We start from the raw sequence: 57,671 nt of genomic DNA, 5'->3' as shown, positions 1-57,671 counted from the left end.
AGTCTTCTGGAATTTACTCTCCAATGCCATTAAATTTACACCAGAAGGCGGACGAGTAGAAGTGAAGTTAGCAGAAATCGGTAACCAAGTGCAAATTCAAGTCATTGATAATGGTAAAGGTATCAATGCTGACTTTCTACCTCATGTATTTGAGTATTTTCGCCAAGCCGATAGCAGTACAACTCGTAGATTTGGGGGATTGGGGTTAGGTTTGGCGATCGTTCGTCAAATTGTTGAGCTACATGGGGGTACGGTAGAAGCCCAAAGTCAAGGCGAGGGTTTAGGCGCAACATTTACAGTTTTGTTACCAGCAACCAGCATTGAGCCGGAATCATCTCCAGACAATCAACCTTCCCGCTTATCTGTAAATTTAACAGGCTTGCGGATTTTGGTTGTAGACGATGAAGCTGATATGGGTAATTTAGCAGAATTTATTCTCACCCAGCATGGTGCAGATGTCACCGTTGCTACTTCCGCCGCCGAAGCATTAAATATTTTGCCGCAATTCCTCCCAGATCTACTCCTGTGTGATATTGGTATGCCAGAAATGGATGGCTATATGCTAATCAGACAATTACGAAAACTTTCGCCAGCCCAAGGAGGGACAATTCCTGCCATTGCGCTAACTGCTTACGCTAGCGAGTGCGATCGCAATCAAGCTTTATCTGCTGGGTTTCAACTGCATCTACCTAAGCCAGTGGAGCCAGAAGTATTGTTAGAAGCTGTTGTTCGAGTAATTCAGACTGGTGTATAGATCTCTAAGTCCAGAGAAAAATATCAAGAAATGCAAAGTTCTATAAAGAAAAATCTTTTTTGTAGTTTGTGTAATATAAATAAAATCCTAATATTGCGTTATATTTGTATTACGCAACGCCAGTTAGAGCCAATATTCCCTAGATAATAATTAACTTTTTCAGATGAGATTGATAGCCACAATCATCTGCTAGCAAAGCGTACAAAGATATGTACCGATGTTTATTACAACCTCTAGCCTTGCCTAAATCTCATTACAGATTCAAGTGTTATGTTTAGAGCAATGAGAAATATTTTCGGCTACGTGAATCAGCTCATAACACCTTTCCGGATCTAAATCTCTACAATCTATTAGATTTGGGAGGACTAGATGAATTTACAAATACCTACATTTGTCTCACCTACTTTTGCTCGCTTTATTGCTTCAGAAGTCCAACCAAACTCATTAAGCAAAAAAGACATAACTAATTGCTTAAAAGCCTTGGGAATTACAGATCCAAAAATTTTAACGCTGAAGTGGAAAAAAGAATTGTGGGTGCAACTACAACTTGCTGCTACCTCCAGTTAACTTAAAACCCCAAAAATAGATAATTTAGTAATAATTGGCGAAAATTTCAATTTTACTGATTTCTGCAATCTACCTATTCTTTTAGTTTTTAATTCAATACGGTTCAGTTAAGGATAAATGTAGGTTGGGGAGCCAGTGCGTTGCGGTGAGACCAGCGCTGCGGGAGGGTTTCCCTCCGCAGGCGACTGGCGAACCCGAAGGGGGGTTCCCCCCGTTGTAGCAACTGGCGTTTGAACGAAGTGAAACCCAACAAATCGCCGAAAATGTTGGGTTTTGTTCCTCAACCCAACCTACGTGGTTTAAGATTTTTGACGCTAACTGAACGGTATTGGTTTTTAATTTTCTTCTACCAATTTAAAAAAGAAGGCGACAGATGGTAGGGGCATGGCAGTGCCATGCCCTCTATGAATATATCTATATCTTAATGAGTATAAGCTGCAAATTTAAAATCATGTTACTATGAAAATAGTGAAAAATTTAGTAAAAAATTGATGCAATAGACTTCACAAGTAACGCCAAAAAAATTAGATCAAAAAACAATAGATTTAACGGTTTAGATCTATTACTGTAGGAGTGAGGAGAAATTGAAAATTAAAGCACTGGATGTCAAAGCAGGCGATCGCATCATTGCCTACTGCAAAAATAAACGGCAAATCTGTAAGGTAAAGCAAATTTTAGATTCAGGCCAGAGTAATATCACACTCTCAGTATTTACATCTGAACATTATCGCGGCTGCTTAGTCTCATGCGTCGTTAGGTTTCAGGGAGAAGCTTTAGTTGAATTAGTCAGCTAATATTATTTTTTGCCATTGTTTACCTAAAACCTAATTTGTGTGTCATAATAAAAATTGAGAAATTAATTCGGTTAACAGCTTTTGTTTTTAGTATTGACAGGCTTTTTGTTTTTGGTATTTACAAACTTTTCTCCGAAATCTAAATCTCTACACATTTACAATTTCGGAGACAATCTATGTCAGTTTATATAGGCAATCTTTCCTACGAAGTTACAGAAGCTAGTTTGAATGCCGTATTTGCAGAATATGGTTCTGTAAGACGTGTTCAGCTACCTACTGATAGAGAAACAGGTCGTCTGCGCGGCTTTGGTTTTGTTGAAATGGGTACCGATGCTGAAGAAACTGCAGCCATTGAAGCCCTTGATGGTGCAGAGTGGATGGGAAGAGACTTAAAAGTAAATAAGGCTAAACCCAAAGAAGATAGAGGCGGTTCATTTGGCGGTAATCGTGGCAATTATGGCGCACGGAACCGTTACTAAAATACAGTAATTTAAGTAATTAATTAACTTGATGTGTTATGCGGCTCAGGCATTTCTGCTTGAGCCTTTTTTCTCAATAATTTTAGCTCTATATAGCTAGCAATTCTTCATCACCTTGAATTGATGAAAATTTTTGTATCCATTTATCGGTAAGATATTGAATATTCATTGGCTATGATATGGCCAAAATTTTTTGAAATTTTAGTTTAATCCGGGGGAATTAAAAAATGTCTACTAACACTGAACTCGTTTCTTATATTCAAGGAGAGGAATTTGAGGTACTTTTAGGTAATGAGAAAATTGTTGTAGTTGACTTTACAGCTACTTGGTGTGGCCCTTGTCGTCTGGTTGCTCCATTAATGGAACAACTCGCCCAAGAATATAAAGATCGTGCCAAAGTTGTTAAAGTAGATGTGGATAACAACAAACCTTTATTCAAACAATTTGGTCTTCGCAGTATTCCCGCAGTTTTAATTTTTAAAGATGGGGAGTTAGTAGAAACTATTGTTGGCGTTTCTCCTTACGAGCAATTTAGCAACGCAGTTGAGAAACTCCTTTAACTTGTTTTTCAGCATATTCGCCATTCTCCCATTTTTTGGGAGACACTTACACATAATTTTATCCACCTTCAAAACCATCTTATATATATAGGAATCCGATTTTATTTCTGAAAAAATCTAAGTATATGTAGGGTGCGTTATCACGAAGTGTAACGCACCGTATTATGAGATTTGGTGCGTTGCGCTGCGCGACAACACAACGCCAGTTCGCTTAAGTCGGGAAACCCGCCCATACGACTGGCTCCCCTACGTATTTGTTCAAAAATCAAATATGAATCCTATACAATCTAAATAACAATTAGATGTACTAACCATGACCCCAGAAGCCAAACACATTGTTAGCGAAATCAGGCGTGAATTTTACTCTCTGTTTGCTGCTGCAATGAAAACATCAGTCAGCATCAGTAGTACATCCTATAGTAGTAATTCTCCTATTGCCTCTTGGATGGATAATAGACAACAACTGAATTATGTAAATATATACGCTTATACCGCACCAGATGAATTTAATCCATTATCCCCGTTCATTTTGCGATTAGCTATTAATAAAAGCGCTCTGCAATTCATGATGGGAAAAAAGTGGCAGAAATCCCGAGGACTTAATCTGTTATGGAACTTTGAGCTAACGGTATTACCAAGAGAAATTTTAGATTTTCTTCCTTGGATAGTTAGCTTAGTTGAAGCCCAAAATCAAGTTTTACCTTCAATGTTACAGTCACCACCCCACCCATTAGAGTTTCAAATACCAGATGTCGGGTTATGCAATAATCTATGGACTCACGAAGCTCGCCTTTTAACAAAAATGATGCAACCAACATTTTAGTTAAGTAAGTCGGCATCAAAAAATCAAATTATGTAAAGAAATATAAAGACCGCTAAAACCCTTACCAATGACAACTGACAACTGACAACTGATTATTGTTGTAAATTATCTATGCTAATCTCTCCATTAACCTCTACTGATTTATTGGTATCAGCACTTGGTGATTCTTTACTAAAAGATTTTAAAGTTGAAGCTAAGGTTAGATTAGAAGCGACTTGATAAGCTATCTCTTGGGGTATTTTTTGTTGTTGGTTTAATAACTCAATAAAACTTTCAAAATCGCGCATCACACAATATCGATGTAATGCAGCTTTTTTTTCTATGAGATGAAACTTTTCATCAATCTTTGCTTTTGCTTCCTGTTCCGCCTCAGCAATTGAATTTACAAAACCGCTATTATGACATAACTCACCAGAAATTTTATAATAATAAGCTTTTCTGCTTAATGATTCTTCCTCAATATGAATTGAATGAAATTTGTAATCAACTTTGTATTTTTTAGCTTCCATAATATAGATGACATCACATCATTAACTAAAAATAATCTTGAATTTGTCGAATTTTTCGGTTAAATAAACCAACAATCATATTTTCCTCATCTTCCTGGTATGGCATATTCTTGATGATGAGGAATTTAAAGCAGTCAATTTTTAATTTAAAACAAAATTTGTGTCCGAGTTTGATTCTCATCTTTAACCTTAACACGATATTCAGTTTCTCTACAGAATATATTGATAAAGTTTAAGTTGCATATTTTACCAAAGTAAGTTCTCTCTCTATAGCTCAATTTTTGAGTCAATCTTATCAACTGAACTATATAGCCCCCGCACAAAAAATGTATTATACATAACCAATTGCCTAGATGTTGCGCTAAGATTGGGTGCAATATTCAAATATTTACTGCATAAAAATTGCTAAATTCAGATTATATATTTTATATCTAGAAAACCTGTTAATAGAATATAAATAAGTTGGGCATGAGCAATAGTGACACAAATAAAAAGCAATATATTGACAAAGAGAAAAATAATTTGCTTAAAAAGAAATAATCAGGAAATCTGTGTTAATCTAAAAACAGGAATCAAAAAGTAAGAATGCAAAAAGACTTCAAGACAATATTGAGGGAACTCGATAAAGTCCTTTTGCTCTGGTAAGTCCGCTTCAATATCGTTATGCCTTTTAGTAACGATAAACAAAAGCCAGATAAGCAAGACAATCACCTTAGTATAGGCTTGAAGTCAAATATAGCTTGCTTAGATGATAGCCAGTAATCTTTGGCTATACTAGTTAATTAAACTGCCAAAACCAATTACTCTGCGAGTCTGGGGAGAAAGAAAGACTCTGAGTGCATACTGGCAATCCCAAATAATTTAGAACGGTTACTAAACTGAGAAAAAGCAATATTCACTTTGTTTTATTGCCATAACTCTGTTCTAGCAGATGCTGATGCGGAAAATAAAAACTCCGACAAAGTAGATACCGTTTCATATAATTCAGGAATTTAACTAGATTGTCAAAATTTACCAATACACTGCCAAGACCATAGTGTTACAGGTTGATAATGCAGAGATTTACTTTGTAATTAAGGTGTTATCGATCTGCATTAATAGCCAGAGGATGAAGTAATTTTTTAGGAATAACTGGCAGAAATACTAAAACGCGATCGCTCGATATTTAAGGATAGTAAATCGAGCAACGATAGTATTAGCAATATTCTCAGATTTGTTGCCACCATTAAGAGTAAACTGCAACTTTGGTTGGTTGGGTGCAGGGCAAAATCCTGTAAAGGTCGAAATTGCTACTGTCAAAACTCTGAAGGCTTGAGCAACCGATGGAGATTTAGCTACAACTACTGACAATGCTAGTGCCAAAGTTCTGCTGAGAAAAAATCCTCGCAAATATATCTGAGCGCCATTGCTTAAGAGTCATCTTTGCAATACTCCTAAAACACAAATTACATCCTCATCTATGCAACCTATTACTGTTTTTGCCCGGTGTGTTTTTTGGCCAATACTATGTGCCAACGCTACCAAGGGTTAAGCCCAGGTAAACTTTTAGTCCCATCAACCAATTACTTCTAGGAAACACAAACCATGTCTATCGATAGCAAAATCAGACAGATAGCTTTTTATGGTAAAGGCGGTATTGGTAAGTCTACTACCTCTCAAAACACGCTGGCAGCTATGGCAGAAATGGGTCAACGCATCCTGATTGTTGGTTGCGACCCTAAAGCTGATTCCACTCGGTTAATGCTGCATAGTAAAGCGCAAACCACCGTTTTGCACTTGGCTGCTGAACGTGGCGCAGTCGAAGATTTAGAACTCGAAGAAGTCATGTTAACTGGCTTCCGTGGCGTTAAGTGTGTAGAGTCTGGTGGCCCTGAACCTGGGGTAGGTTGCGCTGGTCGGGGTATTATCACCGCTATCAACTTCTTAGAAGAAAATGGTGCTTACCAAGATGTTGACTTTGTATCTTACGACGTACTAGGTGACGTTGTCTGCGGTGGTTTTGCGATGCCTATCCGTGAAAACAAAGCCCAAGAAATCTACATCGTTACCTCTGGTGAAATGATGGCGATGTACGCTGCAAACAACATCGCTCGCGGTATTTTGAAATATGCTCACTCCGGTGGTGTGCGCTTGGGTGGTTTGATTTGTAACAGCCGTAAAACTGACCGGGAACACGAACTCATCGAAACCTTGGCAAAACGGTTGAACACCCAAATGATTCATTTCGTACCTCGTGACAACATCGTTCAACACGCTGAGTTGCGTCGGATGACAGTTAACGAGTATGCGCCTGACAGCAACCAGTCTCAAGAATACCGCGCATTAGCTAAGAAGATCATCAATAATCAGAATCTTCAGATTCCTACACCCATTGAAATGGAAGAACTAGAAGAGTTATTGATTGAATTCGGTATTCTCGAAAGTGAAGAAAATGCTGCCAAATTGATTGGTCAGCCTGCGGAAAGCAGTAAGTAATTCATGTAGCTGGGTGGGTTAGCGCTCATCCTGGCTCAATCAAGGGGCTAGAGGTTAGGGACTAGGGGCTAGGGAAGAGATGTTTTCATGCCCTCGTTGTGTGATTGATCGCCTGACCTTCTAGCTAAAGAACACTATAGTTTGCTATCCATTTTTATGGGTAGCATTTCGCATCTGCTAATTTTCTTGAGTAACAGCCAGCTAAAATTATCGGTTTGTGTTACATTAAGTAGTGGAATAGTAATACATAAATATAGCTATAGTTTGGGTTCAGTATACCCGACTGGTGCGCCAACCTCTGGATTGAGCGTATACCGCAGATTAATGCGTTACTTATCCGTCGTTTGATTAGCTCAGTGGTAGAGCAAGCCGCAGGTTCGGTTGGGCGTAGGTTCGAGTCCTACATCAAACTCCCGAAAGTTAGCTCACTGGTAGAGCGATCGACTCATAATCGATATGTTGCAGGTTCGATTCCTGTACTTTCAACCAACCCTGTCCGGGTAAAAGGACGACAAATTGCGGAATAGAGCAGTGGTAGCTCGTTGGATTTAGGTTCCAAAGACCGGTGGTTCAAATCCACCTTCTGCCCCAACCCTGTCCGGGTTAAAAGACACTACCCTTTTAAGGTAGACCATATTACTTGATATAAAACTCTGTGATGTTGGTGCTAACTCATAGCCATTACATAGTGATGTCTATTAGTCACAGTAAAGAAGCTAGAACAAATGCAAGGCTCCCTAACTTGAGTATGTCCTTTGTTTAACATCTCCAGCTTGCTGGAACAGGCAAAACAAACGGCATATCTGAGGGCTATGATCTTTTTCTTAATTATCCTTGGGTGGTTGAGAAAAAGTTAGCAATCTTAATCCAGTTTTGGAGATGTATTTGTCCGCAACTGAACTGCAAACACCTACATTTGCAGAGTTTTAAATTTAATGAATCTTGATTTTAATTCATTAGCGTAAAAAAAAGGCGGGCGAGATGCCCACCTCAAGAAATTAAGAGAATATTCTGTTGCTAATTAACCGAGTAATGCTTTTGCTTGAGCTAAAACATTATCAACACTAAAGCCAAATTTCTCTAAACAAACGTTGCCTGGGGCAGAAGCACCAAAGCGATCGATGCTGATAATATCGCCTTCGGTACCAACATACTTGTGCCAGCCGAAGCTAGAACCAGCTTCTACAGCCAAGCGCTTGGTAACAGCTTTGGGAAGAACAGATTCTTTGTAAGCTGCATCTTGTGCTTCAAACAAATCCCAAGCAGGTAGAGAGACTACACGAACTTTCTTACCTTCGGCTGTTAGCTTTTCAGCAGCAGTAACGGCGAGGCTGACTTCGGAACCAGTAGCAATGATGATGAGATCTGGTGTACCTTCGCTATCTACTAGTACATATCCACCCTTGGTAACACCTTCAATTGATGAACCTGCCAAATTGGGGACATTTTGACGGGTAAATGCTAACAAAGTAGGAGCATTTGCCTTTGCTCTTTCAATTGCTACTTTGTATGCACCAGAAGTTTCGGTTCCGTCTGCGGGGCGAATAACTGTGAGGTTAGGAATAGCACGCAGGGAAGCCAGGGTTTCTACTGGTTGGTGGGTGGGGCCGTCTTCACCTTGACCAATGGAGTCGTGAGTCATTACCCAAATACTACCGGCTTGGGACAAAGCAGATAAGCGGATTGGTGCCCGCATGTAATCGGAGAAGATTAAGAAGGTCGCGCCGTAAGGAATTAAACCGGAATTGTGCAAGGCGATACCATTGACAATTGCACCCATACCATGCTCACGAACACCATAGTGGATGTTGGGGTTTTGGTATTGTCCTTTTTGGAAATCGCCTTTACCTTTGAGTTCGGTTAAGTTGGAGTGGGTTAAGTCGGCGGAACCACCAATTAACTCTGGTAAAACTGCTGCTAGTTTGTTTAAGCAGGTTTCTGAGTGTTTGCGGGTGGGTAATGCTTTGTCTTCGGGGGTGTAGGTGGGGAGTACTTTATCCCAACCATCAGGCAATTTACCACTGAGGTAGCGCTCAAATTCAGCAGCTTCTTGGGGATATTTAGCTTTGTAATCAGCAAAAGCTTTATTCCACTCAGCTTCGTAGGCTGCACCACGCTCAACTGCTTTGCGGGTGTGGTTGAGAGCGTCTTGGGGAACTACAAAAGGTTCGTATTCCCAACCTAAATTTTTCCGAGTAAGAGCGATTTCTTCTGCACCTAAAGCAGCACCGTGAACGCCAGCAGTGTTGGCTTTGTTGGGAGAACCGTAACCGATGGTGGTGGTGACTTTAATCATCGAAGGCTTGTCAGTCACTGATTTTGCTTCTTCGATGGCTTTGGCGATCGCTTCTAGGTCAGTGTTACCTTCTTTAACATGAAGAACGTGCCAACCGTAAGCTTCAAAGCGCTTTGACACATCTTCGGTGAAGGCAACATCTGTAGAACCATCAATAGAGATGTGGTTGTCGTCATACAAAGCGATGAGTTTACCTAATCCCAAGTGCCCTGCAAAGGAAGCAGCTTCACCGGAAACACCTTCCATGTTACAACCATCACCTAAAATCACATAGGTGTAATGGTCAACAATATTGGCATCGGGCTTGTTATATTTAGCTGCTAGGTGGGCTTCAGCGATCGCTAAACCGACGCCATTGGCAATGCCTTGACCTAGCGGCCCGGTAGTAACTTCTACACCAGGAGTTACGAAGTTTTCCGGGTGTCCGGGGGTTTTCGATTCCCACTGCCGGAATTGCTTGATGTCCTCAATGGTGACGCTGTCGTAACCAAATAAGTACAGCAGGGCATACTGTAACATGGAGCCATGTCCAGCAGATAGGATAAAGCGATCGCGGTTAAACCACTGGGGATTTTTGGGGTTAAACCGCATAAAGCGATCCCATAGTACAAAAGCCATTGGAGCAGCGCCCATCGGCAGCCCTGGGTGTCCCGATTTTGCTTTTTCTACGGCATCAATAGCCAAAAAGCGAATCGAGTTAATAGATAATTCTTCGAGGGATTGGGTTGCAACAGCCATAATCTCTTGTTTTTAACGACGGGTTAGCACTCTTGGTAGCTCATTTACCGGGGAGGCAAAAGCGAAAAAAGCCTTGTCCGATTCCCGGACAAGCTATTTTTCCAAACCGGGGCGGGGATTGTTCCCCCATGATTGCCTTGTTTTTACATTCCCCCTATCTTTATCATCCCACTGCCAATTGTTGATGGACAAGCGGGATTTTTGATGATGGCGGTGATAAATCCAGCTAATAATTGGGTTGTTTTGAACCCTGCATTTAGTTGGAAATGATGTTGATGATACTTTTAGCACCAACTTTCGCCAATGCGATCGCTTGATATTTGCGGGAATTTTAGACGTATTTCTTAAAGGCTAGGGTGACATTGTGACCGCCAAACCCAAAAGAATTAGATAATGCCACATTAACTTGTTGAGCGCGGCTCTTGTGGGCAATATAATCCAGATCGCACTCTGGATCGGGATTTTCTAAATTAATTGTTGGTGGAACTCGATCGTTAGCCACCGCCAGTACTGTAGCTACGGCTTCAATACCGCCAGAACCTCCCAAAAGATGACCTGTCATCGATTTGGTAGAGCTAACGGCTATGTTATGAGCATGGTCGCCCAAGGCTTTTTTCATTGCCGCCGTTTCTGTGGAATCATTTGCTGGGGTACTAGTGCCATGAGCATTGATATAGTTCACCATTTCTGGGGTGAGTCCCCCATCTTTCAGCGCTAGTTCTATGGCTCTGGCTGCTCCCAACCCACCAGGGACAGGGGAGGTCATGTGATATGCATCACAGGTCATCCCATAACCGACCATTTCGGCATAAATGCGAGCGCCGCGATTTAAGGCGTGTTCTAGTTCTTCTAGCAGCAAAATTCCCGCACCTTCACCCATGACAAATCCATCGCGATCGCGGTCAAAGGGACGGCAAGCGTTAGCCGGGTCATTGCGCGTCGAAAGTGCCCTAGCAGCCGCAAATCCCGCTATACCTAAGGGCGTAATCGCTGCTTCGCACCCGCCGCAAATCATGGCTTTGGCATAACCCCATTGAATTTGGCGAAAAGCATCTCCGATGGCATTAGAACCAGCTGCACAAGCGGTTACAGAGCAGGAATTGGGGCCTTTAGCTCCCGTATGAATGGCTGTTAATCCGGCTGCCATATTGGCGATCATCATTGGGATCATGAACGGACTACAGCGATCGGGGCCGCGATTTAGATACACTGTTTGCTGGTCTTCTAAAACCTTCAATCCACCAATGCCAGAACCAATAATGATACCAACTTGTTCGGCATTCAGTTCATTAATTTCTAAACGCGCGTCAGCTACAGCTTGTTTTGCAGCCGCAACCCCAAATTGGGAGAATCGATCCATGCGCTTGGCTTCTTTGCGATCCAAATACGCATGTGGATCGAAGTTTTTGACCTCACCAGCAATGCAGCAATCATGCTTAGATGCATCAAAAGAAGTGATGTAGTCAATGCCATTACGACCACTCAACAATCCTTCCCAATAATCTTCTGGTGTATTGCCAATTGGTGTAATCGCGCCCACACCAGTTACCACAACGCGTTTACGTTTATAATCTGTCATGACTCAGTTAAAGGTGGCGAGAAAGCAGCAAAAAAGGTGACTAGTGAATAGAGAATAGGGGTTAGGGGCTAGGAACTAGGGAATGGAGTTTTTCCCGATCCCCAATCCCTAATGCTCGATCCCCAATTGCTTTTCAGGCAGATGTAGCAGTTTCTCCCATGATATGCTTCACTGCATCTTCAACCGTTAAAATCTTTTCAGCCTTTTCATCAGGAATTTCAATATCAAATTCTTCTTCAAAAGCCATTACCAATTCCACAATATCTAGGGAATCAGCGCCTAAATCGTCAATAAAAGTGGCTCCTGGTGTGACCTTCTCAGGCTCAACACCCAATTGATCGACTACCACTGTCTTAACTTTGTCAAACACTTCCGCTTCTGTGCTCATAGATATAAATTCCTTAACCAGTTGCTATGATCTGCTCTTTAAATAGGCGACATTGTTTTGAGCATATACATCTTATCGGAAAGCGCGATCGCCCGTATACTGTCCGAGAATTTTCTGGCAATATCATTTATGGGCGGCGCTATACGATTGCATAGGCTGTCAACATGTGTCTTTTTTGCAATTCTTACTGATTTTTTTTACAATGTCCAAACTCGGATACATAGCCTTGCAAGCTACACTGGCAAGGGAAGATCAATAATTTATTGTTGAGAGCTGATGCTCTCAGGCCAATATAGTTCTATGCTATCTCAAACACTAAGATACGCTTACTTTCCTGGTTGTGTGGCGCAAGGTGCTTGTCGGGAACTTTACCAATCAACTCAAGCCTTAACCCAAGCACTAGGGATTCAACTGATTGAACTGAAAAAAGCTGCCTGCTGTGGTTCTGGTACTTTTAAGGAAGATTCCCAACTGTTAGAAGATACAGTAAATGCCCGGAATATTGCTTTAGCAGAAGAGTTAAATTTACCTTTACTTACCCATTGCAGCACTTGTCAAGGTGTCATCGGTCATGTCGATGAACGTCTCAAAGAATGTCAAACAAAAAAACCAGAATACATTCAGCAAGTAAATGGTTTGCTGGCTAAAGAAGGCTGTTTACCTTATCGCGGCAGTACCGAAGTTAAACATCTGCTTTATGCTTTGGTACAGGATTATGGTTTAGAAGAAATTACTCAACGAGTTACCCGCAAGCTAAGTGGATTAAAATGTGCGGCGTTTTATGGTTGTTACCTACTACGCGCCCAAAAATCTCTGCCCTATGACGACCCTTACGGCCCTGAAGCAATGGAAAATGTTTTCCGTGCAGTTGGTGCAGAACCAATTTATTATCGAGGTCGGACTCAATGCTGTGGTTGGCCTCTTTCTAGTTACGCGACTACAGAATCTTTTCAGATGGCGGGTAAGCAAATTCAAGATGCGATAGCTGCTGGTGCTGATTGTTTAGTTACCCCTTGTCCTTTGTGTCATCTCAATTTAGATTCCCGTCAGCCAGAGGTAGAAAAGGTCATTGAAAAGAAACTGGGTCTGCCGGTGTTACATTTACCCCAGTTAATTGCTTTGGCTTTAGGCGTTAGTCCAGCAGAATTGGGTTTAGAACGTCACATTGTTTCGACCAAACCAGTGTTAGAAAAATTAGGATTTTAAGGATTTACAAAGGAGAAATTCAAGGTAGGGTGGGTAATTTCAGTTAAAACATTGATGCTGAACATTTTCTACCCTAGCTATACTAACAATTCTATTAAAAATTAAAATCATTTACTAAATGATTTTTTTTAAATTTCTTGTCAAGACTATAATTACTAAAGAAGCATAATAAAGTTTCTTGGATATTTCTTAATAAAATCAATTGTGAACATTAAAGCTTATTTGATATAAAATTTAGTTTTGTAATTCTAGATTACTATTTTTGAGCAGGGTTGTAAAAATGGCAAAATTATATAAATATATAGGTTCTGAGAGTATTCGACTTGCTGTTGCTGATTATCCAGTGGGAGTTTGTATATTATCAATGAATGATTTAAAAAATTGGATAGTCTATACAGTGCAAAGAGCAAACGCTTGGGGACTAATTCCAGCAACTTTTGTAGTTGATTCTGAAGGTCATCTTCGTGTTGCAGATCGTCACTCTGAGCATATAGCTTGTGCTGGTGGTGAGCCTGTACTGTCAGCTGGAGAATTTTTTTTCTTCCTACTAAAAAGAGCATTGAAGTGGTTGAAATTACAAATCAATCAACAGGCTATTGTCCTGAGCCAGAATCTTGGACTCAAGTTGAAAATGCTCTTAATGAACTTTCATTTCTTCATCCAGGTAATTTTACGACTGAGTTTATTTTTCGCTTATGTCCTGCCTGTGGTCAAATAAATATAGTTAAGGATGATTTTTTCTTATGTGCTGTATGCAATACAAATCTTCCCGAAATATGGAATTGTGATTTGTAAGCTAACAATAAATTTACTATTTTATGAAGGTAATTTGATATATTAATTCAATATTATTGAAGCATTAGCAAAAGTAATGATGTTAAAATTACTTTATAATTTTTCCATAATTTTAAGATATTAACTATCATATAAAAGGTTTGATTTGCTAAACTAGGTTGTAAGTTTAAAATTTATGTATGGGTTACTCTGCATGTTTTTTGAAAGTTATTTAAAATAAATTGAAATAACCCCAACTTGTTTAAACAGATTGGGGTTATGATTACTGCTTAATTATGAATTACGAATTACTATCAGCCCAAACATCACCTGTAGCTGGTGACTCAGCCGGAGCAATCGCGCCTTGGCTTTCCCCTAAATTAATCTTGACTACTTTCTTTTTGACTTCTTCTACTTTCGGTAGAGTTAATGTCAAAATGCCATTTTTAAATTCGGCTTGTACGCGATCGTTTTGGATGGGCGCAGGTAGATTCACAATTCTTTGAAACTTACCATAGCGGAATTCGGAACGGAAGAAACTTCCTTCTTGCTGTTTGCTTTCTTGGCGAGTTTCACCAGCAATAGAAACTGCTTCTCTGGTGACATGAACATCCAAGTCTTTGCCTTCAATACCAGGAATTTCGGCGCGTAAAATTATGCTTTCGGTGGTATCTTGTAGTTCAATTGCTGGTGTCCAAGCTTGGGTAATTTGCGAGTTAGCTCCTGCTAGTTCGTCAAACATTTTATCCATTTGACGGCGCAGAGTTTCCATTTCAGAGAAGGGTTGCCAACGTATTAATGCCATAACTTGATTTACCTCCAAAAGAACAGTGATAATAACTAAATTTGGTTAAGTAATTAGTAAGTGACAAGGAAAAAGATTGCAGAACTGAGAATTATTTATTTACTTCGGCTTTGCTCGATTGCCTATGTCTATATATTGGCTGAAACCCCAAATTTAGTTATTAGGGGAAACCCTACTTAGAGTTGTAGTGCTTCCCAGAAAGTTAAGTTCTCACTTGGGTTCTTGGCGTTGGAATTGTTTTACCAATTTATAAATTTCGGGCAGACGGTTATAAATTGCACATGCTTTAAGATATAGCTTGTGGGGAATAGCAGGAGTACCAGAAACAATTTCTCCTGGTGCGACATCGTTATGAATTCCCGCTTGCGCCGATGCGATCGCACCATCACCAATTTTTACTTGATTGGCGATTCCCGTTTGTCCCGCCAAAATTACCCGGTTACCAATTTCCACACCGCCAGCCATTCCAGCTTGTCCCGCGATCGCGCAACCAAAGCCAATTTTACAACCATGTCCAATTTGCACTAAGTTATCAATAACTGTGTCTCGACCGACTCGCGTTTCCCCTACAGCCGGTCTGTCAATGGCGCTGTTAGAGCCAACTTCTACTCTGTCTTCTAAAACTGTGTAACCGGATTGTTCCATTTTCACCCAGCCTGTACGGGTAGGCACAAAACCAAAACCTTCTGCACCAATCACCACGCCACTATGAATCACGCAATCTGCCCCGATTTGGCTGCGTTCGTGAATGGTACAGTTAGCATGTAAAGTAGTGCGATCGCCAATAGTCACATCTGGATAAATGACGACATTTGGATGAATAATCGCCCCATTACCTACTTTTACCCGGGGTTGAATCACTACATGGGGGCCAATATATACATCGCTACCAATTTCTGCGGTAGGGTGAATTACAGCTGTAGGATGAATTTCCGGGCTGGGGCGGTACGGTTGATAAAAAAGTGCGATCGCTTTTGCAAATAATAAGCGTGGTTCTTTGGTAGCTACCCAAACAATATTTCGTTCTTGGGCTTGTGTCTGTAATTTTTCGTCCTGCGGTAAAATCAACGCACTTGCATTAGTTTTACCCACCCAAGAAGCAAATTTCGTCCCTTCTATATAGCTAAGATTACCAGTAGTCGCTTCATCAATGGCTGCTAACCCTGTAATCTCTGGATCGTGGTTTTCGTTGGCGCTAAGACTGCTATCGGTAACAATATCCCCAAGTCTGCTGACAATTTCGCTGAATTTCATGTGATTTTTTCATGAGTCATCTACAAAGGCAAGATAATTGTCGCTCTTTGTCAGTCAGATGTTCATGATTTATACCTAATTTTCCAGCGCTTGTTATTTACTCACAGAAAACAGGGAACGAGTTTTCGCCCATAATTGGTAAATTTTCAATAGTTTTTTCTAGAAACTAGGGGCTAGGGGCTAGGTGATAGATGAGGGGAGAGAAATTTTCATGCTTGGTTTGTGAGATTTTCTCGTGATTGACTTAAAAGAGTTATTTCTCCCTTGTCCCCCTTCCGTTCCCTTTCATACATGGCGATGAAAAAATTTTCATCGAGACTGCTTCTATGCACTTATTTCCATCACCCCCGTGATAATTACTAGACGGGAGTTTGTCATGGCATTGAAGATCATCAATCTTTAGGAGTAGATTAAAAATCCATCATTCTACCCAAATATGTGCTTTTAAAAACTTACCTATGCTGACTTAGAGCCAAATTTTTTTTATTTATACACGAAAAAGCGCCTGAGAGTTTTGCTCACCCAAGCGCCCCTTCGTATAACTTTATACCAATCCACTTGTTTGATGCAACATCTGAAACCCGCAATAACCCCTGAAGGAGGAGCATTACGAAGATAACTGGTGACAAACATATTGTGAAGTGGTATCACTCCTTGCACTAACTAAGGATATCTCTTCTAGAATAATTGCAGTAATGTGGTGAGTGACACTTTATCAACTGACACTAGTTACAATCGATTCATCATAGGTAGTGTTTACTAAGACCCAGTAGACCGTAAGCTAGGCTAAGTATACAGTATAAAAAAAATTTCTATTGCTGCGGCTAGTAGGCGATCGCGTTCAGATCATCCCAACCATAAAAGCTAAGGTGTGCATACAAGTCTCGAAATTACATCTAATACTGGTTGGAAGAGCAGATATAGGTTGAGTTGTGGGTTGAGGAAGGAAACCCCAAAAGCAGAGGGAGCAGAGGAAGTGATTTGTATCAATAAGTTCGTGAATTGGTATAACTGCTGCGAACTTTTGCAGAGATTGATGGTTAATCTTGTTAAGCTGTTACGCACCTATATATACAGTTAACAGTTAAGCGTCATAAACATAAAACTCATCCCTTTATCTCGTTTCATAGTGGAATAAGCTGAACAAATACCCTCAATTTCTTAATCATACCCACCTTCTGTTTGCCAACTTCTGACTGATTAAAATCTCTCGGAATTAAAAAAAGTTAGCCAAAATGGCACCAAAATGATCGTGAAATTAGCTAGAATTTCACAAGAGTTGATGAGTTAAGAGAAAAGTATCAACACCTAAAATTTACTCAATATATCTATAATTAGCCGTAGAGATTTTATCTCAATATGGCTTAATTATTTTTTGAGTTGTGTAAGGTTTATAGTCTATTTAGGTTTTTAAAATAGTTAGGTGCAATTACCGAATTACTTAGTTGTTTAAATATTATCTAATTTTTTTATATTCCGTTGTTTTCACAAATCTCGATATTTGTGAATTATTAACTATTAAAGTCAGAACTAATATAGATGCTCCACAATGTATGAATTGGAGAATTCAAGAGCATGAAAATTAATGATTTAGAGTATTTAGAGCCTATTTCTGACGATGTAGTTGTTTTTGGAGGTAGAGGCACAGATTCCAGTGCGAGTAACAGTGTAGCTATAAGTTTCCGCATCAGTGGTAACGGTGTAATTACAGTCAATGGGGTGAGTACAATTAGAGGTAATACTATTACTCCTAGTACAGGAGTTGGCACATCTATTTGGACACAACGCTTAAATTTCACCAAGACTCTAGCTGCTTTAGCTAAACCAACTGTGGTTAAAGGCTTTATTAAAATAGCCACAGATGTATCATCAGTCCTCAAGTCCAGATTGTTAGCAGCAAAAAGATTCATTGATGCTAGATAATTAAACAAAATTAATTACCAATGTCTGCGGCGAATATAGGGAAGTAGAATTTAGCTGAAGCAATCACACAGCTTGAGGTTAGTTCGCTTTGTTCGCAATGACTGTAATTAATTTTGTCTGGTTACTCATTCGAGACTCTCAAGTTTCCCAGGATGCTACCATTAGTCGATTTCACACAAAATATGGGACTTACAAAAAATAAATTACCCATATTCCGTAGTGCGAGCATCTTGCTCGCTTTTTACAGCATATTTCAGGTAAATGAGGTACGCGCTTGGGGGCATGGCAGTGCCAATGCCCCTACAATCAACGATTATCTGTACCTCACCAACTTGCAATTCGCTGTAACATTAGCGAGCGAGACGCTCGCACTACAAATAGCCTCAGTCTTAGCTTTGTCGCCCGCCTGGGAATTAATTCCAAGGGCTAAAGCCCAAGTCTACTGAAGTAGACTCAAGATTTTGAGGATATTTAGTCATCTAAAGATGACTTTTACTATTAGCAAGGAACTTCAATTCCTTGCGGTAAAAGAGTTTCGCGTTAAGTTGATACAGGTGATGAGGCTCCTTAACCTACACCTAAGAGGTTATTTGAAAAGTTTGTAGCTATGATTTTAGACACTGATTGATCCCCCCTACCCCCTTAAAAAGGGGGGAAACTTCTCAAAGTACCCCTTTTGAAGGGGGATTTAGGGGGATTTAAAACTTTTTGCTATCCACGAAAGGACTTTTAAAACATCCTCTAATGCCCTTTCTCTAAAAATGAAGCCAAAATGGCTCCTCATCTGTGAGGAAATTAGTTAGAATTCTCTCAAGTTGCATAAACTAAATGGTTGACAAATGACAGTTATTTAATCTTTGTCTCTAATCATTTTTTAGCTTATGCATCTAAAATAATGCAAATTATCGCGATTAGAGTCAGTAGTCTTTGAAGAGCTTTCTGGCTTGAAAACGATTTATAAATTACATAACTATTACTTTTTGAGGATATCACCCGGTTTAAAACATAAATCTGGGTGCTTTTTCATTTTTAAATTATGGTTAGTAGATTGATGGCAAGACAAAAAATAATTCCTTAGCCAAGTTGGCTAGAAAAATCATATTTACAGCCAATTTGGCGATACAAGCAGAATTTACTTAGCTATATTAATATCAACAACTCAAACAGAGTTGATTCCAACAAACAGACAAACAAATCTCAGGAGAAAAGCAATGAATATCAACGACTTAACCTACATTGAATCTGCAACTGAAGAAGTATTTGGTGGACGTGGTGATAACACCAACACCTCTTACAAATTAAGAGCTGATGTTAAGAAAGTAATCAAAGAAACAATTGTTACCAAGCTTGATACAGACCTCAAATTAGAAGGTTATGTTGCTCAAGCAACTGCTACTGCTGATACCTACGGTGGTGGCGCAGGCTTCTCCAGCACCTTAACCAATGCTCAAGTTGATTCTGCTGGTTACACCACCTCTGCTATCTCTCAATCTGTAGCTGCTATCGAAAAAGGTCGCCGTTACTAAGAAATAAATTGTCAGTGAAGTACATTGATTTCGACTATTGCGAAATAGCAACTTGACGGACAATTTATTTAAGTGTTACTCAAATCTCAAGCAGATTTATCAAAGCTGAAATTTAGTAACAATATCTCTACAAATTTTTAAGAGAGGCAATCGCTTGCCTCTCTTAAAATCACGATTATACTAAAAAAACACGCATATATTATTTGTGTTAATTAATTTAAATTGAAAATGTTTTTTATTTTATCTGCTGTGATAAACTGGAATTTATTAGGTGCTATTTAATTAAAAAATAAAACTTAGCCCTAAATTTTAAGTATTTAAATATGCATATCAAATAACAATTTCAGGCGGTATTTTATCGACTTGGATAGAAAAATTATTTCTTCTTTTATCGTTGATATGAAAATTTAATACTTTGATATTTTCGCCTGTGCATAGTTTGTATTTAAACAATTTGAATCTAACAGTTTAGGAGATAAAAAATATGCCTAGTATCTTAGGAACTAATAATGCTGATGTCTTAAGTTTTCGGGGATCTAGTTTGAATTACACCATACTAGGGCAAGGTGGCAACGATAATTTGACTGGCGGAAATGGTCGAGACAATTTATTTGGTGGCCTTGGTGATGATACCCTCGACGGCAGCAACGGCAATGATAATTTGTATGGTGACTTCGGTAACGACTTGCTGATTGGCGGTAATGGCAACGATCAACTGTTTGGCGGTGTTGGCAGCGATGTACTTTTTGGAGACGCTGGTAACGATAGACTATTTGGTGATTTAGGTGACGATATTGTCTATGGGGGCGCGGGCAATGACTTTCTTGATGGGAGTCTAGGCAACGACCTTCTATTTGGTGATGGCGGTATTGACAACCTAATTGGTAGTGCTGGTAGCGATGTACTGTTTGGCGGTGATGGCAATGATAATTTAAGTGGCGGTACCAACGGTGCTGTTGAAGATGATGAAGCTGGATTTTTTAGAGATTACCTTGTTGGTGGTGCCGGCAGTGATGTTCTCAGTGGATTTGGCGGAGGCGTCGGAATCTTTGAGATAGATAACCTATATGGCGGCGGTACAGTTGACGATTTTGGCAATGTGACAAACGTTAATGATAATACTCAAGATATATTTGTGCTGGGTAATGCAGGTAGTGTGTTTTATACTACCGCCGGAGCTGATGACTACGCTCTGATTTTTGACTTTGTGTCTGGTATTGATAAGCTTCAAATAAACTTTAGTTCTGGGGCAAGCTATCGACCCCTGACTGGAAATTTTGTTGGTGATGGTCGTACTGATATATTACTTGTCGCAGACTTAGCTAGTGGTACTAGTGACGTAGTTGCTATTTTAAATGGTGTATCGAGGCTGTCGGGCGCAGATCTGATTGCTGTTTAATAATCAGAATATCCGTAGTGGCGTGGCAAGGCTAAAATGTTGCAAAAAAATGTAGGTTGGGTTGACGTAAGGAAACCCAACACCAGCATCTATGTTGAGTTTCTGAAATTCATGTTGGGTTTCGCAAAGCCTCAACCCAACCTACATCTAGTGCACTATTTTAGTTATGTCAGTCCAGTAGGTTGAGTTTTATTCCTCAACCTAACTTACATATTTAGCGATCGCTCTTCCAATTCAAATTAATTAACTTTTCACATCAAGCAAGTCTTTCTTAGAAAAACATTTCTAAAAAGGTGATTATCATGAATATTGCAGATTTATCTTACTTAGAAAATATCAAACCTGAGATGATCGTAGGTGGTGCTTTATTGGGAGTCACTGCTAATGCATCAGCTAGCGGCGCTGAAGGTTTAGCCGAAACTGGGACACGTGTTAATATCAAAAATCAACCTAAAGTTACGATAGGAAAAGCTGAAGGAACATCTTTAGCGATTGGCTATGACCCTGTAGCTAATGTTTCTGTGTCATATGCAGATTGGGATAAAGTTAAGGTAAAAGTTAAATCTCACAATGGAGACAACTATGCTTTGACAACCGTTAAAGTGAAAGCAATCGATCATCCTTAACTTTAAAGGTTCTCAACATAATTACTAATTCGTAATTCGTAATTCGTAATTACAGCTATTTTCAGGTAAATAGACCACACTGTAGGGGCACGGCATCGAAAATCTTTTGGTACATACAATAATTTTACTGGTGCCGTGCCCCTACGACAGATGTGGTTCAAATAGGTGAAAACTGCTGTAAACCGAGGTGGAACGCCGCACTTCTATAAGTTGTAACGTTACGGGTGCGGTCTAAATCCCCATCCGTAACTTAATTACGAATTAGTAACTAAGTAAGTCGGTGAGAAAAATTCAATGTATGTGAAGAAATATAAATTAACTGTAGGGTGTGTTATGCCGTAGGCTAACGCACCTTGAATTGTTGAAGGTGCGTTGCGCTGCGCGACAACACACCCTACATTTAAATTTCTTAACATAGTTGGAAATATTAGCGCCGACTTACTTACAAATTACTAATTGTTAATGGGGCTTTTCTAAAATCAATCTGCGTAAATCATCATACTTTTCTTTACTGAGGCGATAAATATCGGGACTGGGTTTAGCAACAATATGTCCTTGAATATATTTAACGCCGATTTTATGCAGATGATATAAGCTCATGGGGGTAGTTTCATCTACCCCTTCAACAATCACATTTGATGGATTGAGATTATTTGCACTGACTAATTCATGGACAAAGCGAATGATAATATCGCTTGGTTGATGATACAAAATATTGCGGTCTATTTTCACATGGGATGGGTTTAAACCGGCTAAACGAGTGACGGAAGCATAACCGACACCAAAATCATCAATGGCAAATCTAATTTGTAATTGACTTACATATTCCAGTAATTTTTTCTTAAAAAATGTTAAGGGCGATTTTAATTGTACCCCTTCGTTAAATTGGGGTAATTCTGTTTTTTCGGAAATTTCTAATATGAGATTTCTTGAAGTAATAGTTTTTTCTTGTAGTACTTGGCGTACTGTTTCAAAATAGGCAGTTCTAATTAAAGATTCAGGATAAACGTTAACTGATAAGGGTACTATATCTTTAGATCTGTTTTGTTTAGATTGTTTTCTCGCTTCTTGATAACTAGAAGTAGCAGTTCTGAGAAAATATTGATCGAGTTCAACGATAAATCTCGTTCCCCACATTTCCGCAGCTTGAAATAAATCTACAGGTGCAGTTAAAGTATCGGGATCTCTGGCTAAGGCTTCCCAGCTACTGATAAATAGTTCGTCAGGATCTAAATGCAGCACTGGTTCAAAATAAACTATCATCTTTTGCAGGCGATCGCAAAATAGCTGAAATCTGCGTTCATATAAATGTGCGGCGATAAAGCCAAAGTCTTTCTTTAAATCATCGAGAATTACAGCTTCTACTAAGGCTGGACTATGGGAGAATTTCTGAACAGCCTGATAAAAGCTAGATAATATCCTGCCATAGATATCACCTAAGAGATAGGAATCTTGGGGAATACCACAAACCACAATCACCTCAGCTTGTGGTAATCCTTTTAAAGGGATAAAGACAAAAGCTTTTCTTTCACCATTTGTATCTTCATGCAATCTATAGATTCCATGATAAGCAGGGTTAAAAATTGCTACCTGAGAAACTGTAGGTAAAATATGTGTATTTAAGGTATTAAAATAAAAGTTTTGGTCGATATCTTGCCCCAGGTTGCTATGAGATTTAATATATAAATTATCTGCGCGATCGCTACCCAGAATAAATACTAAGTCAGCCTCTGAAGTTTGTCTAATAATATTTAAAATATAATGATTAATAGTCTGGTAATCTACAGTTAATCTTTCTTTAACTAAGTTAGTGAATTGTTGAATTAAATTTTTTATCAACGATTCGTAAGGTTCAAGAAAGTTCCGTAGCTGAGAAATTGGTGGTTGCAGATGATATAAATCTCCTGATGGTTTAATTGTGCCTAAATTTATGTTTTGCGAGTGATGATTTGGAATATCTTCTAGCTCTGATTCTGTTGTTATGTTATTTGTTTGATTATCCACAATATCAAAGCTTGCATTCAAATCTCCCATGATTACCTTTAATAATAAAAATACAAAAGTAGTATATCGTTTTTATTCTCTAATAGCTGTTGACTGTTGACTGTTGACTGTTGACTGTTGACTGTTGACTGTTGACTGTTGATTGTTGACTGTTGATTGTTGACTGTTGACTGTTGACTGTTGACTGTTGACTGTTGACAGAGTTAAAAGCCTTGTATTGTCAGGGTTTTATCTTAGCTTGATGTCCTAATCTATCTGGCTGCAGCTATAAATGTTGGGTTTCGTTACATAATTACAATTGCCTACTTACAGCAGAACTTTGTGTTGTGTTTTTTATAGCTTACACAAAAGGACACAATCATATTGTGCCCTTGGCTGAGGCGTGAATTTAGCTGAAAATCAGTGTAAATTGCTTATTTTTTCAAAAATCTCTGACGCATACGTACTACAAAACTATTCACCTCTGGTATCTTTAGCCATGTAACAAAGACAGCAAATACAGCAATTCCTACTAAGCCAGCAATAGATACTTCAATGAGGAGAATGACTAAATTTGTGGATTTAAATACCTGCTGACAAGCGACTAAAGCACCATAGCTAGCTACCCCAGAAACAATGCTCCCAGCAGTTAAGCCGATGATGGGTATACTCCATTCGCGCCAAGGTAAGCCGTCAATTTTGCGATTGAGTATCCATAACAGCATTAACATGGAACTACAATTGACGCCTACGGTAGCTAAGACTAAACCAGGTGCGCCAAAAGGTTGCACTAATAACCAATCTAGTAAGGCGTTGAGGAAAATATTAAAGGTACTAATGCGAAATGGTGTTTGTCCATCGCCTAAAGCATAAAATACTCGGACTAATACATCACGCCCTAAATAGGCAAACATGCCAATACCATAAGCAATTAGCAAGGAAGAAACCAACTCTGTTGCATCTTGTTTAAAAGCACCCCGTTCATAAACTATTTGCACAATGGGCACGGATAGAACTACCATGAGTGCGCCTAAAGGTAACATGGTAAAGGCGGTAAGTAACAATCCTTGGCGAATGCGTAATTTCAAGTCCGGCCAGTTTTCTGGGGCGGCAAGCTTGGCAAATATTGGTAATAATGGTAACAAAATAATGTTAGAAATAATCCCTAGAGGTGTTTGCACTAGGAGGTTGGCATAATTAAAACCAGCCGCAGCACCGGGGATAGGGCTAGCAAAGTAAAGGGCGGTAGCAAAATTAATCGGCATCATTCCGGAGGAAATTGTCGCCGGTGTCATAATTTTAATGACTTCTTGAACTCCAGGGGATTTAAAATCAAATCGCAGCTTTAATGTTCCTAATCCTAAGCGCCACTGTACAACTAACTGTACTACCCATTGCAGAATTGCGCCGGCTAAGGTTCCCCAAGCTAACACCATACCGCCGACGTAAGCATATTGTGGGAGAATAATATCTTTGCCATATTGCACGGCTAAGATGGCGATACCAATAACAACGGTAATGCTAGATAGTAAAGGGCTAAGGGAAAGCAGCCAATATTGATTCGCAGCGTTGAGAGTCCCAAAGCCAATACCGATAAAGCCAGCAAATAAAGCCATTGGTGCCATAATTTGGATTTGTTGGATAGCGATCGCTCTGGTTGTTCCATCCAAACCATGTCCAATGACATCAACTAGCTCATCTGCAAAGAAAATCTGGGCAAATGTGACTATTAATAATATGCCACCCACAAAGGTTGTTACTGTTTCCACCAAAGGCGCAGCTTCTTCTTGCTTGCGTTTAGCTAAAACACTGACAATGGCACTATGTAACGGCCCGTTAACACCACCGAGTAAAATTAATAAAAACCCTGGAATAATATAGGCATAACTATAAGCAGTAGCAGCAGCACCCACACCAAAAGCCGCAGCGATCGCTTGCTGTCTGATTAAACCGAATATTTTACTAATTAAGGTAGCAATGGCAACAATGCCAGCAATTCCAGCGAAAGAACGAGAGGGTTTTTGGTCTTGTTTTGTCACGAATAATACCTGAAAACTCTTGCTGAGTCGATATCTGAAAACATTAACCTGAAATTGTAGATGGTGTCAGGCAATTTTTCATCATTGGTATTTTTAATTTCTGATTTTTCCATCAAACATAATTTATCCCAAATTGTCGGGGTGGTGCGCGGCGGGGAGCGGGGCGGGGAGACCCATACGTGTCAACTTAACGTAAAACCCCCATTCCATCTAGCTCCCATGCTCTGCGTGGGAGCTGAGATTTATGAGGCTCTGCCTCAATTTATTAGAAGACGAGGCGGAGCCTCGCAATACGCATTTCCAGCCGGAGGCTGGAAACGAGATAGAGAAGGGTTCTGAGCTTAAGTTGACACCAATGGGGGAGACCCCGCCCCTACGGGTAAATTGATAATATTAGGGTGATGGCGTGGCTGTAGGTGATGGTGTTGGTGTTGGTGAAGGGGTAACAGTCGGTGATGGTGTGGGTGATGGTGATGGTGTGGCTGTAGGGGATGGTGATGGTGTGGGTGTTTCCGTTACAGTTGGCGTTGGCGATGGTATGGGTGTAGGCGATTCGGCGTTGATAGTCAGCTGATAATCGGCTGGTGAGGATGCGGTATTTACAACCACAAATTCATAAAATCCAGCTTCGGGTAAGGTGGTTGATAAAGTGCGTTTAGTGGAATCTTCTAAAAAAGCGATTTTCCCAGAAGGGGAATAAATTGATAGCAAAACTTTATTATTGGCTTTGAGATTCACTTCTAATGCTTGCTCTTTCGCCAAATCAGCGATAAATACTTTACCGTTAGTTGCACTGAGCTTACCGCTAACTGTTTTACTTGTGCTTCCTGCATCAAAGGTGATTTTACCAAAGGCGCTATTCGCTAAGATGGCGTTGAGTTTATCACTCACAAAGGCGTACCATACTTGTCCTGTGGGTTGATCGATAAATTCTTTACCGCGTTGGGTGGGGAAAGTGGCGAAAAAGGCTGCATCGCCTAAATCGTATAAAGAACGACTACCGACATTAATTTGGTTAACTGCAACTTTCCAGCGATCGCGTTCTGCTGTGGTATATGTACTTAGTTGTTGGCGGGCTTTGTTACTCAGTGGTGCGAGTTTAGTTAATATATCCCCTGCGAGTTTATCCCATTCTGCTCGTAAACTTTCATCTTCCGGGCGATCGCTTAAAGTTCGTCCTGTTAAACTGGGGTTTTTCTCCCAAAACAGTTGATTAACTAATTTTACAAAAAAGTCATTATCTATACCCAACTGCTGACGGCGATCGCGCAATTTATCTTTGCGTGCTTGTTCTTCTGGGGAATATTGCGGAGGGTTATTAGTCGCTGTTGGTGTCGGTGAAGCGGAAATTCCCCCACCACCAGGATCGCCGGGGTTAATTACCTTACTAATTCCCCACACACCTAAACCTACAACTCCTGCTGTTGCTAAACCTACCAGCAAAGTTTTGGTTGATGTCCAAGAATCTCCTGGTGGGGGAGGAGGAGAAGCCACAGGAACCGAGGGAGTTGGATAACGGGGAGAAGATATCGCTATAGTCTCCGTTGCTGTTGTGGGCTGATGGGGTTGAGGAATTGGTGCTGGTGGTGGTGCTTGGGTAGGTGGTTGGGTGGGTATGTAGCTGAGTCCCTGGGGTTGGTTGAGTAATTCGAGAACTTGACGCGCCGATTGATAGCGATCGCCTGGTCTTGGCGATAACATTTTATTGAGTAACTCTGCCAAACTCGGACTCAGGCTAACTTCTCTTTGCCATTGCCAATCTAGACTATAGGTATCAATTAATTCCTGGGGCTGTTTTCCTGTCAGTAAAACTAACATGGTAGCCGCTAAAGCATATAAATCGCTGTGGGGAGATACCAAACCAGTTTGCATTTGTTCTGGTGGTGCAAATCCCACCTTACCTAGTAAAGTGGCGGCTGGCGGCGAAGCCACAACCCCAGGCTGATAATATTGGGAAGCCACCGCAGCTACAACTTGTTTTACACCGCCAAAATCAATTAATACTGGTAATTGATCCGCTTGACGCAGAATTAAATTATCGGGGGAAATATCGCGATGAATTACGCCTAAAGCGTGGATATATTCTAAAACTGGGAGAATTTGCTGTAATAACTGTCTAATTTCCGCCTCTGTAAACCGCATATTTTGCTTGAGGCGATTATTTAATAAAGAATTATAAGCTTGTCCTTCGACATAATCTTGAACTAAAAATAAATATTCCTTACCTGCTAAATTTATACGGAAATTTTCGCGAAATCGGGGAATTTGGGGATGTTGCAGTTGGTAGAGAACGCTAGCTTCCCGTTGAAATAATTCCTCCGCCTTTTGTAAAACGTAAGCCGTTTGTACCTGGGGGGAAAATTCCTTTAATACACAAAGTTCGCGGAAACGGTTGATATCTTCCGCTAAATAAGTCCGTCCAAAACCACCTTGACCAATTTGACGGACAATTAAATAGCGATCGCCTAAAACTTGTCCAGCTTGAATATTGTAATTTATAGGTGTATCTGATAGTTTCTCACCGCAAGTCAAGCAAAACCGACTACCTGCGGGATTTTCATGTCCTTGGGAGCAATAAGAAAAAGGCATATTAATTTAGTCAATAGTCAATAGTCATTTGTCAATGGTCAATGGTCAATAGTCAATAGTCAATAGTCAGTAGTCAGTAGTCAGTAATCTCCCTTGTCCTCCTTGTCCTCCTTGTCCCCCTGCTCCCTGCTCCCTGCCCCCCTGCTTCATCAATTGCCAGATTGTACCTTACTGACGCGATCGGCTGCGATCGCATACCAAATTTGACCATAAGTTTGCAGGTTGCTTCTTTCGCCTTGTTTTCCGGGAAACAAGCGATCGAATTGTGTATTAGTATCTTTTGTTAATTCTTTTAGCGTATAATCACCGAACTGCCCAGCTTTTGCTTGTTCCCTCCATCTGTCGAAATCTTTTTGCGAGTAGCTTCCTAGTTTACGACGAGCTGCGGGACTGAGTTGAGCCTGTTCCAGTTTTTGTAACAAGTTTTCGGCAATACCAGCCCATTCATCCCGTAATGGTGCATCTTCTGATTTCCCGGTGAGGGCGCGTCTTTGTAATTCTGGCTTTTGGGCGTAAAACAAATTATCTACCATGCGGATGAAATATGCTTCGGGAATTTCCAGTTGTTGACGACGACTGAGAATTTGACTGAGACGCCCTGGTTGTTGATTTGGTTTATCGTTACCTGGTTTACCAATAGGATTGGAAACTGTGGGCAGTGTGGGTAAGGAAATTGACGATACGCCGCGAATAATGGCGTTAACGGCTGCAAAACTCCCCGCAACAATTAAAACGATTACCGATGTTCCCAGCATACTCACCGCAAACGGACGCATCCACACAGGAAGCGGCATTTTATTAGCGATTAATTGTGTTTTCTGGTGAATTTTACTGATAACTTGTCGTGTTTGTTTACCCCCAGGGGCGACAATCATTGTTTTCAGTTTAGTAATTTGCGGATTCTGGGGTTTAGCCGCTACTGTTGCGCCTTTTGTTGGTAAATCTTTTAAAACTTGATTAGCATTTTGATAACGTGCATTCGGTTGATATGCCAACATCTTTTTAAAGACAGCTTCTAATTTCGGACTGACTTTAATTTCTTTTCCCCACAGCCAAATTCCTTGATAACTGTCATACAGCGCTTGTGGTTCCTTCCCTGTCAACAGCACCAAAGCTGTCACCGCCAGAGAATATAAATCGCTACTAAAATAAACTTTACCTTGGCGTAACTGTTCTTCGGGAGCATAGCCTGTTTTCCCCAACAAAGTATTATGTACCGCCAACTGAGTAAACCAAAAACCTTGAGAAGCCGGTAACTGCTTCACACCGCCAAAGTCAATCAACACCGGGAGACTATCAGAACGTCGCCAAATCAAGTTATCGGGGGAGATATCGCGGTGAACTACATCTTGAGAATGGAGGTAAGCCAGCACCGGTAAGATTTTTTCTAATAAAGTTAAGACTTCTTCTTCGCTAAAAGTCTGCTTTTGACTTTGACGCTGTTCTAACAACTGGCGGTAATTATCACCATCTATATAATCTTGGACTAAAAAGAAGAAATCTTTACCCCCTAATTTCTCTTGTAGGGAAGCGTGAAATTTGGGGATTTGCGGATGCTGGAGTTTTTTTAAAGTCTTGGCTTCTCGTTCAAATAACTCCTTCGCTTTTTGTAAATCCTGGGGATCTTGAACTTGTGGCGCAAATTCCTTAAGTACGCATTGTTTATTTGCTTGATTTTTATCCTCAGCCAAGTAAGTCCGCCCAAAACCGCCTTGCCCTAATTGACGTATAATTTTGTAGCGCTTATCCACAAGCTGCCCGACAGGTAGAGGTAAAGGTTCACCGCAGTGAGTGCAAAAACGGTTACTGCCATTATTTACGTGATTTTTAGTGCAAAATACTTGCATGGCGCTGAGAGATAAACTAGGTTTTTAGAAATTGCTACAACAGGCAATGTTCCAGTTACAGAAATTTTCGCAATTTTAACCCAGTCCAGCAAGTAGCTATGGCTTTAGAAAGCTATAAAGCGTGTAAAAATTATTAATCAATGATCAGAGACGCGATGAATAGGTTAGAGACGCGATTCATCGCGTCTGTACAATTATCATTAATCCTCCTTGTCCCCCTTGTCTTCCTTGTCCCCCTGCTCCCTGCTCCCTGCCCCCTGCCCCCTGCCCCCTGCCCCCTGCCCATTATTGGGAAACTTTGAATTCTAAAACTTTGCTCTTACCGGGATTCATCAATCCATAAGGGTCAACCATTTCTTTAAATTTTAACTGTTCGGGGTCAATGACTTTTCTACCGCCGTCTTCGATGATGTATGTATGGGGATTGGCGATCGCAATTCCTTGGGCTTCGTGATATTGGATAATCTCATTGAGGCGTGCTTCTGTGGTGTAACGCACGAGTTGTAAACCACAGGCTATTACTGCACCCCTGACACGGAAAAATTCTAAATGCATTATGACTTCATCCCCAAAGTGATGATACATCTGCTCGACTAATTGCAACTGCGAATCTGGGGGAAACAGGCTTTGCAAATAAGTAATGGAAGTATCGACAGTGCGGGCGTGTAAGGTGGTGTGATTCCAGGTAAATTCCGCTAAATTTATGCCTTTACCTGTATCCTGTGCTAGCTTTTGGTAAGTAATTTCCCCGCCGTATTGTTGCACTAATCCGGGTAAAAATTCCAGACTTGGCTCGGCGATAATTAAAAATACTGCTTGTTTCCCTGGGCTGATATATTGCTGTAAAGCTTGAAAATATTCGGGAATTGGAGATGCAAACACAGTAATTAATTTTTTCATCATGCCATCAGCATTACCCAAAGCATAGCCAAATTTAGCCGCTTCCATGAAATCGTCAAAGGTAACAATTACTTCCGCCCAAGGATAAGCAGGGGCTAAGGGCAGTTCAACTTGGGTGATAATGCCATTGATACCCCATGCATGATTGACTTTTTGGACATCATCGCCGCGTAACTCAATAATCTGGGGTTCCTCTTCTAAAGTTACCACTCGCAGTCCGATAATATTACCGCGATCGCCTAATAAACCATATTGAATTGAACCAATCCCCCCACTACCCCCAGCAATAAAGCCGCCCAGGGTAGCTGTACGGTAGGTAGAAGGAGCCATTCTAATTTCCCAGCCAATTTCCCGCGCTTTTTTATCCAAAGCTGCCAATTTTACCCCAGCTTCCACCCGCACTACTGCTGGTTTTAGCCAGAGAACTTCATTCATTTTCGTCATATCCAGGATGACACCACCATGTAGGGGTACGCATTGTCCATAATTCCCCGTACCCGCACCCCGCACAGTCACAGGGATGCGGTGTTTAGCACAGGTTGCAGCCACCTTAATCACTTCCGCTTCATTGGCGGGACGCACGACAATATCCCCCACTTTCCCGGCTAATTTAGGGACGAGAACCGGGCTAAAAGTGTGATAATCCTGGGATAATTTAGCAATTTGGGCGGTATCGGTGATGATTTCGATATCTGCAAAAGCCGCAGTTAGGGTATCTAAGTTAAAAGTTGTCATGAGAATTTTATACCAATTTGTAGGGGCATGGCACTGCCCACCTGTATCAACTTAACGCAAAACCCTTATCCTGACTGGCTCCCATGCTCTGCGTGGGAGCGATGATCCTGAGGCTCCGCCTCAATTTATCAGCTTGAGAGGCGGAGCCTCGCAATACGCATTTCCAGCCGGAGGCTGGAAACGAGATAGAGAAAGGTTTTGAGCTTAAGTTAACACCAATGGGCACTACCATGCCCTCTAGACCCGCATTTCTCACAAGCTTATGAAGCGTTTGATGATGAGTAATAAGTAATGGGTAATGAGTAATAAGTAAGAGAGCAACAGGCGCATTCTTACTCATTACTCATTACTCCTTACTCACTACTCATTACTCCTCCATTCGAGGTGTGGTGAGAAATCCGAGTAGAATATATATTGATGTATCGCCAACACAATTTAAACTTTATTTGCCAACCATTCCCGGAAACTATGATGATAAAAACTATAATATTCTTCCCCGGCAATATCTTCTTGAATTAAAAACTCAAACCAACTTTCTAACACTTCCTCAATATCAAATTCATCCGCATTAATTAATTCAGCAATGGCTGCTACAGATAGCGGCTGCTGTTGTTTAACTAAAATATTCAACACAGCTTGGCTCAATTCCTCATCTTGATTTGCAGCCTTCATTTGTTGCCAATGCTGTTGATAATATGTTTCTAAACCTGTTGGCAGTTGATTTAAATCAAAAGATTCTGCATCAAAACCTTCAGCCATAGCAGTTAAAACTTGGCTAATATACATAAAATTATTTGCCGATTTAGTAGCCAGAATATTACATAATTCTTGCTCGTTGATATGCTGATGATTTAACCAAGCTTGTATATATTCATGATTTAACCCTGAGCGTAGCCGAAGGGTAAATTGTTGAATATATCTTTGGATATCTTGCTGATTTTCTGCGGGGTATTCGGCTAAATTTAGAGTTTGGAATGGTGTTTCTATTAATAAACCCGATTTCTCTTTTAAAAAAGGTCGGCGGGTGAGGAGGAAATAAACTTTATCTGGCAGATATCGGGGAAGATAAAATAAATTTGTCCCAGGAGATTGATTACTACGGTCAATGCGGTCTAAGCCATCAATAGTAATGATTAATTTTTGCTCAGGTGCTAACTCATCGCTGATTTTTTGGATTAATTGATGTAGAGATGTTAGCTGGAATGTCTCTACAGGTAAATTATCAATAGCAAAAATCTCTATAAGTTGAGTGCAAATATTGTTAATAAATTCCTCAGCGCGATTTTTACCCTCAACTTCAACGTTGTAATAGACAACATGAGGATTATCTGTTGCATATTTGGCGAGAATTGCACTTTTACCGCTACCGGGTGCGCCTGTGATGGTGAAGTAACCCCGGCGATAACGCTTAATAAATTCATCAATCGCTGTAAATACAAATTCACGACCGATAAAATTATGGCTTTTGGCTTGAATAATTTGCTCAAACTCTGGGGGATGTCCTCTGGAATTGATGGTAGTAGGTGGTTTGGGTGGTGAATTCATAATTGTGAGGAATAATTATAAGATGAGGCAACAGTGGAGGTAGTCATGACTGTGCAGTTATTAAGACGGAAATTCACAGTTGAGCAATATCATAAAATGCTTGAGTCAGGTATTCTCACAGAAGATGACCGAGTGGAATTGATACGGGGAGAAATTATTGAGATGTCGCCTATTGGAACTAAACACGCTGCTTGTGTGAAATGCTTAAACAAACTCTTGTCTACTAAGTTAAGGGATAGGGTTCTCATTGCTATTCAAGACCCTGTGGAACTAAACGATAACTCACAACCTCAGCCAGATGTAGCCTTACTTAAACCCCGTGATGATTTTTACGCCACTGCTCACCCCCAACCCCAGGATATTTTTTTATTAATTGAAGTAGCTGATTCAACTATTGAGTATGACCGAGAACAGAAAATTCCTTTATATGCAGAAGCAAACATAATTGAAGTTTGGTTAGTAGATATTAACAAGCAAATTGTCGAAGTTTATCAACAACCCACCGCCGCAGGATATCAGTTTATGCAAAAGTTCGCTAGCGGTCAAACTTTATCAATTCCAAGTTTCCCCGATGTAAATATTAGCGTCAACGAAATTCTCAGTCACTAGTATATTGTGTAGTTTCTCAATTACGAATTACGAATTACGAATTACGAATTATTCTCTGTGTTTTCAACCTGCAAAAAATGCACCATTCCTGAAGAATCCCCCGCCACAATTGTCACGCCATTGGGTGCAACTGCACAGCACAAAATGGGATAATCGCCTGTAAAAGTGGCAATTACCTTCCTTGTCTTCAGATTCCAGACTTTGAGGGTGTTGTCACGGGAACCAGAAATCACCCGTTGACCATCGGCAGTAACGGCGATCGCATTTACCGAGTTACTATGACCTCTGAGGGTGAACTGTTCTTTCCCTGTGTCCAGATTCCAGACTTTGAGGGTGTTGTCATGGGATGCGGAAATCACCTGTTGGCCATTGGGGGTAAGGGCGATCGCATTTACCGAGTTACTATGACCTCTGAGGGTGAACTGTTCTTTCCCTGTGTCCAGATTCCAGACTTTGAGGGTGTTGTCATGGGATACGGAAATCATCTGTTTGCCATTGGGGGTAAGGGCGATCGCATTTACAATGTCACTATGACCTCTGAAGGTGAACAGTTCTTTCACTATATTCAGATTCCAGACTTTGAGGGTGTTGTCATCAGATGCGGAAATCACCTGTTGGCCATTGGGGGTAAGGGCGATCGCATTTACAACGGAACTATGACCACTGAGGGTGAACAGTTCTGCTCCTGTTTGCAGATTCCAGACTTTGAGGGTAGAGTCACGGGATGCGGAAATCACCTGTTGGCCATTGGGGGTAAGGGCGATCGCATTTACAACGGAACTATGACCTCTGAAGGTGAACAGTTCTTTCCCTGTGTTCAGATTCCAGACTTTGAGGGTGTTGTCATCAGATGCGGAAATCACCTGTTGGCCATTGGGGGTAAGGGCGATCGCATTTACCCAGTCACTATGACCTCTGAGGGTGAACAGTTCTTTCCCTGTCTCCAGATTCCAGACTTTGAGGGTAGAGTCACGGGATGCGGAAATCACCTGTTGGCCATCGGGGGTAAGGGCGATCGCATTTACCCAGTCACTATGACCTCTGAGGGTGAACAGTTCTTTCCCTGTCTCCAGATTCCAGACTTTGAGGGTTTTGTCATCAGATGCGGAAATCACCTGTTTGCCATTGGGGGTAAGGGCGATCGCATTTACATCGTCACTATGACCCATGAGGGTGAACAGTTCTGCTCCTGTTTGCAGATTCCAGACTTTGAGGGTGTTGTCAAGGGAAGCAGAAATCACCCGTTGACCATCGGCAGTAACGGCGATCGCATTTACTGAGTTACGATGACCACTGAGGGTGCGGATTAAGCTTCCCCCTGGTGGCGTTAAGCTTGGGGTTACGGGACACAGCCAAGGGGTAGTTGTCTGTTGCTGAATTTGTCTCAATAATGCCTGAATATCCTTTGGCATTTTCTTATGTAGTAACCTGCCGTGCAATTGACTCGCTAATTGCTGCTTATCTGTTACTAAAACATGGGCTGATAGTCTTAATGCGTCTTGAAGCAATTTCAGAGTTTTGAATTTCTCACAGGTTTCAGCATTATCAATCAAATCATAATCTTCAATTAACGATTGCACTCCAAACTCAGGGTGATTAAGTTTGGCATAAATGAAATCAAAATCAGTCAGGGTTTGGTAATACTTCTCGAAATTTCCAGAGTTGATCAGATTATAAGGATACCTGCCCAGATAAGCTTTGGGAATGTAAGACTTTTTAGATAAAGATTTATTAGTTGTTTCGACCATTTCATTTTATATTTTTCAATCTGTAGGTTGGGTTGAGGAACGAAACCCAACAACCAACAACTTTTTTCCTAACGCTAATGACCAAAAAAGAATTAAGGTGCGTTAGCCTGCGGCATAACACACCCTACATCTGACTAATTTTGCATAATCCTATCCCAATAATCAACAATTCGTTGATTCACCTCTGTAAATAGCTGTCGCTTGGCTTGCAATGCTCTTTGCGCTTGGAGAAAATCTAAAAAACTGGCGTGATAGATGCTGTAACAATCATCTCCTTCTATATTCTGTTTTTTCAAATACTCTACCCAGTCATCTAAAACTTTTTGCACCTCAAACTCCTCTTTACCAGCAATCTTAGCAATCATTTCACAAGGTATGGGCGTGCCAATCTCCACTAAAATAAACAAAATAATTACTTTAATCTCTTCATCTTTCTTATTCATCCCCATCCTTGCCCAGTGGGTTTGATAATATTGCTGAAGACCATCTGGTAATTGCGTTAAACTCAAGTCATTATAAAAACCCCGCGCAATGGCTGGTAAAACATAGCGCAGATACATAAAGTTATTTTCACTTTTCTCTGCCACCTGCTCAATAAAAGTTTTATCAGCAATATTTCGTTCTTGCATCCACTTCCTCAAACCATCTTTCCACTCTTTATCATGGTTGAGAATGAAGCGAATATATTCTTGAATATCATCACGACTGAATTCAATATACTGACTTGCTGTTAAATCTAACTCTACTTGTTCGACACCTTCAGTATATAAACGCTTTTTACTGGGTTCATAGCGCCGCCTCGTCAGCAAAAAATAAACTTTATCTGGTAGAGTCTTAGGCAAATATAAAATATTTTCTCCGCCTGGTTCTTGTTCTACTTCATCCAAAGCATCAACCACAATCACCAAGTTTTCACCATCAGGAATTTTGCTACTAGCTTTAACTAACAAAGCTGATAAATCATCATTCTCAGCATTTTCTAACTGGTAGCGATTAATTAGCTGTTGACGAATGCTTTTAAGAAATAACTCCGGGCGATTACGCCCATCTTGCAAGACATTAAAATAACAAATTGCCTGACGATCGTAAACATACTTGGCTGCTATAGCACTTTTCCCCATCCCAGCATCACCGATTACGGTAAAATACCCCTTGGGATATTTTTTGAGAAAATCTGCAAACTCTTTAAATACAAATGCTCGCCCACAAAACGAGCGAATCTTTTCTTTAATTAGCGGTTCAAATTCTTGTGGTAATTGCAGGTGTTGATTCCAGTCTTGATGGTGAATTATATCTAACGGGCTAATGTTTAAAACTTTCGCAATATTCTTCACATTCCATCTTTCGACTCCATTAGGCGCAGGTTTAGTACCAAGCAGCCGTTTAATAGTGTCAACACTTACTTTAGCTTGTTCTGCTAATTCTTCTTGAGTCAATTTTGCTTGCTTCATGGCTTCTCTGAGCCGAGTTTTACCCTCTTCACTAGCCTTTACTTTATTGGAATCAAGCATCATAAATTTTTAAATAGAAATAAAACTAATAAAAGGATAAACAATATTAAATTTTACTGTATAGGGCAGAGAGGTTTTGCAAGTAACCCTAATTGCCCTAAATTAGAGGGCAGATAATCAAGATTAATTGAATCTATTTGCCCTGGAATACCTAAATTTTCTTGATTAGGATACCCATATACAAATCCTAGCAAGAAATATTCAGGAGTCTAAAAATGCAAAATCATAATCATCAAAATTTAAAAGCAGAATTTATGCAAGAACTATTAAGACAAGCAAAGTTAACCTTCAATTTAGCTTTGAGTGTCACCGCCGCTTCTGCCATGATGACTTTAGGCGGTGTAGGTTTGCTGTATTTCAACAAAGTATCCGAAGCCAGCCTCGCAGCAGGAGGTGGCGCACTGGCTACTATCACCAGCATTCAATTCGCCAAGCAAACTAAAGAAAAACTATTAAAGATAATAGAACAAGCAGAGCAGTAAATTTACGGATAATTGCCCCATAATCCTTAAAATAACCTGAAAGTTGGGGCAATTATCTCCTCATTTCGCCTTGCAAACGAGAACATTCTCGTTGAGAACAGGAAAGTTTTCGTTTGGAACAGGAACATTCTCGTTCGGAACATGAAACTTCGCCTTCCGAACAGGAACATTCTCGTTCGGAACATGAAACTTCGCCTTCCGAACACCAACGTTCTCGTTTGGAATATGAAACTTCGCCTTCAAAACAGGAACATTCTCGTTTTAAACCTCAACCGTCATGTTCTAGACTCGAAGCGGCGAAAATGTTGGGTTACCCTGCGGGAAGCCGCTCCGCGTCTACGTTCCTCAACCCAACCTACACAGTTTTAGGTTTTTAACGCTAACTTTGAGTAAAAAAGGCGATATCTACGACGGGATACGCCAATGCTTTTCTAAAATACGAGAAAATTCAGTGAAATATTTCTATAAACTATTGTATTAATTATGCTCGTGCCCTTCTACTTCGCTCAGGGCACGCCCCAGCATTGTTAATTCTCCGGTTTAATGGCGCTTTCGTGCCATTTACCTAATATAAAATCCGATAAAGCACTCAAGCCGACAAAAATTAACATTCTGGTAATTGCTGAACCTGTAACAAATCCAATTCTTTTTCAAAAATTTCATCAATCGCTAACATTTCTCCATCAGTAGTCATAAATTTATGGTCTTTTGTCGCCCGAATTATCGAACCATCTTCTAAACAATATTCAAATACTTCTTGTTGACCGCGATTATGCCACTGTGCTACAGGTTGAGTATAAACATTGCCATTTTTATTAACACTATATATGCTACATGCCAATTGTTTCTCGACAATTTCCCCAATGGAAATTAAGCCATATTCTACTGTTAAAACTGGTGTATCGTAGCTTAAACAATATTCGGCAAACTTCAACATATCGTCAAATAACTTTTCAGCTACTTGCTTTTTCACGCCGTTTTTAGTCGCACCATCAATAAACTTTTCTTGCTGCTTTTGCATCTCGGAAACTTTCTTTTTACCCATCGCGCGACGCAATAAGTCAGCTTGGCCCAGGGAATATCCAGCCATATCTTGAGCAATTTTCATAATTTGCTCTTGATACACCATGATTCCATAGGTTTCATTTAATATTGGCTCTAAAATTTCCGTTTCATAATCGATTTCTTCCCGGCCATGTTTGCGGTTAATAAACTTAGGAATCAATCCTGCATCTAAAGGGCCTGGGCGATAAAGTGCTAAAATTGAGGAAATATCTTCAATATTAGAAGGTTTTAAATCTCTAACTATCTGCTTCATCCCTGAAGATTCTAACTGAAATACTCCTTCTAATTCCCCAGCTTCTAATAAATCATAAGCCTTTTTTACATCTTTAGGTAAAGTGGTATGTTCGCCTTTAGCTAATATTTTTTGCGCTTTTCTTTCTTGCCCAGTAATTTCATCTGGATCAACCCGATACCCTTTATTTTCTTCAATTAAATCTAAAGTTTTTTGAATTAAAGTTAAATTCCGTAACCCCAAAAAGTCCATTTTTAACAATCCCATTGATTCCAAATCTTCCATGAAATATTGGGTAATTACGGAACCATCGTTATTTCTTTGTAACGGGACAATTTCATCTAAGGGATCGGCGGAAATGACTACACCTGCTGCGTGAACGCCAAAGGTTTTGTTAGTTCCTTCAATGCGCATCGCCATATCAACCCAATGGCGCACATGGGGTTCATTATCATATCTGGCTTTAAATTCTGGTTCTGGGGTTTCATCAGAAATCATCACTTTTAACTTAGTTGGTTTACCCCGCACCACCGGAATCATTTTTGCCATTTTATCTGATTCGCCATAGGGTATATTTAATACTCTAGCGACATCTTTTAATACTGATTTGGAAGTCAAACGGTTAAAGGTAATAATTTGCGCTACACGGTCAGCGCCATATTTTTCTGTAACATAATCTATGACTTGATCGCGTTTTTCAATGCAGAAATCCGTATCAATATCAGGCATTGATTTCCGTTCTGGGTTCAAAAAACGCTCAAATAGTAGCCCATGATGTACGGGGTCAATGTTAGTAATCCGCATCGCATAAGCGACTAAAGAACCCGCCGCAGAATTATGAATAGCAATTGAGTTTCCTATATAGGAAGTGTCTCCAGGAACGCTAATGTCGTAGACATAACCGTTATAGTTTAATGTTTTTTTATCTCTAATTTTGAGATAAATATAATTCTCATCTACATAAAAACTATCATTTCGATAGAATTTTTGAATTTTCACTCCTATGGGAAAATCCATAAAATCACTATTCCAATCAAGTAGCTGTTTTCCTGCTAGCTTTACAGAATATTCTGGAGACCAATTGACTTTTTGTTTTGGCCTTTTAATAATAGATGCCCAGTAGCCAAAACGCGCTAGTAGTAGCCTTAATTGTGAAGCGAGGTTACTAGAAGTAGTTGTATATTTGAGATTGATAGTTTTATCTTTTGTGCCAGGATGCCCATCTCCGCGAAACAGATAAGCAATTAAAATTCTGGTATATTCAGATTTACCTTTGGTAATAATATCAGTGGGTATATGCTTATGGTTCGCTCCTTTACCGCACAAATTAGCTAAAAATTCTCCCACTATTCGCGAATAGCTGATAACTTGGAGAGATTTCTTTTCTGGATGAGGAACTATTTTACTCTCTAAGCCAAAAACTTGATTGATGAGATGGCAAATTTCCTCGGCATAATTTATCTCATCTTTGTGTAAACCAAACCCAATAGCACATTCTCTTTCTCCCAATCTTGACCAGCCTTCGGCAATATAATAACCAAGAATTTTGGCGAGATCTGCGTTAAATAATATGTATCTAGGAATTTTCTTGGTAATTAAATGATTTGTACCAATTTCATACCAAATAAATTCTCGATCAAATTTTAAATAAGATTTAGATTCTACAAAATCTAACAGATCGAAGACAATTTCTTCTTCAGCAGATTGCACTCTAGGAAAGACAACAAAATCATTTTTGCGTAATTTTCCTGCTTCTATCCATTTTAATTGGTAATTTTGATAGGGTTTTACAGAACAATATCTAGTACAGCTAGGTTTACAAACATTGGCTTGTTTAACGCCCATTACCGTACATTCATCAGTTTTTACTGCCCAAATTTTATGGTCTTTAGTTAAATATAGTTCTTCATTAGCAACCTCAATTTTAACGATTTCTTCATCACAGGGATATTCATGTTTATTAGTAACAGGTAAAATGTTACCAAGATGAGTAATTACCTGTTGGCCAATTTGCACATCTTTAATATTAACTTGTTCGCCACTTGCCAGCATGACTTTAGTATCTGCTAAGACACATCCTCTTCCAGGGCCAACAGGAATGTTGTTATCTCTAGCAAATTTGATGTAATCCCAAACTACTAAAAAGTAAGTAGAAAATCCCATTTGCTGGAGCATTTTTAATTCATATTCCAGCCGTTCTTTATATACTCGGTCTACTTCATTACGAGATTTACGATTTAATCTTTCTAATAATCCTTGCCAAGCTACTTCTTCTACATAAGTATCGGCTGTATGTCCTGATGGTATGGGATAGTTGGGGATTCGCGGCTCACCCATAATTTGGTAAGGCTCGACTTTATCGGCTACTTCTTCGGTAGTGGCGATAGCTTCGGCAATGACATCATCGGGTAAATGATCGCGAAATAGCAGCTTCATTTCTTCGGCAGATTTGAGATATTCTGTGCCGCTATAACGCATTCGATTATCTTCACTAATTAGCTTGCCTGTTTGAATGCAAAGCAAAGCATCGTGGGCTTCGACATCAAAGCAAGAAATGTAATGAGAATCATTGGTAGCAACAAATTTAATGCTTAATTCTTTAGCAATTTTAATAACTTCAACATTGACGATTCTATCTTCTTGAGAACCGTGGTCTTGAATTTCTAAATAATAGTCATCACCAAAAACATCTTTATACCATTGAGCAACTTTACGGGCTGCATCTGGTCTGCCACTGAGAATTGCTTGGGGAATTTCTCCGCCCAAACATGCACTAGTAACTATCAATCCTTCATGATATTCTTTTAATAATTCCTTATTGATGCAAGGACGAGAAAAAATACCTTTTCCTTGTACACCTTTGAGATGGGAAATAGTAGTTAATTTGACTAAATTTTTGTAGCCTTTGGTATTTTTAGCTAAGACAATTTGATGATAACGGGGGCGGCGTTCTTGCTTTTCAATATCGCCATTAATGATGTACATTTCGTTGCCAAGAATTGGCTTAATGTTCTTACTGCGGCAAGTTTTGATCAGTTCTACCGCACCGTACATGACGCCGTGATCGGTAAGGGCGATCGCTTTCATCCCCAAAGCGATCGCTCTATCTACCAACTCTGGTAACTGACTCGCCCCATCAAGCAAGCTGTAGTCACTGTGAATATGCAAAGGGACAAAGGACATATTAATCTCCAACCACATACCAACGATAGCTCTTGAGGCTTAACCGTGACTTACCCCTTTGAGCAGGATTTTGCAAAGAAAGCAACGGGATCTTACATTAACTCGTTTGCGTAATTTTCACTTCCGCAACAGATGTTTAAATAAATACAGCCGTTGATTTAGCCCCTATTGAGACATGAGTGAACCAGATACCATAACTTCGCTGGAAACGAAAACCCGTCCTTGGTGGCTGCGTATCCCTCTGACATTACAAATTGCGATCGCCTTATTACTTGCTGTCAGCTTAGGAATCGCCCTTGGTGGAGGTAATCCCAGCCCAGAAAACGCTACATTCATCGCTAACCTAGCAATTCCCGCCGAATTAGTACTTAAAGCCCTACGCGCCCTAGCTACACCTTTAATTTTGGTAGCCGTACTGCACACCTTCATGACTACCACCATTCCCGGTACGGCTGGGAGAAGGTTAGCAGTTCTTCTGTTAACCAATACCACCGTCGCCATTCTCATTGGGTTGCTAGTAGCCAACGTTTTGCACCCTGGTAGCTGGGGAACTTTAGCCGCCCCAACAAACGCAGAAGCAGTAGCCAGTCACAGTCTCGATCCTTGGGGTTTATTCAAAGATGCTGTACCTGATGCCATCCTCAAGCCACTAGTCGATAATAACGTTATTCAACTAATAGTTATTGCCCTTTCCTTTGGCATTGTCCTCCGAGCCTTAAAATCAGAACAAATTGCCCAAGGGAAAAATGCTTACCAACCAATAGAAGATGTCATCGCTATTTTATTTGAAGCAGTAATCCGCATTCTCAACTGGGTTATCGCCTTAGTTCCTTTAGCCGTATTTGGTATTGTAGCGAAAACTGTTGCGGAAAAAGGTTTTGCGCCCTTCCAATCCCTAGCAGCCTTTATTATCGCCGTCCTCGTCGCCCTAGCTTTACAAGCTTGTTACTATCTCACTAGAGTACAATTCGGTTCTTGGGTAAATCCCATCAGATTTTTAATGGGTGGTTCCGATGCTTTTATGACTGCTTTTTCCACATCTTCTTCAACAGTGACAATGCCAATTACCTTTGAGGTATTGCAAACAAAAATCGGTTTAAGAGAATCCTCAGCTTCTTTAGGGGCGCTAGTTGGAGCCAATTTTAATAATGATGGGACAGCCCTTTATGAGGCAATGTCTGCATTATATATTTCTCAAGTTATCGGGCAACATTTAGATTTAGGACAGCAATTAATAGTTGTGCTTACCTCTATTTTTGCCTCGGTTGGCGCAGCCGGAATTCCCAATGCGGGACTAGTGACAATGACCTTAGTTTTTACTTCGGTGGGCTTGCCTACCCAATATATTGCCTTATTAGTCACAGTCGATTGGTTTTTAGATCGTTGTCGGACTGCAATTAATGTCATGGGAGACATGACAGTCAGCGCTTTACTGGATGGCAAAAAGCCTCGTACTCTAGACGAGGCTTAGTTTTCACGAGTCATTAATAATAATTTAATGCTGTTGCGGCCCCTTAGCATCACATTCTTTCGTCCAACACCGTTCTAAAAGCTGAATTCGCCAGATTGAAGCGAAAGTCCGAGGATTCCAGATTAATCTACTTTCACGGCTAAATAAAGGCTGATTGAGATAATGCCACAGAGGGAATTTAATTTTTTGATGTTTGGGAGCCATAGGAACAAATACTATAGGAGCTTGGTCGCTGTCTAGTTAAAGATTAAACAATGATAGATAACTTCGTCCTGGTGAAAATTGCGGAAAATTACTAAATTTTATTTCTGACGTAAGGACATCTATCATTAGTCAGTTGTCCTAGATTATTTTCCGTGTGTTGTTGTTCCAGTTCCCCGCCATTTCTACGGATTTTTAATTATTTTTTGTATACACCACGAGGTACGGATGACTGCTGTCGATAATGCTCTAAATAGTAACTCTGATGTATCGTCTCATACTCTATTTGTTTGCAAGACCTGTGCCAGCGTTTGGCAAGATGGCAAACGTATAGGCGAAAGTGGGGGCGAAAAATTCCTGAAAAAACTGCAATTATTAGCACAAGACTGGGAATTACGAGAAAAATTTGCGATTCAGCCAGTAGAATGCATGAGTGCTTGTAACCGTTCTTGCGTAGTTGCTTTTGCTGCCCAAGGTAAAATTACGTATCTGTTTGGCGATTTAGCAGTTGATGAAAGTGCTTCTGCGGTATTAGAATGTGCTAATAAATACTACGATAAAAATGATGGAATACTGCCTTGGTCGGAAAGACCGGAAGCGCTGAAAAAGGGGATTTTAGCCAAGATTCCGCCGATTTCAGGGGCTAGGGGCTAGGGGAGGGAAGGAGGACAAGGGAGACAAGGGGGAGCCACTGCGTTGCGCGGGTTCCCCGCGTTGTAGCAAGTGGCGTGACAAGGGAAGGGGGAATAATAACAAATGACCATTGACTATTGACCATTGACTATTGACCACTGACCATTGACCACTGACCACTAACTATCTATCGTGAAACATGTTTTGATTTTGGGGGGAACGGGTGATGCAGCAGAATTAGCTGCGAGAGTCAATGGGATTCCAGGAATTGAGGCGATCGCATCTTTAGCCGGTCGTACTCGTCAGCCCTCAATCCCGGCTGGTAACGTGCGTATTGGCGGATTTGGTGGGGTGGCGGGGTTGGTTAGCTATTTACAAGAGATGAGGATTGATTTTGTCATCGATGCTACCCATCCCTTTGCTAATCAAATGTCTTGGAATGCGGCGGCGGCGGCGGCAGAAGTTGGTATTCCCCGATTGCTGTTTAATCGTCCGGCTTGGGAAAAGCAAAAAGGCGATCGCTGGATTGAAGTTGATAATATTACAGATGCCGCCGCAGCTTTAGAAAATCAAGCAAAAAGAGTATTTTTAACCGTTGGTAGGCAAGAAATTAGCGCTTTTGCCTATCTAGATAATATTTGGTTTTTAATGCGAGTGATAGATCCGCCTAGCCCTGATACCTTGGTACCACCTGGTTTAATATTGTGCGATCGCGGCCCCTTTACCTTAGAGAATGAGCGAGAAATCTTGATTCAGCACCAAATCGATACTATTGTCAGCAAAAATAGTGGTGGTAATGCGACTTATGCCAAAATTATCGCCGCGCGAGAACTAGGGGTAACAGTCGTGATGGTAAACCGTCCTGCAGTACCGCCAGGAGAGCAAGTTAATAATATTGAAGATGCCATAACTTGGTTAATCGATAATTCGTAATTCGTAATTCGTAATCCTATATAAACAAGGATGCTCATTTAAAATAAAAGTATTCACAATACTGGAGTAATGCTATATGGTGACACAGAAACAACCACAGCAACCAGATATTAATCAAACTCCAGCTTTAATTCCACATTTGGAAAGCGGTGATAGATTGTCGCGCTATGAATTTGAACGTCGCTATCAAGCTATGCCCAAACACAAGAAAGCTGAATTAATTGAAGGAGTAGTCTACTTGGCATCACCTCTACGTTTTCAAAGTCATGCAGAACCACATGGCAAGATTGTTATTTGGTTAGGAACTTACCAAATTTCAACTCCAGGTATTAAGTTAGGAATTGAACCAACAGTAAGGCTAGATCAAGATAATGAACCGCAACCAGATGCAGTTTTATTAATTGAACCAAGTTTGGGGGGAAAATCGCGGCTAACAACAGATGATTATATAGAAGGCGCACCAGAATTAGTTATAGAAATTGCTGCCAGTAGTGCAGCTTATGATTTACACGATAAGAAAAAGGCTTATCGGCGTAATGGTATTCAAGAATATATTGTTTGGCAGATGTTAGAAAATAGGTTGGATTGGTTCGCGTTAAATGAAAGTGAATATGTACCCTTGGAACCAAATGCAGAGGGAATTTTACAAAGTCAAGTAATGCCTGGTTTATGGTTAGCAGTTTCCGCATTAATGGCGGGAGATATGTCTCAAGTAATGGCTGTTTTACAAGCTGGATTAAATTCGCCAGAGCATATAGAATTTATAACCAGATTAGCAAGCAATATTGTGTAGTAGATAAATTAATTTCAAGATTTTGTATTAATTAAAATCAAGAAAGTTAAGAAAATTTATAACTTTTGCGCTACCCACTGTGTTACCGGAGCCATCGCCCGCCATCCTAAAAATTTACCAATAGGTTCGGCGCGTTGGATGGCGATGCGGGTAAAATTTCCCCCGACTTGTTCATACCATTTAAATAATGTTTGTTCGCCTTCAATGGTGACGACATTGGCAACTAATTTACCACCTGGTTTGAGTGCTGACCAACAAATATCAAATAACCCATCGGCTGTAACACCACCGCCGATAAAAATTGCATCGGGTTGGGGTAAATCTTTGAGAGGATTTGGTGCTTTTCCCGCAATAATTTGCAGATTGGGTACGCCTAAAGCGGCTGCATTATCAGCAATGTAGCCCAATCTCGTAGAGTTTTGTTCAATAGCGATCGCTTGACAGCGCGGATCGCTGCGCATCCATTCTATAGAAATGGAACCACAACCAGCGCCCACATCCCATAATAATTGTCCTGGTGTAGGTGCTAAAGTAGCTAGGGTAATCGCTCTGACTTCGTGTTTAGTTAATTGTCCATCGTGGTGATAGGCGTTATCTGGTAATCCTGGTACTCTGGGTAAAGAGACTACCCCAGAATCGGCAATACAATCTACTGCGATCGCATTTAAAGCGGCGATATCTGTTTCATTCCAAGTAGCAGCAGTACTTTCTCTCATCCGTTCCTGGGTTCCACCCATCCGTTCCAAGACCGTAATTTTACTGTTACCATAGCCTCGCTGTGTCAAAATTTGCGCCACAGTTGCGGGTGTGTCTTGGTTAGCGCTTAAAATTAGTAGTCGCGCCCCAGGATAAATGTAAGCTTGAATCAGCGCAGCTGGACGACCGCACAAGCTTAAAGTTTCTACTTCCATTAAAGACCATCCTAGCCTGGCACAAGCGAGACTAAACGCTGAAGGTGCAGGAATAATTGTAATTTCAGATAGGGGAATTTGTCGTGTTAAAGTGACACCAATGCCGTAACACATGGGATCGCCACTGGCTAGAACACATACAGCTTTACCGCGATGTTGGATAATTTCTGCAATTGAGGCGCTAATGGGGGAAGCCCAGGTAATTTTTGGGCGTTGATCCTGACTAGAAAGCATAGCCAAATGGCGATCGCCACCGACGATAATTTCTGCACGATCTACTAAAGAACGAGCGATCGCGCTTAACCCCGCTAACCCATCTTCACCAATACCAACAATCGCCAGCCATTTATCTATCATCAAACAATTGTAATTAAGTTATGCCTTCTTCATATCAGGAATCTAATTTTAGGTTTAACAGTTGCATGGCTGCAAGGTATATCCAGACTGGATTTCGTTATGTATAGCTTGGTTAAAGAAATCTTAACCAGTTAATGAAAAATATAAAGCAGCGCTAATTCTCACTCCCTACTCATGCTAAATTACTAAAGCTTGGGGTTGGGAAACGCCGGTGAAATTCCGGGACTGTGCCGCAGCTGTAAAGCAGTTTTAGATTTTAGATAGCAATTTTGATGGTCGGGATTATGTTAGCAACCCGTGACTCAGATAAATCAGGAGTCAGCGAATTATCCAAAATTCAATATCCAAAATCCAAAATTGAGTAAGTCAGAATGCCAACTTTCAAGCTGTTAAAGAACAGTGGTAATCTACATCCCTGCGTTGCACAGGGAAGGAGTTCTAGTCTTGTTATCGTCTGGGTTTACTAAATGTCCTGGCTTGTTTTACGCCACCCCTGCTCAAGATGGTATATTATCTCGCATTAGAATACCTGGTGGCATTTTAACTAGTCAACAATGTCGCGCGATCGCAGAGATAGCTCAACAATATGGCGGTGGTTATATTGATGTGACAAATCGCGCTAACTTACAAGTGCGGGAAATCCATCAGGGGATCGATGCTGAAGTATTACAGCGTCTCCAAGCTTTAGGTTTAGGTTGTAGTAACACAACTGTAGATCAAATCCGCAATATTATGACCAGTCCTACGGCTGGTATCGATCCCCAAGAATTGATTGATACTCGTCCTTTGGTAACAGCTTGGGATAATTACATCACAGCTAATACCCAACTATCAGGACTATCTGCTAAATTTAGCGTTTGCTTTGATGGCGGGGGAATTGTTTCGGTAAGCGATCGCATTAATGATATCGTTTTCGCGGCTGTGTTAGTAGAGAATCAGGTTTACTTCCGTCTTGGTTTGAGTATCGGCGCAAAAGGTAAACCAGCCCAAGATACAGGAATTATTGTTACACCAGAACAATGTTTGCCTGTTTTAGTCGCCTTAGCTGAGGTTTACCTAGCTCATATTCAGCCTAGTACTAAATACAAACTGCGTCTGCGAGAGTTATTAAACAATATCGGCTGGGAAAATTATCTGCAACAAGTCCAGCAGCGTTTAGATTTTTCCTTATCTACTCGCGAAATCGAGATATCAATTGAGAAAACAGCAATAAATTATCACCATATTGGCATTCATCCCCAGCGTCAGCCAAATTTATATTATTTTGGCGTTGTTTTGCCTTTAGGTCGATTAGAAACAATGCAGATATTGGGGTTAGCTGAGTTAGCCGAAAAATACGGTAGTGGAACTGTTCGCCTCACACCTTGGCAAAATTTACTATTAACGGATATTCCCCAAATAGCGATCGCTGATGTACAAAGGGAAATTGAGGCTTTGGGATTAGATTGTGCAGTCAGTAATATTAACGCTGCATTAGTTTCTTGTTCTGGCAAGAAAGGATGTGCAGCTTCGGCAACTGACACCAAAGGTGACGCTTTAACATTAGCGGAATATCTGAAAAATCATATTGCTTTAGATAGCCCCGTAAACATTCACTTTAGCGGCTGTAATAAATCCTGCGCTCAACATCATCAAAGTGATATCACTCTCCTTGGTGTCAGCATTGAGGAAGAAAATCAAACAGTCGAGGGTTATCGAGTATATGTATGTGTGGACGACAAAGAGCAAAAATTTGGTCGAGAATATCAATTTGTAACTGTTGCCAAATTGCCCGCCTTGATAGAGGAGATACTGCTAGTATATAAAACCCAACGCCTGAACCTGAATGAGACCTTTAGAGAATTTGCTCGTCGATATGATGTGAGTCAATGGTCGATGGAGACAATAGAGACGCGATGAATCGCGTCTGTACAATTGTTATTTATCATTCTATCCCTAGCCTCTAGCCCCTCAAAATGCCTGATTACATCCAAGATGCCAAGGAAATCTATCGTAATTCTTTCGCGATCATTCGGTCGGAAGCGAATTTAGAAATATTGCCGCCAGATGTAGCAAAGGTTACGGTGCGGTTAATTCATGCCTGTGGAATGACGGATATTGTCTCTGATGTGGGATATTCACCTACAGCAGTGCAGGCTGGACGGGTAGCTTTGGCAAATGGTGCGCCGATACTCTGTGATTGTCGCATGGTAGCGGAAGGAATCACGAGAAAGCGATTACCTGCGAATAATCAAGTTATCTGCACGCTGTATGATGCAGAAGTTCCAGAATTAGCTCAAAAAATGGGTACTACGCGCTCGGCGGCGGCTTTGGAGTTATGGAAAAAGCACCTAGAAGGCTCAGTAGTAGCCATTGGTAATGCGCCTACTGCTTTATTTCGGTTGTTGGAAATGCTTGATGAAAGTTGTCCCAAACCTGCGGTAATCTTGGGTTTTCCTGTGGGGTTTGTGGGTGCAGCAGAGTCAAAAGCCGCCCTGGCAGAAGATAGCCGGAATGTACCATTTTTAACATTACATGGTCGGCGTGGTGGAAGTGCGATCGCCGCCGCCGCAGTTAACGCCTTAGCAACAGAGGAAGAATAATATATGTCTAAAAAAGGTCGGCTGTATGGAGTTGGCATAGGGCCTGGCGATCCAGAACTCTTGACTCTGAAAGCGCTACGGCTATTACAAGCTGCGCCGGTTATCGCTTATCAATCAGCCACAGATAAAGAAAGTATCGCCAGAAAAATTATCGCTCCCTATCTTTCCGGAAATCAAATCGAAGTACTGTATCACCTCCCCCGCGCTTTGGAACCGGAAAAAGCCCAGTCAATTTATGATCGGGAAGTTGAACCGATTGCAGCACATCTCGAAGCCGGACGGGATGTGGTTGTAGTGTGTGAAGGCGATCCGTTTTTTTACGGTTCCTTTATGTATGTATTTACACGTTTATCTGAGAAGTACGAAACCGAAGTAGTCCCTGGAGTCTCTTCCTTAATGGCTTGTCCGGTAGCTTTGGGCGTGCCTTTTACCTACTACAACGATGTTCTCACAGTTTTACCTGCACCTTTACCAGCAGAAGAATTAATATCACAGCTATTAACCACCGATGCAGCCGCAATTATGAAAATAGGGCGTCATTTTACAAAGGTGCGGGATATTTTGCATCAATTGGGGTTAGCATCGCGGGCGCTATATATTGAACGGGCGACAATGGCACAGCAAAGAATTGTACCCTTAGATGAAGTCGATCCGGCGGAAGTACCTTATTTTGCAATGATTATAATTCCGAGTAAAAGTAGGTTATAAATCAATACAGTTCATTTAAGCATTACTTCCTTCTATTTTTTCTTCTTCTCTCTGCGTCCTTGGCGTCTTCTCTGCGAGACGCTGCGCGTTGGCGGAAGCCTCTCGAAGAGAAGGCGGTTCATTAAAAAAATTGACCAACTAACAGGCGTAGTAGCGTGACAAGGTTAAAAAGTTGGGTTCAAACAATCTAGAAAATCTACCAATAATAAATATAGTCTCTGATTATTCAACCCAACAAATTAAGCTTGCCGCGCTAGTAGGGGCACGGCACCAGTAAAATTATTGTATGTACCAAAATATTGTCGATGCCGTGCCCCTACGACAGCAACTCGTAGGGGCGGGGTTACCTCCATAGGTGTCAACTTAACGCGAAACCCCCATTCCATCTAGCTCCCATGCTCTGCGTGGGAGCTTAGATTTATGAGGCTCTGCCTCAATTTATCAGAAGACGAGGCAGCAGCCCACGAATCCGCATTTCCAGCCGGAGGCTGGAAACGAGATAGAGAAAGGCTTTTAGCTTAAGTTGACACTAATAGGTAACGCCGCCCCTACAATTTGGCATAATTTATTTTTTAGAGTTCCCTAACCTGTCAGTATTCTCAAACTACGGTTTGCTTTCTCATCAAGCGATTTGTTTACTCATTAGCAGAATTTAGTTCTCAAACTGGGGTTTGAGTTCTCAAACTGCAAATTTAGTTCTCAAACTGGGATTTGAGTTATCATTTCAGTATATTCAGCAGACAAAAGTTGATATTTAGTTCTCAAACTGGGGTTTGAGTTCTCATTTCGGTGTATTCCGCACTCAAAAGTTAATATTGAGTTCTCAAACTGGGGTTTGAGTTCTCATTTCAGTATATTTAGCAAGCAAAAGCTGATATTGCCTTCTCATAACGCAATTTGCTTATTAATTTCAGTATATTCAACACCTTTAATCTTTTGACCAGTCAACAGTCAACAGTCAACAGTCAACAGTCAACAGTCAACAGTCAACCTATTAATGCTAGAAATTGAAAAGGAGCATTAAACGGTAAAATAACTATGAATGCACAGGGGTCACAAGAACTACAGACAAATCCGCAAGATTGGTCATGGCCGTTTTGGCTGACTGTACCACTATACCCCTATAGCAAACGGCGCACAATTCGCACTGAAGTAGTAAAAGATACTATCTGGACATTCGATCAACAGCAAGGCATTCTCTACACTATTGTGCCGATTCGGATGACTGTAGTTAAGCTAGAAGCTGGGGGTTTGTTGGTTTACGCGCCTGTCGCCCCAACTGCTGAATGTATCCGTTTAATTAATGATTTGGTAGAAAAGCATGGTGATATTAAATACATTATACTTCCCACAAGTTCGGGTTTAGAACATAAAGTGTTTGTGGGGCCTTTTGCAAGACGCTTTCCCCAAGCACAGGTATTTGTTGCGCCTCATCAGTGGAGTTTTCCGCTAAATTTACCCTTAAGCTGGCTGGGTTTTCCCCAAAAACGGACTCAGGAAATCCCGGAAGATAGCAGCCAAGTTCCCTTTGCGGATGAATTTGACTATGCGGTGTTAGATATCGATTTGGGAAGGGGTGCGTTTGGCGAAGTGGCAATTTTTCACAAGCGATCGCGCACTTTATTACTTACTGATACCATACTTTCTATATCTGAAGAACCGCCTGCGATCGCTCAATTAGATCCCTATCCTTTATTATTCCATGCCAGGGAAAGCGCCCAAGATGCGATCGCCGATAATCCCGTAAACCGCCGTAAAGGATGGCAGAGGATTTCCTTATTTGCGATATACTTTCGTCCTAGCGCCGTAGAAATTACTGGCTTAGGCGATATGTGGCGCGATATTTTGCAAGCGCCAAATCGCTCCAGAAAAGCTTATTTTGGATTATATCCCTTTAAATGGCAAGAAAATTGGCAACAAACATTTGCAGCCCTCAGCAATAATGGGCGTCCCTTTGTTGCGCCAATTCTGCAAACCCTAATTCTTCCCCAAGCACCAAAAGCCGTACTAGACTGGGCTGATAAAGTTGCAAGTTGGGATTTTCAGCAAATTATTAGCTGTCATTTTGACTCGCCAATTAAAACCAATCCCCAACAATTCCGTCAAGCATTCGCCTTTTTAGAGAAGAATTCTTCTGTAAATCACACACTCCCAGCAGCAGATTTAAAATTTATGCAAGAACTTGAAGCTGATTTACTGAAACGTGGTATTGCCACACCGCCGAAAGAGAAGATTTAAATTATGGTGCAAACAATTCCCATTTCTGAAAAAACCACACTCAAATTTTTACGCGAAAATTTTAACTTGCAGCGTGATGATACTCAGCAATTCTTTCCGGAATGGTATGATAATTTGCCAAATATTAGTGAGAGCGATCGCATATTTTTAGATAAAATACGTTCTCGTTACTTTTATCAACTCGATGAAGGAACTTTGTTAGAAGGTGGAGTAAAAATGATGATGGTAGCTCCACTACTAGATATAGCAGGTTTTTACGATGCTCCGTTTAAAACAAGATTTGAACCAACGGTAACACTAGAAGTAGAAACAGCAGCAGAAGTTTTGCAAGGAAGAATTGATGCTTTAGTAGTACAAAATCAGTTTTGGGTTTGGGTTCTTGAAGCCAAACGGACTACATTTTCTTTAGGTTTAGGGATACCCCAAGCACTTGCTTACATGCTTTGCAATCCTCACATAAATAAACCCTCATTTGGTATTTTGACAGGAGGCGAAGATTTTATATTTCTCAAACTAGTGAGACAACAAAATCCTATTTATGGATTATCTCGCAAATTTAGTATTTTAAACCCAGGTGAGTTAGATGATGTTTTAAAAATTATGCGCCATCTTGGCGAGTTAATTTCTACCAATAATTACTAAACTAAAACATCAAATAAACAGGGAGCATTCTAACTTTGACACAATACCCTAGAAGGGTATTGCTATACGAACAAAGCCTGCTTTTGCAGGCTTCGTATTTATAGCCCCAGGCTTCTAGCCTGCGGGCGGTATGTCGGGTAAGTGAAAGAACAATGTAGAATCGCCATTGAAGATTAATACCTATCCAATAAATACACCTGTGTAGCTTGCTTTGTCTCGCCCTAAAATCATCCTTGTGAATTTGGGGGAATAATCTGTAAGCCATATTTGGGCGCAGTAGCTATGACTTTTTCAATATCTGCGGGACTAACTTTAGGTGAGTGAGTTATGTCTACTGCTGGTACACCGATTTCCATGAAAAATTTTTCTGCACCAGCAGGTGTTACCCAACATAACAATTTTACAGGCTGGTCAGTTTTATTAATAAAACTATGCATTTGACCTTTGGGAGAATGGAGAAAAGTACCAGGAGTTGCTACTACTATTTCCTCACCGATTTGAAATTCCAATTCTCCCTCTTGAATATAAAAAGATTCGTTTTCGTGACTATGAATATGAGGCGGCGCACCGCCTTGTGGTTGGATAAGAATTTCCATCAAAGCATAGGTTTTATCGGTTTTCTCACCTATTGCTTTAAATGTGTACAAATCCCCCAGTACCCAGTATGAATTACCTTGTCCTGGTTGCTGCAATATACCTTGTAAATTAGCTGTCATTTTTATTCGCTCCTATGCTACGTTTTCCGATATCATATTTAAATATCACTTAGGTCATCGGGGTAGCTTCTACCTTTCCAGTTTCAGCACATAGACTAACTTGCAACACAGTATCCATTGCATCTGTACCCATGCGAGTAGCTATTTCTGGACAAGGTTTATTTGCATGAAGATTAATTTGATGATTATTTTGTTGATCTAAGCTAACTTTTTCTCTACCATATTTCAAAACAGTTGACATCCAAATCAACTCATTCATAAATCTTTCCATGCGGCGAATATAAGTTGGTTTGTCAATTAAGTTTCCTGACTCATCAAATAATTGCTGCACGTTAGCAAAATTCAAGTCATAAAAAATCGTGACTAATCCCAATTCCCGCATTACAGGTAAGAGATTTTGAATTACCCTAGTACCCCCAAAGGAACCGGCAGAAACACCGCACAATCCGACAGCTTTGTGGATATATTCTTTTAAACAAGTATCAAGTACATGCTTGAGCATACCCGGATAACCGTGATTATATTCTGGCGCGACGATGATTAAGCCATCTGCACGTTCCATCGTGGCAGAAAATTGCGGATCTTTGACGGATTCGCCAGCATCGTCAGTGGCGATCGCCAAATTTTTTATATCTATCAATTCAGTATACAGGCGATCGCGTGTGGAAATCTGCTCAACCAAAAATCTGGCTACATATTCGCTTTGACGACCTTTACGCGGAGTACCCAGAATTACGGGAATAAATAAAGATGAATCTAGCATAATATTCCGCTCCCCAAATCTACAACTAATAATTAACTATTCAACTTTGCAGCGCCAAAAGTAGCATTATACTTGCGACATAAAATAGCCACAGATTTGTAATCAGCCAGATTAATATTATTAGGAATGGTATAACTTTGATTGCCGCTATATTTTTGTAAAGGCGCGAGAATCACATAATCACGCTTATTTAATGGATAAGATGGTGCTTGAGTTGAAGCAAGTACATTATCGGATCGATGCAAAATTACCACTAAATCAGGGCCGGAAGTAGAAGTTTTAAAAGATTGCCCAAGCTCTAAAATAGATTTACCTGCCGTCGTTGTAATCCTGACTGTACCTTGAGTTTTGTGTTCTCCTGAAATAAATGCTCCTGATTGAATAGCGACATTTTGAGCAATTACCGATTGATTTACAGGTTTTTCAGCATTCACTGATGGTAGTACAGATGCATTTACAACAGCTTGATTTTTGGGTAACTGTTCCACACAGCCAACAGCAATTAAAGCCGCAGTAGTTAGTATCAGTAAATTTCCTAATTTCATGACTTAATATTCCTCAATGGATAACTTAGCAAGATGATTTCGCGCTGGAACTGCGCTGTTAACTAATTCTTGCTTGAATTATGCCAATGGAAATTATATCTATCTAAAAATTGACATCAATCAAACTGATATTTTCTCAATAAACTTCTCAGCAAATTCTCAGCAAAATTTAATTTTTCTGCGATTGTTAATTAATTTTAGATTTTTTTAAGAAAAAACTCGCAAGATTAATGTATACGAAAAAACCTATATCTAGTACAATCTTTTTATCAGACTAAGTGGTCAGTGGTAGTGGTCAGTGGTCAGTGGCAAAGAAATATATATCGCCTACAAGGAGACGGGGTATTAAACTAATCCAAAAACAACTGACTACTGACTACTGACAAATGACTCGCGAAGCGCAATAAAACAGAAAATTTAGTATTCAATTTTTGAATTTTTTTACTAAATCATGCATCAGGCATTCATGAGTCAAACCAAAGATGGTCAAATCTTATTCCCCAAGCACAAATGGCAACGCGAACGGCGGATAATAGAACTTCTCTCTTCATTAAATTACCGTACTGGCGAGCTTAATTCTTATTTACATAACATCGCCTGTGGAGTTAGCGAACTGATAGGAATAGATTGGACAGTTGTTACTTATTGCCAAGAAGGATTGGAAACTATACTAGCAAGTAGTATTGAAATTCCCGAAGATGCACCCCGTGTTTATGCATTGCATGGTCAGTTGACTAATACAGTCATAGAAATGAAGCGTACCTTAGCCGTTGAAGATGCAATTGCTAACCCAAAATATGGTAAACCAGCATCAGGTTACCGAGCATATTTAGGCGTACCATTACAAACTTGTGAAGGTCAAGTATTTGGGACAATTTGCTCTTTTCATCGGCAGAAGAGGAAATTTACGGAAGATGAAATTCAAATTGTCGAACTATTTGCTGAACGTGCAGCAACAGCCATAGATCACTATCATCTTTATCAGCAACAATGCCAATTTAATCAAATATTAGCAGATGAAGTTGAAAAACGTACAGCAGAATTACGTACAACCCAAGCCAAGCTATTAGAACAAGAAAGATTAGCAGCAATTGGGGAATTTTCTTCGATAATTGTCCATGAAATTCGCAATCCCTTAACTACGATGATTATGGGATTAAAGTATTTTCAAAAAACTATTTTAACTACAGCCGCACAAGAACGTTTAGAATTAGCACTCGGCGAAGCTAGTCGTTTAGAACGTCTATTAAGTGAAATTTTACTTTATGCCAAGCCGCAAGTATTACAACTGAGGGAATTAGAGATTAATAAATTCATTGGCGATTTGCTGCTAACAATTTGTGAAATACCGGAAGCTCTAGATAGAAAAATTGAATTTATACCGACATTATCACCAGTGAAAATTTTAGGCGATCGCGACAAACTCAAGCAAGTTTTCATTAACATTATTCGCAATGCTTGTGAAGCAGTGAAACCCGGCGATATTGTGACATTAGAAATAGATAGTTCTTTAACTGATACAGTCGCCATTAACGTTAATAATAGCGGTAATCCCATTCCTCCAGAAATTCTCTGCAAGCTATCTCAACCCTTCTTTTCCACAAAACCTGAAGGTACTGGATTAGGCTTGGCTATTAGCAAACGCATTGTGAATGCTCATCATGGTAAGTTGTGTATTCAGTCTCAGCTATTAACAGGAACTACTGTTACTGTTCAACTCCCTATTATTACAGTTAGTGGCAATTAGATCCCCGACTTCTTTAACAAGTTGGGAATCTAGCAACGCAGCAAAATTAATGCAATCAAGCACAACTGGTTTATCGCATTACAGCAGTTTTCATGTATTTAGACCACAAACTGATATTTGTATTTCTTTCTTCCTTTGCGTCTTTGCGTCTTTGCGTGAGACAAAAAAATGTGGTTCATTTACCTGAAAATCGCTGTAAATTATGATTGGTAAAAAACGAACCGCGAAGACACGAAGTACGCGAAGGAAGCTAGTAGCGCGGCAATCTTAAAATGTTTGGTTGATTAATGATATTATTCCGCAATTATGGCATTTCCATTTTTTTGAACCCAACAAATTAGACTAGACGCGCTACTAGTGGTCTGTCCCATTAATTTTGAGGGGTTGGATAAATCTTTGAAAGCTTAACTCTTGCATCTTCTGTACGAAAACGCCAATCTACACAAACCTGATTAAGATTGCGATCGCATTCCCAAATTGAAACCTCT

Annotated in this window: 47 protein-coding genes and 3 tRNA genes (1 of these 50 running past the window's edge); 29 read left to right on the top strand and 21 right to left on the bottom strand. The window is 40.4% G+C overall.

All coding sequences use genetic code 11. From position 1 onward, the window contains the following. From H6G08_RS05395 to H6G08_RS05370, 6 genes are all read left to right on the top strand, one after another. On the top strand, positions 1-754 hold the 3' end of the coding sequence (locus tag H6G08_RS05395) for a PAS domain S-box protein (protein WP_313941327.1). The gene continues 3,161 nt to the left of window position 1, outside the view; the window shows 754 of its 3,915 coding nt (coding positions 3,162-3,915); its start codon lies beyond the left edge, outside the window; its stop codon occupies positions 752-754. A gap of 369 nt (positions 755-1,123) precedes the next feature. After that, the gene (locus H6G08_RS05390) at positions 1,124-1,321 is read left to right on the top strand and encodes a hypothetical protein (protein ID WP_190539403.1); all 198 of its coding nucleotides are present in this window, start codon (positions 1,124-1,126) and stop codon (positions 1,319-1,321) included. 584 nt (positions 1,322-1,905) lie between these two features. Beyond that, complete coding sequence (locus tag H6G08_RS05385) at positions 1,906-2,115, top strand: hypothetical protein (protein ID WP_190539402.1); 210 nt, start codon at positions 1,906-1,908, stop codon at positions 2,113-2,115. A 176-nt stretch (positions 2,116-2,291) separates the two neighbouring features. Then, positions 2,292-2,594, top strand: coding sequence for an RNA-binding regulator (gene rbp / locus H6G08_RS05380; RefSeq protein ID WP_190539400.1), 303 nt, complete (start codon positions 2,292-2,294; stop codon positions 2,592-2,594). 227 nt (positions 2,595-2,821) lie between these two features. After that, positions 2,822-3,154: a thioredoxin gene (trxA, locus tag H6G08_RS05375; RefSeq protein ID WP_190539399.1), complete on the top strand. Its 333-nt coding sequence runs from the start codon at positions 2,822-2,824 to the stop codon at positions 3,152-3,154. A gap of 313 nt (positions 3,155-3,467) precedes the next feature. Continuing rightward, a complete protein-coding gene (locus tag H6G08_RS05370; protein ID WP_190539397.1) occupies positions 3,468-3,977 on the top strand; it encodes a hypothetical protein in 510 nt (169 codons plus the stop codon). Positions 3,978-4,069: 92 nt separating this feature from the next. Here the strand turns inward: H6G08_RS05370 and H6G08_RS05365 are convergent, their stop codons facing one another. After that, positions 4,070-4,486 carry a hypothetical protein gene (locus H6G08_RS05365; RefSeq protein WP_190539395.1) on the bottom strand — a complete coding sequence of 139 codons (417 nt, stop codon included), beginning with the start codon at positions 4,484-4,486 and terminating at the stop codon, positions 4,070-4,072. A gap of 1,143 nt (positions 4,487-5,629) precedes the next feature. Beyond that, positions 5,630-5,848, bottom strand: a complete 219-nt coding sequence (locus H6G08_RS05360; RefSeq protein ID WP_190539393.1) for a hypothetical protein — start codon at positions 5,846-5,848, stop codon at positions 5,630-5,632. A gap of 222 nt (positions 5,849-6,070) precedes the next feature. Between H6G08_RS05360 and nifH the strand changes: the two genes are divergently transcribed. From nifH to H6G08_RS05340, 4 genes are all read left to right on the top strand, one after another. Beyond that, positions 6,071-6,961: a nitrogenase iron protein gene (nifH, locus tag H6G08_RS05355; protein WP_190539391.1), complete on the top strand. Its 891-nt coding sequence runs from the start codon at positions 6,071-6,073 to the stop codon at positions 6,959-6,961. A 342-nt stretch (positions 6,962-7,303) separates the two neighbouring features. Continuing rightward, positions 7,304-7,373: transfer RNA gene (locus H6G08_RS05350), tRNA-Cys, on the top strand. Positions 7,374-7,375: 2 nt separating this feature from the next. Beyond that, positions 7,376-7,450: transfer RNA gene (locus H6G08_RS05345), tRNA-Met, on the top strand. 29 nt (positions 7,451-7,479) lie between these two features. Then, positions 7,480-7,552, top strand: a tRNA-Leu gene (locus tag H6G08_RS05340). A 430-nt stretch (positions 7,553-7,982) separates the two neighbouring features. On the opposite strand, the gene tkt is transcribed toward H6G08_RS05340, so the two are convergent. From tkt to H6G08_RS05325, 3 genes are all read right to left on the bottom strand, one after another. After that, entirely contained in the window at positions 7,983-9,995 is a 2,013-nt protein-coding gene (gene tkt / locus H6G08_RS05335) for a transketolase (RefSeq protein WP_190539389.1), read from the bottom strand. 331 nt (positions 9,996-10,326) lie between these two features. Further along, positions 10,327-11,574: a beta-ketoacyl-ACP synthase II gene (fabF, locus tag H6G08_RS05330; RefSeq protein WP_190539387.1), complete on the bottom strand. Its 1,248-nt coding sequence runs from the start codon at positions 11,572-11,574 to the stop codon at positions 10,327-10,329. Between the two features lie 133 nt (positions 11,575-11,707). Further along, positions 11,708-11,962 (bottom strand): acyl carrier protein, encoded by a 255-nt coding sequence (locus tag H6G08_RS05325; protein ID WP_190539385.1) that lies wholly within the window; start codon positions 11,960-11,962, stop codon positions 11,708-11,710. A gap of 300 nt (positions 11,963-12,262) precedes the next feature. Here H6G08_RS05325 and H6G08_RS05320 point away from each other — a divergent pair, with 300 nt between their 5' ends. Together H6G08_RS05320 and H6G08_RS05315 are read left to right on the top strand one after the other, a co-directional pair. Continuing rightward, a complete protein-coding gene (locus tag H6G08_RS05320) occupies positions 12,263-13,168 on the top strand; it encodes a CoB--CoM heterodisulfide reductase iron-sulfur subunit B family protein (RefSeq protein WP_190539383.1) in 906 nt (301 codons plus the stop codon). A gap of 280 nt (positions 13,169-13,448) precedes the next feature. Beyond that, complete coding sequence (locus tag H6G08_RS05315) at positions 13,449-13,886, top strand: hypothetical protein (RefSeq protein WP_199322379.1); 438 nt, start codon at positions 13,449-13,451, stop codon at positions 13,884-13,886. Positions 13,887-14,243: 357 nt separating this feature from the next. Here H6G08_RS05315 and H6G08_RS05310 read toward each other — a convergent pair whose 3' ends face one another. Both H6G08_RS05310 and lpxD read right to left on the bottom strand, forming a co-directional pair. After that, a complete protein-coding gene (locus H6G08_RS05310; RefSeq protein ID WP_190539381.1) occupies positions 14,244-14,747 on the bottom strand; it encodes an Hsp20/alpha crystallin family protein in 504 nt (167 codons plus the stop codon). Between the two features lie 210 nt (positions 14,748-14,957). After that, positions 14,958-16,001, bottom strand: a complete 1,044-nt coding sequence (gene lpxD, locus H6G08_RS05305) for a UDP-3-O-(3-hydroxymyristoyl)glucosamine N-acyltransferase (protein WP_190539379.1) — start codon at positions 15,999-16,001, stop codon at positions 14,958-14,960. A 1,575-nt stretch (positions 16,002-17,576) separates the two neighbouring features. Between lpxD and H6G08_RS05300 the strand changes: the two genes are divergently transcribed. The 4 genes from H6G08_RS05300 to H6G08_RS05285 all read left to right on the top strand — a co-directional run bounded on the left by H6G08_RS05300 (position 17,577) and on the right by H6G08_RS05285 (position 21,475). Further along, on the top strand, positions 17,577-17,924 hold the full coding sequence (locus tag H6G08_RS05300; protein WP_190539377.1) for a hypothetical protein: 348 nt from the start codon (positions 17,577-17,579) through the stop codon (positions 17,922-17,924). A 1,211-nt stretch (positions 17,925-19,135) separates the two neighbouring features. Next, positions 19,136-19,450, top strand: a complete 315-nt coding sequence (locus H6G08_RS05295; protein WP_190539375.1) for a hypothetical protein — start codon at positions 19,136-19,138, stop codon at positions 19,448-19,450. A 484-nt stretch (positions 19,451-19,934) separates the two neighbouring features. Further along, positions 19,935-20,849: a calcium-binding protein gene (locus H6G08_RS05290; protein ID WP_190539373.1), complete on the top strand. Its 915-nt coding sequence runs from the start codon at positions 19,935-19,937 to the stop codon at positions 20,847-20,849. Between the two features lie 302 nt (positions 20,850-21,151). Next, entirely contained in the window at positions 21,152-21,475 is a 324-nt protein-coding gene (locus H6G08_RS05285) for a hypothetical protein (RefSeq protein WP_190539371.1), read from the top strand. Between the two features lie 459 nt (positions 21,476-21,934). Here the strand turns inward: H6G08_RS05285 and H6G08_RS05280 are convergent, their stop codons facing one another. From H6G08_RS05280 to H6G08_RS05255, 6 genes are all read right to left on the bottom strand, one after another. Next, the gene (locus tag H6G08_RS05280) at positions 21,935-23,509 is read right to left on the bottom strand and encodes an EAL domain-containing protein (protein WP_190539369.1); all 1,575 of its coding nucleotides are present in this window, start codon (positions 23,507-23,509) and stop codon (positions 21,935-21,937) included. A 383-nt stretch (positions 23,510-23,892) separates the two neighbouring features. Next, the gene (murJ, locus tag H6G08_RS05275) at positions 23,893-25,497 is read right to left on the bottom strand and encodes a murein biosynthesis integral membrane protein MurJ (protein WP_190539367.1); all 1,605 of its coding nucleotides are present in this window, start codon (positions 25,495-25,497) and stop codon (positions 23,893-23,895) included. A gap of 393 nt (positions 25,498-25,890) precedes the next feature. After that, a complete protein-coding gene (locus H6G08_RS05270; RefSeq protein WP_190539365.1) occupies positions 25,891-28,086 on the bottom strand; it encodes a serine/threonine-protein kinase in 2,196 nt (731 codons plus the stop codon). 149 nt (positions 28,087-28,235) lie between these two features. Next, on the bottom strand, positions 28,236-29,933 hold the full coding sequence (locus H6G08_RS05265) for a serine/threonine-protein kinase (RefSeq protein WP_190539363.1): 1,698 nt from the start codon (positions 29,931-29,933) through the stop codon (positions 28,236-28,238). Between the two features lie 285 nt (positions 29,934-30,218). Next, positions 30,219-31,568, bottom strand: a complete 1,350-nt coding sequence (locus tag H6G08_RS05260) for an FAD-binding oxidoreductase (protein WP_190539361.1) — start codon at positions 31,566-31,568, stop codon at positions 30,219-30,221. A 435-nt stretch (positions 31,569-32,003) separates the two neighbouring features. Then, positions 32,004-33,113 carry an AAA family ATPase gene (locus tag H6G08_RS05255; protein WP_190539359.1) on the bottom strand — a complete coding sequence of 370 codons (1,110 nt, stop codon included), beginning with the start codon at positions 33,111-33,113 and terminating at the stop codon, positions 32,004-32,006. A 45-nt stretch (positions 33,114-33,158) separates the two neighbouring features. On the opposite strand from H6G08_RS05255, the gene H6G08_RS05250 reads away from it, so the two are divergent. Continuing rightward, positions 33,159-33,722 carry a Uma2 family endonuclease gene (locus tag H6G08_RS05250; protein WP_190539357.1) on the top strand — a complete coding sequence of 188 codons (564 nt, stop codon included), beginning with the start codon at positions 33,159-33,161 and terminating at the stop codon, positions 33,720-33,722. 41 nt (positions 33,723-33,763) lie between these two features. Here the strand turns inward: H6G08_RS05250 and H6G08_RS05245 are convergent, their stop codons facing one another. Beyond that, on the bottom strand, positions 33,764-35,470 hold the full coding sequence (locus H6G08_RS05245) for a beta-propeller domain-containing protein (RefSeq protein ID WP_190539355.1): 1,707 nt from the start codon (positions 35,468-35,470) through the stop codon (positions 33,764-33,766). A 134-nt stretch (positions 35,471-35,604) separates the two neighbouring features. Next, positions 35,605-36,984, bottom strand: a complete 1,380-nt coding sequence (locus H6G08_RS05240; RefSeq protein WP_242046076.1) for a helix-turn-helix domain-containing protein — start codon at positions 36,982-36,984, stop codon at positions 35,605-35,607. A 212-nt stretch (positions 36,985-37,196) separates the two neighbouring features. Here H6G08_RS05240 and H6G08_RS05235 point away from each other — a divergent pair, with 212 nt between their 5' ends. Further along, on the top strand, positions 37,197-37,463 hold the full coding sequence (locus H6G08_RS05235; protein ID WP_190539353.1) for a TRADD-N-associated membrane domain-containing protein: 267 nt from the start codon (positions 37,197-37,199) through the stop codon (positions 37,461-37,463). Positions 37,464-37,576: 113 nt separating this feature from the next. Next, the gene (locus H6G08_RS05230) at positions 37,577-37,840 is read left to right on the top strand and encodes a hypothetical protein (protein ID WP_190539351.1); all 264 of its coding nucleotides are present in this window, start codon (positions 37,577-37,579) and stop codon (positions 37,838-37,840) included. A 227-nt stretch (positions 37,841-38,067) separates the two neighbouring features. On the opposite strand, the gene dnaE is transcribed toward H6G08_RS05230, so the two are convergent. Beyond that, the gene (gene dnaE / locus H6G08_RS37350) at positions 38,068-41,943 is read right to left on the bottom strand and encodes a DNA polymerase III subunit alpha (RefSeq protein ID WP_242046075.1); all 3,876 of its coding nucleotides are present in this window, start codon (positions 41,941-41,943) and stop codon (positions 38,068-38,070) included. Positions 41,944-42,118: 175 nt separating this feature from the next. Here dnaE and H6G08_RS05210 point away from each other — a divergent pair, with 175 nt between their 5' ends. Further along, positions 42,119-43,414 carry a dicarboxylate/amino acid:cation symporter gene (locus H6G08_RS05210; protein WP_190539349.1) on the top strand — a complete coding sequence of 432 codons (1,296 nt, stop codon included), beginning with the start codon at positions 42,119-42,121 and terminating at the stop codon, positions 43,412-43,414. A 24-nt stretch (positions 43,415-43,438) separates the two neighbouring features. Here the strand turns inward: H6G08_RS05210 and H6G08_RS05205 are convergent, their stop codons facing one another. Beyond that, a complete protein-coding gene (locus H6G08_RS05205; protein WP_190539347.1) occupies positions 43,439-43,618 on the bottom strand; it encodes a hypothetical protein in 180 nt (59 codons plus the stop codon). A gap of 225 nt (positions 43,619-43,843) precedes the next feature. On the opposite strand from H6G08_RS05205, the gene H6G08_RS05200 reads away from it, so the two are divergent. The 3 genes from H6G08_RS05200 (at position 43,844) to H6G08_RS05190 (ending at position 45,974) form a co-directional block, all read left to right on the top strand. Then, positions 43,844-44,269, top strand: a complete 426-nt coding sequence (locus H6G08_RS05200; protein WP_190539345.1) for a DUF1636 domain-containing protein — start codon at positions 43,844-43,846, stop codon at positions 44,267-44,269. Positions 44,270-44,440: 171 nt separating this feature from the next. After that, entirely contained in the window at positions 44,441-45,181 is a 741-nt protein-coding gene (locus tag H6G08_RS05195) for a cobalt-precorrin-6A reductase (RefSeq protein WP_190539343.1), read from the top strand. A gap of 76 nt (positions 45,182-45,257) precedes the next feature. Continuing rightward, the gene (locus tag H6G08_RS05190) at positions 45,258-45,974 is read left to right on the top strand and encodes a Uma2 family endonuclease (RefSeq protein WP_190539342.1); all 717 of its coding nucleotides are present in this window, start codon (positions 45,258-45,260) and stop codon (positions 45,972-45,974) included. Between the two features lie 56 nt (positions 45,975-46,030). Here the strand turns inward: H6G08_RS05190 and cbiE are convergent, their stop codons facing one another. Continuing rightward, positions 46,031-47,242 carry a precorrin-6y C5,15-methyltransferase (decarboxylating) subunit CbiE gene (gene cbiE, locus H6G08_RS05185; RefSeq protein ID WP_190539340.1) on the bottom strand — a complete coding sequence of 404 codons (1,212 nt, stop codon included), beginning with the start codon at positions 47,240-47,242 and terminating at the stop codon, positions 46,031-46,033. 444 nt (positions 47,243-47,686) lie between these two features. On the opposite strand from cbiE, the gene cobG reads away from it, so the two are divergent. From cobG to H6G08_RS05160, 5 genes are all read left to right on the top strand, one after another. Continuing rightward, on the top strand, positions 47,687-49,141 hold the full coding sequence (gene cobG / locus H6G08_RS05180; protein WP_277877798.1) for a precorrin-3B synthase: 1,455 nt from the start codon (positions 47,687-47,689) through the stop codon (positions 49,139-49,141). Positions 49,142-49,197: 56 nt separating this feature from the next. Further along, positions 49,198-49,824 (top strand): precorrin-8X methylmutase, encoded by a 627-nt coding sequence (locus tag H6G08_RS05175; RefSeq protein WP_190539336.1) that lies wholly within the window; start codon positions 49,198-49,200, stop codon positions 49,822-49,824. A 3-nt stretch (positions 49,825-49,827) separates the two neighbouring features. Further along, positions 49,828-50,532: a precorrin-2 C(20)-methyltransferase gene (locus H6G08_RS05170; RefSeq protein WP_190539334.1), complete on the top strand. Its 705-nt coding sequence runs from the start codon at positions 49,828-49,830 to the stop codon at positions 50,530-50,532. A 1,038-nt stretch (positions 50,533-51,570) separates the two neighbouring features. Continuing rightward, entirely contained in the window at positions 51,571-52,770 is a 1,200-nt protein-coding gene (locus H6G08_RS05165; RefSeq protein WP_190539332.1) for a DUF4336 domain-containing protein, read from the top strand. A gap of 3 nt (positions 52,771-52,773) precedes the next feature. Then, the gene (locus H6G08_RS05160) at positions 52,774-53,412 is read left to right on the top strand and encodes a type I restriction endonuclease subunit R (RefSeq protein WP_190539330.1); all 639 of its coding nucleotides are present in this window, start codon (positions 52,774-52,776) and stop codon (positions 53,410-53,412) included. A 227-nt stretch (positions 53,413-53,639) separates the two neighbouring features. Here H6G08_RS05160 and H6G08_RS05155 read toward each other — a convergent pair whose 3' ends face one another. The 3 genes from H6G08_RS05155 to H6G08_RS05145 are packed head-to-tail and all read right to left on the bottom strand — an operon-like array spanning position 53,640 to position 55,436. Then, on the bottom strand, positions 53,640-54,128 hold the full coding sequence (locus tag H6G08_RS05155) for a cupin domain-containing protein (RefSeq protein ID WP_190539328.1): 489 nt from the start codon (positions 54,126-54,128) through the stop codon (positions 53,640-53,642). A gap of 49 nt (positions 54,129-54,177) precedes the next feature. Further along, the gene (locus H6G08_RS05150; protein WP_190539326.1) at positions 54,178-54,891 is read right to left on the bottom strand and encodes an NADPH-dependent FMN reductase; all 714 of its coding nucleotides are present in this window, start codon (positions 54,889-54,891) and stop codon (positions 54,178-54,180) included. A 32-nt stretch (positions 54,892-54,923) separates the two neighbouring features. Further along, on the bottom strand, positions 54,924-55,436 hold the full coding sequence (locus H6G08_RS05145; RefSeq protein ID WP_190539324.1) for a DM13 domain-containing protein: 513 nt from the start codon (positions 55,434-55,436) through the stop codon (positions 54,924-54,926). A gap of 451 nt (positions 55,437-55,887) precedes the next feature. Here H6G08_RS05145 and H6G08_RS05140 point away from each other — a divergent pair, with 451 nt between their 5' ends. Continuing rightward, positions 55,888-57,183 (top strand): GAF domain-containing sensor histidine kinase, encoded by a 1,296-nt coding sequence (locus tag H6G08_RS05140; protein ID WP_242046074.1) that lies wholly within the window; start codon positions 55,888-55,890, stop codon positions 57,181-57,183. Positions 57,184-57,671: the final 488 nt, after the last annotated feature.

This window comes from Calothrix anomala FACHB-343 (assembly GCF_014696435.1).
Classification (GTDB): domain Bacteria; phylum Cyanobacteriota; class Cyanobacteriia; order Cyanobacteriales; family Nostocaceae; genus Aulosira; species Aulosira anomala_A.
The sequence above is the reverse complement of the archived record's forward strand: the minus strand, read 5'-3'. Positions and strand labels throughout refer to the sequence as shown.

What these genes read in the sequence shown, in the direction of transcription:
- H6G08_RS05255 (WP_190539359.1), bottom strand. Translation starts at nt 33,113, where the DNA reads ATGAATTCACCACCCAAACCACCTACTACCATCAATTCCAGAGGACAT.
- fabF (WP_190539387.1), bottom strand. Translation starts at nt 11,574, where the DNA reads ATGACAGATTATAAACGTAAACGCGTTGTGGTAACTGGTGTGGGCGCG.
- rbp (WP_190539400.1), top strand. Translation starts at nt 2,292, where the DNA reads ATGTCAGTTTATATAGGCAATCTTTCCTACGAAGTTACAGAAGCTAGT.
- H6G08_RS05200 (WP_190539345.1), top strand. Translation starts at nt 43,844, where the DNA reads ATGACTGCTGTCGATAATGCTCTAAATAGTAACTCTGATGTATCGTCT.
- tkt (WP_190539389.1), bottom strand. Translation starts at nt 9,995, where the DNA reads ATGGCTGTTGCAACCCAATCCCTCGAAGAATTATCTATTAACTCGATT.
- H6G08_RS05240 (WP_242046076.1), bottom strand. Translation starts at nt 36,984, where the DNA reads ATGATGCTTGATTCCAATAAAGTAAAGGCTAGTGAAGAGGGTAAAACT.
- nifH (WP_190539391.1), top strand. Translation starts at nt 6,071, where the DNA reads ATGTCTATCGATAGCAAAATCAGACAGATAGCTTTTTATGGTAAAGGC.
- H6G08_RS05315 (WP_199322379.1), top strand. Translation starts at nt 13,449, where the DNA reads ATGGCAAAATTATATAAATATATAGGTTCTGAGAGTATTCGACTTGCT.
- H6G08_RS05165 (WP_190539332.1), top strand. Translation starts at nt 51,571, where the DNA reads ATGAATGCACAGGGGTCACAAGAACTACAGACAAATCCGCAAGATTGG.
- H6G08_RS05285 (WP_190539371.1), top strand. Translation starts at nt 21,152, where the DNA reads ATGAATATTGCAGATTTATCTTACTTAGAAAATATCAAACCTGAGATG.
- H6G08_RS05325 (WP_190539385.1), bottom strand. Translation starts at nt 11,962, where the DNA reads ATGAGCACAGAAGCGGAAGTGTTTGACAAAGTTAAGACAGTGGTAGTC.
- H6G08_RS05245 (WP_190539355.1), bottom strand. Translation starts at nt 35,470, where the DNA reads ATGGTCGAAACAACTAATAAATCTTTATCTAAAAAGTCTTACATTCCC.
- H6G08_RS05280 (WP_190539369.1), bottom strand. Translation starts at nt 23,509, where the DNA reads ATGGGAGATTTGAATGCAAGCTTTGATATTGTGGATAATCAAACAAAT.
- H6G08_RS05270 (WP_190539365.1), bottom strand. Translation starts at nt 28,086, where the DNA reads ATGCCTTTTTCTTATTGCTCCCAAGGACATGAAAATCCCGCAGGTAGT.
- H6G08_RS05235 (WP_190539353.1), top strand. Translation starts at nt 37,197, where the DNA reads ATGCAAAATCATAATCATCAAAATTTAAAAGCAGAATTTATGCAAGAA.
- H6G08_RS05290 (WP_190539373.1), top strand. Translation starts at nt 19,935, where the DNA reads ATGCCTAGTATCTTAGGAACTAATAATGCTGATGTCTTAAGTTTTCGG.
- H6G08_RS05365 (WP_190539395.1), bottom strand. Translation starts at nt 4,486, where the DNA reads ATGGAAGCTAAAAAATACAAAGTTGATTACAAATTTCATTCAATTCAT.
- H6G08_RS05205 (WP_190539347.1), bottom strand. Translation starts at nt 43,618, where the DNA reads ATGGCTCCCAAACATCAAAAAATTAAATTCCCTCTGTGGCATTATCTC.
- H6G08_RS05310 (WP_190539381.1), bottom strand. Translation starts at nt 14,747, where the DNA reads ATGGCATTAATACGTTGGCAACCCTTCTCTGAAATGGAAACTCTGCGC.
- H6G08_RS05170 (WP_190539334.1), top strand. Translation starts at nt 49,828, where the DNA reads ATGTCTAAAAAAGGTCGGCTGTATGGAGTTGGCATAGGGCCTGGCGAT.
- H6G08_RS05250 (WP_190539357.1), top strand. Translation starts at nt 33,159, where the DNA reads ATGACTGTGCAGTTATTAAGACGGAAATTCACAGTTGAGCAATATCAT.
- H6G08_RS05300 (WP_190539377.1), top strand. Translation starts at nt 17,577, where the DNA reads ATGAAAATTAATGATTTAGAGTATTTAGAGCCTATTTCTGACGATGTA.
- H6G08_RS05260 (WP_190539361.1), bottom strand. Translation starts at nt 31,568, where the DNA reads ATGACAACTTTTAACTTAGATACCCTAACTGCGGCTTTTGCAGATATC.
- H6G08_RS05265 (WP_190539363.1), bottom strand. Translation starts at nt 29,933, where the DNA reads ATGCAAGTATTTTGCACTAAAAATCACGTAAATAATGGCAGTAACCGT.
- H6G08_RS05390 (WP_190539403.1), top strand. Translation starts at nt 1,124, where the DNA reads ATGAATTTACAAATACCTACATTTGTCTCACCTACTTTTGCTCGCTTT.
- lpxD (WP_190539379.1), bottom strand. Translation starts at nt 16,001, where the DNA reads ATGAAATTCAGCGAAATTGTCAGCAGACTTGGGGATATTGTTACCGAT.
- H6G08_RS05160 (WP_190539330.1), top strand. Translation starts at nt 52,774, where the DNA reads ATGGTGCAAACAATTCCCATTTCTGAAAAAACCACACTCAAATTTTTA.
- trxA (WP_190539399.1), top strand. Translation starts at nt 2,822, where the DNA reads ATGTCTACTAACACTGAACTCGTTTCTTATATTCAAGGAGAGGAATTT.
- H6G08_RS05190 (WP_190539342.1), top strand. Translation starts at nt 45,258, where the DNA reads ATGGTGACACAGAAACAACCACAGCAACCAGATATTAATCAAACTCCA.
- H6G08_RS05210 (WP_190539349.1), top strand. Translation starts at nt 42,119, where the DNA reads ATGAGTGAACCAGATACCATAACTTCGCTGGAAACGAAAACCCGTCCT.
- H6G08_RS05320 (WP_190539383.1), top strand. Translation starts at nt 12,263, where the DNA reads ATGCTATCTCAAACACTAAGATACGCTTACTTTCCTGGTTGTGTGGCG.
- H6G08_RS05155 (WP_190539328.1), bottom strand. Translation starts at nt 54,128, where the DNA reads ATGACAGCTAATTTACAAGGTATATTGCAGCAACCAGGACAAGGTAAT.
- H6G08_RS05295 (WP_190539375.1), top strand. Translation starts at nt 19,136, where the DNA reads ATGAATATCAACGACTTAACCTACATTGAATCTGCAACTGAAGAAGTA.
- H6G08_RS05370 (WP_190539397.1), top strand. Translation starts at nt 3,468, where the DNA reads ATGACCCCAGAAGCCAAACACATTGTTAGCGAAATCAGGCGTGAATTT.
- H6G08_RS05175 (WP_190539336.1), top strand. Translation starts at nt 49,198, where the DNA reads ATGCCTGATTACATCCAAGATGCCAAGGAAATCTATCGTAATTCTTTC.
- H6G08_RS05145 (WP_190539324.1), bottom strand. Translation starts at nt 55,436, where the DNA reads ATGAAATTAGGAAATTTACTGATACTAACTACTGCGGCTTTAATTGCT.
- cbiE (WP_190539340.1), bottom strand. Translation starts at nt 47,242, where the DNA reads ATGATAGATAAATGGCTGGCGATTGTTGGTATTGGTGAAGATGGGTTA.
- H6G08_RS05140 (WP_242046074.1), top strand. Translation starts at nt 55,888, where the DNA reads ATGCATCAGGCATTCATGAGTCAAACCAAAGATGGTCAAATCTTATTC.
- H6G08_RS05150 (WP_190539326.1), bottom strand. Translation starts at nt 54,891, where the DNA reads ATGCTAGATTCATCTTTATTTATTCCCGTAATTCTGGGTACTCCGCGT.
- dnaE (WP_242046075.1), bottom strand. Translation starts at nt 41,943, where the DNA reads ATGTCCTTTGTCCCTTTGCATATTCACAGTGACTACAGCTTGCTTGAT.